At 62.0% G+C, this 56,874-nt stretch carries 54 protein-coding genes (1 of these 54 running past the window's edge); 7 read left to right on the forward strand and 47 right to left on the reverse strand.

The genetic code is table 11. From position 1 onward, the window contains the following. From B3349_RS13035 to B3349_RS13060, 6 genes are all read right to left on the reverse strand, one after another. Nucleotides 1-356 (reverse strand): YXWGXW repeat-containing protein (locus tag B3349_RS13035; protein WP_291589262.1); only part of this gene is annotated, 356 nt, incomplete at its 3' end. 152 nt (nt 357-508) lie between these two features. Then, nucleotides 509-1,384 carry a protease HtpX gene (htpX, locus tag B3349_RS13040; RefSeq protein WP_291589264.1) on the reverse strand — a complete coding sequence of 292 codons (876 nt, stop codon included), beginning with the start codon at nt 1,382-1,384 and terminating at the stop codon, nt 509-511. A gap of 76 nt (nt 1,385-1,460) precedes the next feature. Further along, complete coding sequence (locus tag B3349_RS13045; protein WP_414646893.1) at nt 1,461-2,336, reverse strand: DUF3025 domain-containing protein; 876 nt, start codon at nt 2,334-2,336, stop codon at nt 1,461-1,463. A 23-nt stretch (nt 2,337-2,359) separates the two neighbouring features. Further along, entirely contained in the window at nt 2,360-3,364 is a 1,005-nt protein-coding gene (locus B3349_RS13050; RefSeq protein WP_291589268.1) for an NYN domain-containing protein, read from the reverse strand. A 236-nt stretch (nt 3,365-3,600) separates the two neighbouring features. Beyond that, nucleotides 3,601-4,653, reverse strand: coding sequence for a dihydroorotase (pyrC, locus tag B3349_RS13055; RefSeq protein ID WP_291589270.1), 1,053 nt, complete (start codon nt 4,651-4,653; stop codon nt 3,601-3,603). Between the two features lie 97 nt (nt 4,654-4,750). Next, on the reverse strand, nt 4,751-5,749 hold the full coding sequence (locus B3349_RS13060) for a Bug family tripartite tricarboxylate transporter substrate binding protein (protein WP_291589272.1): 999 nt from the start codon (nt 5,747-5,749) through the stop codon (nt 4,751-4,753). A gap of 153 nt (nt 5,750-5,902) precedes the next feature. Here B3349_RS13060 and B3349_RS13065 point away from each other — a divergent pair, with 153 nt between their 5' ends. After that, a complete protein-coding gene (locus B3349_RS13065) occupies nt 5,903-6,739 on the forward strand; it encodes an IclR family transcriptional regulator domain-containing protein (protein WP_291589275.1) in 837 nt (278 codons plus the stop codon). Nucleotides 6,740-6,823: 84 nt separating this feature from the next. Here the strand turns inward: B3349_RS13065 and B3349_RS13070 are convergent, their stop codons facing one another. The 5 genes from B3349_RS13070 to B3349_RS13090 all read right to left on the reverse strand — a co-directional run bounded on the left by B3349_RS13070 (nt 6,824) and on the right by B3349_RS13090 (nt 11,258). Further along, nucleotides 6,824-7,561, reverse strand: a complete 738-nt coding sequence (locus B3349_RS13070; protein ID WP_115594620.1) for an amino acid ABC transporter ATP-binding protein — start codon at nt 7,559-7,561, stop codon at nt 6,824-6,826. Nucleotides 7,562-7,593: 32 nt separating this feature from the next. Next, complete coding sequence (locus B3349_RS13075; RefSeq protein WP_291589278.1) at nt 7,594-8,265, reverse strand: amino acid ABC transporter permease; 672 nt, start codon at nt 8,263-8,265, stop codon at nt 7,594-7,596. Between the two features lies 1 nt (nt 8,266). Beyond that, nucleotides 8,267-9,022: an amino acid ABC transporter permease gene (locus B3349_RS13080; RefSeq protein WP_218334232.1), complete on the reverse strand. Its 756-nt coding sequence runs from the start codon at nt 9,020-9,022 to the stop codon at nt 8,267-8,269. Between the two features lie 106 nt (nt 9,023-9,128). Continuing rightward, nucleotides 9,129-10,028 carry an amino acid ABC transporter substrate-binding protein gene (locus tag B3349_RS13085; protein WP_291589281.1) on the reverse strand — a complete coding sequence of 300 codons (900 nt, stop codon included), beginning with the start codon at nt 10,026-10,028 and terminating at the stop codon, nt 9,129-9,131. 288 nt (nt 10,029-10,316) lie between these two features. Beyond that, entirely contained in the window at nt 10,317-11,258 is a 942-nt protein-coding gene (locus B3349_RS13090) for a LysR substrate-binding domain-containing protein (protein ID WP_291589283.1), read from the reverse strand. A 1,074-nt stretch (nt 11,259-12,332) separates the two neighbouring features. Here B3349_RS13090 and B3349_RS13095 point away from each other — a divergent pair. The 3 genes from B3349_RS13095 to B3349_RS13105 are packed head-to-tail and all read left to right on the forward strand — an operon-like array spanning nt 12,333 to nt 15,273. Further along, nucleotides 12,333-12,896, forward strand: coding sequence for a TRAP transporter small permease (locus B3349_RS13095; protein WP_291589285.1), 564 nt, complete (start codon nt 12,333-12,335; stop codon nt 12,894-12,896). Then, nucleotides 12,893-14,191 carry a TRAP transporter large permease gene (locus B3349_RS13100; protein ID WP_291589286.1) on the forward strand — a complete coding sequence of 433 codons (1,299 nt, stop codon included), beginning with the start codon at nt 12,893-12,895 and terminating at the stop codon, nt 14,189-14,191. Before B3349_RS13095 ends, B3349_RS13100 begins: the two co-directional genes overlap by 4 nt. A 44-nt stretch (nt 14,192-14,235) precedes the next feature. Then, a complete protein-coding gene (locus B3349_RS13105) occupies nt 14,236-15,273 on the forward strand; it encodes a DctP family TRAP transporter solute-binding subunit (protein WP_291589287.1) in 1,038 nt (345 codons plus the stop codon). 210 nt (nt 15,274-15,483) lie between these two features. On the opposite strand, the gene B3349_RS13110 is transcribed toward B3349_RS13105, so the two are convergent. After that, nucleotides 15,484-17,325 carry a Na/Pi cotransporter family protein gene (locus B3349_RS13110; protein WP_291589288.1) on the reverse strand — a complete coding sequence of 614 codons (1,842 nt, stop codon included), beginning with the start codon at nt 17,323-17,325 and terminating at the stop codon, nt 15,484-15,486. Nucleotides 17,326-17,588: 263 nt separating this feature from the next. On the opposite strand from B3349_RS13110, the gene B3349_RS13115 reads away from it, so the two are divergent. Next, nucleotides 17,589-18,701: a malate/lactate/ureidoglycolate dehydrogenase gene (locus tag B3349_RS13115; RefSeq protein WP_291589289.1), complete on the forward strand. Its 1,113-nt coding sequence runs from the start codon at nt 17,589-17,591 to the stop codon at nt 18,699-18,701. Between the two features lie 92 nt (nt 18,702-18,793). Here the strand turns inward: B3349_RS13115 and B3349_RS13120 are convergent, their stop codons facing one another. Both B3349_RS13120 and B3349_RS13125 read right to left on the reverse strand, forming a co-directional pair. Next, a complete protein-coding gene (locus B3349_RS13120) occupies nt 18,794-19,768 on the reverse strand; it encodes a 2-hydroxyacid dehydrogenase (RefSeq protein WP_291589291.1) in 975 nt (324 codons plus the stop codon). 90 nt (nt 19,769-19,858) lie between these two features. Beyond that, nucleotides 19,859-21,715, reverse strand: a complete 1,857-nt coding sequence (locus B3349_RS13125; protein ID WP_291589292.1) for an ABCB family ABC transporter ATP-binding protein/permease — start codon at nt 21,713-21,715, stop codon at nt 19,859-19,861. A gap of 44 nt (nt 21,716-21,759) precedes the next feature. Here B3349_RS13125 and B3349_RS13130 point away from each other — a divergent pair, with 44 nt between their 5' ends. Next, nucleotides 21,760-22,182: an acyl-CoA thioesterase gene (locus B3349_RS13130; RefSeq protein WP_066540928.1), complete on the forward strand. Its 423-nt coding sequence runs from the start codon at nt 21,760-21,762 to the stop codon at nt 22,180-22,182. Nucleotides 22,183-22,292: 110 nt separating this feature from the next. Here B3349_RS13130 and B3349_RS13135 read toward each other — a convergent pair whose 3' ends face one another. From B3349_RS13135 to argB, 14 genes are all read right to left on the reverse strand, one after another. Next, nucleotides 22,293-22,910 (reverse strand): bactofilin family protein, encoded by a 618-nt coding sequence (locus B3349_RS13135; RefSeq protein ID WP_291589295.1) that lies wholly within the window; start codon nt 22,908-22,910, stop codon nt 22,293-22,295. A 242-nt stretch (nt 22,911-23,152) separates the two neighbouring features. After that, nucleotides 23,153-23,635, reverse strand: a complete 483-nt coding sequence (locus B3349_RS13140) for a thioesterase family protein (RefSeq protein WP_066541517.1) — start codon at nt 23,633-23,635, stop codon at nt 23,153-23,155. A 227-nt stretch (nt 23,636-23,862) separates the two neighbouring features. Next, nucleotides 23,863-24,648: an enoyl-CoA hydratase gene (locus B3349_RS13145; protein ID WP_291589296.1), complete on the reverse strand. Its 786-nt coding sequence runs from the start codon at nt 24,646-24,648 to the stop codon at nt 23,863-23,865. A 66-nt stretch (nt 24,649-24,714) separates the two neighbouring features. Next, nucleotides 24,715-25,554, reverse strand: a complete 840-nt coding sequence (locus B3349_RS13150; protein WP_414646894.1) for an acyl-CoA thioesterase — start codon at nt 25,552-25,554, stop codon at nt 24,715-24,717. After that, nucleotides 25,551-26,615, reverse strand: coding sequence for an alpha/beta hydrolase family protein (locus B3349_RS13155; protein ID WP_291589298.1), 1,065 nt, complete (start codon nt 26,613-26,615; stop codon nt 25,551-25,553). Before B3349_RS13155 ends, B3349_RS13150 begins: the two co-directional genes overlap by 4 nt. Nucleotides 26,616-26,619: 4 nt before the next feature. After that, complete coding sequence (locus B3349_RS13160) at nt 26,620-27,813, reverse strand: acetyl-CoA C-acyltransferase (RefSeq protein WP_291589300.1); 1,194 nt, start codon at nt 27,811-27,813, stop codon at nt 26,620-26,622. Between the two features lie 20 nt (nt 27,814-27,833). Further along, complete coding sequence (locus B3349_RS13165) at nt 27,834-30,236, reverse strand: 3-hydroxyacyl-CoA dehydrogenase/enoyl-CoA hydratase family protein (RefSeq protein WP_291589302.1); 2,403 nt, start codon at nt 30,234-30,236, stop codon at nt 27,834-27,836. A gap of 84 nt (nt 30,237-30,320) precedes the next feature. After that, nucleotides 30,321-30,767, reverse strand: coding sequence for a DUF2147 domain-containing protein (locus tag B3349_RS13170; protein ID WP_291589304.1), 447 nt, complete (start codon nt 30,765-30,767; stop codon nt 30,321-30,323). An 89-nt stretch (nt 30,768-30,856) separates the two neighbouring features. Next, nucleotides 30,857-32,653, reverse strand: a complete 1,797-nt coding sequence (locus tag B3349_RS13175; RefSeq protein WP_291589305.1) for an acyl-CoA dehydrogenase C-terminal domain-containing protein — start codon at nt 32,651-32,653, stop codon at nt 30,857-30,859. A 49-nt stretch (nt 32,654-32,702) separates the two neighbouring features. Continuing rightward, on the reverse strand, nt 32,703-33,395 hold the full coding sequence (locus B3349_RS13180; RefSeq protein WP_291589306.1) for a TetR/AcrR family transcriptional regulator: 693 nt from the start codon (nt 33,393-33,395) through the stop codon (nt 32,703-32,705). Between the two features lie 232 nt (nt 33,396-33,627). Next, a complete protein-coding gene (gene slmA, locus B3349_RS13185; protein ID WP_291589307.1) occupies nt 33,628-34,308 on the reverse strand; it encodes a nucleoid occlusion factor SlmA in 681 nt (226 codons plus the stop codon). 376 nt (nt 34,309-34,684) lie between these two features. After that, nucleotides 34,685-36,118: a sensor histidine kinase gene (locus B3349_RS13190; RefSeq protein WP_291589854.1), complete on the reverse strand. Its 1,434-nt coding sequence runs from the start codon at nt 36,116-36,118 to the stop codon at nt 34,685-34,687. A 317-nt stretch (nt 36,119-36,435) separates the two neighbouring features. Beyond that, nucleotides 36,436-37,158, reverse strand: a complete 723-nt coding sequence (locus B3349_RS13195; RefSeq protein ID WP_291589309.1) for a response regulator transcription factor — start codon at nt 37,156-37,158, stop codon at nt 36,436-36,438. Between the two features lie 340 nt (nt 37,159-37,498). After that, nucleotides 37,499-38,392: an acetylglutamate kinase gene (argB, locus tag B3349_RS13200; protein ID WP_279997767.1), complete on the reverse strand. Its 894-nt coding sequence runs from the start codon at nt 38,390-38,392 to the stop codon at nt 37,499-37,501. A gap of 151 nt (nt 38,393-38,543) precedes the next feature. Between argB and B3349_RS13205 the strand changes: the two genes are divergently transcribed. Next, nucleotides 38,544-39,665 carry an MraY family glycosyltransferase gene (locus B3349_RS13205; protein WP_291589313.1) on the forward strand — a complete coding sequence of 374 codons (1,122 nt, stop codon included), beginning with the start codon at nt 38,544-38,546 and terminating at the stop codon, nt 39,663-39,665. 10 nt (nt 39,666-39,675) lie between these two features. On the opposite strand, the gene B3349_RS13210 is transcribed toward B3349_RS13205, so the two are convergent. From B3349_RS13210 to B3349_RS13300, 19 genes are all read right to left on the reverse strand, one after another. Next, a complete protein-coding gene (locus B3349_RS13210) occupies nt 39,676-40,161 on the reverse strand; it encodes a WbuC family cupin fold metalloprotein (RefSeq protein WP_291589315.1) in 486 nt (161 codons plus the stop codon). A gap of 1 nt (nt 40,162) precedes the next feature. Next, nucleotides 40,163-41,251, reverse strand: coding sequence for a glycosyltransferase family 4 protein (locus B3349_RS13215; protein ID WP_291589316.1), 1,089 nt, complete (start codon nt 41,249-41,251; stop codon nt 40,163-40,165). A gap of 114 nt (nt 41,252-41,365) precedes the next feature. Next, nucleotides 41,366-42,493 (reverse strand): non-hydrolyzing UDP-N-acetylglucosamine 2-epimerase, encoded by a 1,128-nt coding sequence (wecB, locus tag B3349_RS13220; RefSeq protein ID WP_291589317.1) that lies wholly within the window; start codon nt 42,491-42,493, stop codon nt 41,366-41,368. A 58-nt stretch (nt 42,494-42,551) separates the two neighbouring features. Continuing rightward, nucleotides 42,552-43,682 (reverse strand): UDP-2-acetamido-2,6-beta-L-arabino-hexul-4-ose reductase, encoded by a 1,131-nt coding sequence (gene wbjC / locus B3349_RS13225; RefSeq protein ID WP_291589318.1) that lies wholly within the window; start codon nt 43,680-43,682, stop codon nt 42,552-42,554. A 3-nt stretch (nt 43,683-43,685) separates the two neighbouring features. Beyond that, nucleotides 43,686-44,732: a polysaccharide biosynthesis protein gene (locus B3349_RS13230; protein ID WP_280057819.1), complete on the reverse strand. Its 1,047-nt coding sequence runs from the start codon at nt 44,730-44,732 to the stop codon at nt 43,686-43,688. A gap of 8 nt (nt 44,733-44,740) precedes the next feature. After that, on the reverse strand, nt 44,741-45,538 hold the full coding sequence (locus tag B3349_RS13235; protein WP_291589320.1) for an AglZ/HisF2 family acetamidino modification protein: 798 nt from the start codon (nt 45,536-45,538) through the stop codon (nt 44,741-44,743). Between the two features lie 3 nt (nt 45,539-45,541). Beyond that, a complete protein-coding gene (gene hisH, locus B3349_RS13240) occupies nt 45,542-46,156 on the reverse strand; it encodes an imidazole glycerol phosphate synthase subunit HisH (protein WP_291589322.1) in 615 nt (204 codons plus the stop codon). Continuing rightward, nucleotides 46,153-47,304, reverse strand: a complete 1,152-nt coding sequence (locus B3349_RS13245) for an N-acetyl sugar amidotransferase (protein WP_291589323.1) — start codon at nt 47,302-47,304, stop codon at nt 46,153-46,155. Before B3349_RS13245 ends, hisH begins: the two co-directional genes overlap by 4 nt. Nucleotides 47,305-47,340: 36 nt before the next feature. After that, nucleotides 47,341-48,624 (reverse strand): hypothetical protein, encoded by a 1,284-nt coding sequence (locus B3349_RS13250; protein ID WP_291589325.1) that lies wholly within the window; start codon nt 48,622-48,624, stop codon nt 47,341-47,343. Between the two features lie 11 nt (nt 48,625-48,635). After that, a complete protein-coding gene (locus tag B3349_RS13255) occupies nt 48,636-49,418 on the reverse strand; it encodes an oxidoreductase (RefSeq protein WP_291589327.1) in 783 nt (260 codons plus the stop codon). After that, nucleotides 49,415-50,095 (reverse strand): acylneuraminate cytidylyltransferase family protein, encoded by a 681-nt coding sequence (locus B3349_RS13260; RefSeq protein WP_280057827.1) that lies wholly within the window; start codon nt 50,093-50,095, stop codon nt 49,415-49,417. The genes B3349_RS13255 and B3349_RS13260 overlap by 4 nt, the downstream gene beginning before the upstream one ends. A gap of 2 nt (nt 50,096-50,097) precedes the next feature. Continuing rightward, nucleotides 50,098-51,105 (reverse strand): Gfo/Idh/MocA family protein, encoded by a 1,008-nt coding sequence (locus tag B3349_RS13265; protein ID WP_291589328.1) that lies wholly within the window; start codon nt 51,103-51,105, stop codon nt 50,098-50,100. Then, nucleotides 51,102-52,145 (reverse strand): nucleotidyltransferase family protein, encoded by a 1,044-nt coding sequence (locus B3349_RS13270; RefSeq protein ID WP_291589330.1) that lies wholly within the window; start codon nt 52,143-52,145, stop codon nt 51,102-51,104. Before B3349_RS13270 ends, B3349_RS13265 begins: the two co-directional genes overlap by 4 nt. Nucleotides 52,146-52,182: 37 nt before the next feature. Next, complete coding sequence (locus B3349_RS13275; protein WP_291589332.1) at nt 52,183-52,890, reverse strand: acetyltransferase; 708 nt, start codon at nt 52,888-52,890, stop codon at nt 52,183-52,185. A gap of 8 nt (nt 52,891-52,898) precedes the next feature. After that, the gene (gene neuB / locus B3349_RS13280) at nt 52,899-53,975 is read right to left on the reverse strand and encodes an N-acetylneuraminate synthase (RefSeq protein WP_291589334.1); all 1,077 of its coding nucleotides are present in this window, start codon (nt 53,973-53,975) and stop codon (nt 52,899-52,901) included. Beyond that, nucleotides 53,972-54,655: a PIG-L deacetylase family protein gene (locus B3349_RS13285; RefSeq protein WP_291589336.1), complete on the reverse strand. Its 684-nt coding sequence runs from the start codon at nt 54,653-54,655 to the stop codon at nt 53,972-53,974. The genes neuB and B3349_RS13285 overlap by 4 nt, the downstream gene beginning before the upstream one ends. Further along, the gene (neuC, locus tag B3349_RS13290; protein WP_291589338.1) at nt 54,642-55,814 is read right to left on the reverse strand and encodes a UDP-N-acetylglucosamine 2-epimerase; all 1,173 of its coding nucleotides are present in this window, start codon (nt 55,812-55,814) and stop codon (nt 54,642-54,644) included. Before neuC ends, B3349_RS13285 begins: the two co-directional genes overlap by 14 nt. Before the next feature lie 8 nt (nt 55,815-55,822). After that, nucleotides 55,823-56,620: a GNAT family N-acetyltransferase gene (locus tag B3349_RS13295; protein ID WP_291589339.1), complete on the reverse strand. Its 798-nt coding sequence runs from the start codon at nt 56,618-56,620 to the stop codon at nt 55,823-55,825. A 48-nt stretch (nt 56,621-56,668) separates the two neighbouring features. Then, a protein-coding gene (locus B3349_RS13300; protein WP_291589341.1) for a LegC family aminotransferase crosses the window boundary here: on the reverse strand, nt 56,669-56,874 show its final stretch. The gene runs 967 nt beyond the window's last position; 206 of the gene's 1,173 nt are visible here — the last part of the coding sequence; the start codon falls outside the window, past its right edge; its stop codon occupies nt 56,669-56,671.

The following is a 56,874-nucleotide window of genomic DNA, read 5'->3' on the forward strand; positions in this document are numbered from 1 at the left end:
GGACGTGCCGGCTCCCGCCACAGCGGTGCGCGATGCGGCGGCTCCCAACGTCCCGGGCGCCAGTCGTAGCGACTGCCTCCCCAGAACCAGTCCCCACCCACCCAGACATAGTCCGGGTACGGCGACACCGTGCGGTATTCCACACGGGGTGGCGGGGGCGAGCCGTACTGGGTGTAGACCACGGTGCTGGCGTCGTAATAGCCCGCGCTGCTGTACCCACTGTCCACCGGCGGCACCACACAGCCAGTCAGTGCGGCAGCACCCACGGCAGCCACCAAAACCGCCAGCACCCGGCCGGCGGGCTGGGCCGCATGGCGGGCAGGGCCCGCAGCAGGGGAAACAACGGTCTGAGTCATACAGTGGCTCCAGTAGATACACCTATAACGAACAACCCCGGTCATATGCTGACCGGGGTTGTCATCTGGGGCGTAAAGCGAGGGTAAAGACCTCGCTCGAATTGTTGCTGCCAACCCGTTCAGGCGGCGCCGGCCAACAAGCAGCGAGCGGCTTACTGGGCGCTGTTTTGCAGCGCAGCAATGCGCTCTTCGATCGGCGGGTGGCTGGAGAACAGCTTGCCGATATTGCCAGTGATCCCCATGGCCTGCATGCTCTTGGGCAGCTCGCCGGGCACCATGCCGCCCAGGCGGGCCAGCGCATTGACCATGGGTTGCTTGCGGCCCATCAGTTGGGCCGCACCGGCGTCGGCACGGAATTCACGCTGGCGCGAGAACCAGGCCACGATGATGGCTGCCACAAAGCCCAGCAGGATGTCCATCACGATGGTGGTCACGTAGTAGCCGATGCCTGGGCCCGAGCTTTGCGAGTCACCCTTGCGCAGGAAGCTGTCCACGCCATAGCCGATCACGCGCGAGAGGAAGACCACAAACGTGTTCATCACCCCCTGGATCAGCGTCATGGTCACCATGTCGCCGTTGGCGATGTGGGCCACTTCGTGGCCGATCACGGCCTCCACCTCTTCGCGCGTCATGCCTTGCAGCAGGCCGGTGGACACCGCCACCAGCGCGTTGTTCTTGAAGGCGCCGGTGGCGAAGGCATTGGGCTCACCTTCGTAGATGCCGACTTCGGGCATGCCGATGCCGGCCTTCTGTGCAAAGTTCTGCACCGTCTGCACGATCCAGGCTTCATCGGCGTTGCGGGGCTGATCGATCACGTGCACGCCCGAGCTCCACTTGGCCACAGGCTTGGAGATCAGCAGCGAGATGATGGCGCCACCAAAACCCATGATGAAGGCAAAGCCCAGCAAGGCGCCCAGGTTCAGGCCATTGGCGGTCAGAAAGCGGTTCACGCCCAGCAGGCTGGCCGTGATGCCGAGCACCGCCACGACGGCGATGTTGGTCAGAAGAAAAAGTGCAATACGTTTCATGGGGGTTGTTGCTCCACGCGGGGGGAAAACAGGACAAAGCCCTACAGCAGGTGAAATGGGGCCGGACCCTGCAATTTCAAGCGGTTGTCACCTCTGCAGGCCCCAAAGTTATCGTGGTATTGCTGGGACGCTGGCCGCGAAATACGAGAGAGTCATCATAGAAGGAAAAGTTCGTATTTTCCGGCCACCACCCCGGCACCCCCAGCACGGGCAGCGGGGCAAATGGCTTGGCCGCCAAGGCGGCGGCCTGCAGCATGGGCTGGCGGGCCAGCGCAGCATCGCACAGAGCAGGCATGTCGGCGCAGCTGGGCAGCGCCTCTGTCCCGTCTGTCGGCAGGCACAGCAGGTGGGCGGTGATGGGTTTGCGCGGCACCACCAGCTTTTCCAGCAGCGCATGGCCCACTGGCAACAGGCGGCTGTGCGCCCACAACGGGCGCAGCGCCACCATCAGGCGCAGCCAGTCGCGGGCGCGCAGCGCATCGATCAGTGGCTGCGGCGCCCACCAGACGGCACCGTTTTCGTCCAGCACCGTGAGTGCATCGCGCAATGGCCCACGCCGCGCCACCACGCCCGCGCTGGCAATTTCAGCTGCCTGCAGCCGGTTCATCTGCAGCTTGAGCTGGGGCCAGTGCAGCCACACCAGCCCGTTGAAGAAATCATGGAAATTGTCCCGCGTGGGCACGCAGCGCTGTGCATGGATGAAGGCTTCATAGGCCATGCCTGTGGGCAGATCGGCCTGGGGCACAAAGCGCAGACCGATGGCCCGCAGCGCAGGGGGCGCCGCGCTGTTGAGCACGGCATGCACCGGCCGCCCTTGGCGTACCTGCTGCGCCAAGGGCTCACCCACGGCACGCAGGCTCTCCAGCCAGGGGCGGGACCAGTCGATGGCACCCCAGTCTGGGGGCAAGGCAAGCGGCGGGCCGGGTGGGCAGGCGGAAAAGGCGGCAGGCATGGCCCCGATTGTCAGGCCACGGCTCAGTTGCCGACGGTGCGATGATGGCCGTTGCCGTTGCCGTTGCCGTTGCCGTTGCCGTTGCCGTTGCCAGCATTCGGCTTGTGCGCCCATTTGCCACGCACCGCCACGCGCGAGGTGCCCTCGTCGCGCATCTCGAAGGCCTGGGTGGCCGCCAGCAGCTTGGACAACGTGGCATAGCCATAGTTGCGGGCGTCAAACGAGGCCTTGTTGGCAATCTGCGTGCCCAGTGCGCCCACCGAGGCCCAACCCTCTTCATCCTGCATGGCCTGCACGGCATCGCGCAGCAGGTGCATCAGCCGGTGGTCCTGGCGCAGTTCGCCGCCCGGCACCCGCAGCCCCTGCTGGGGTAGCTTGGCAGGGGCCACCACCGCCACCGGGGGACCGGCATGGGCCGTCGGGGCGGGTGATGACACCAGAGCAGGCACGACCGCAGAGGTCGCCCGCTCGGCCGACTTGCCGCCGGCTGCGGCCGCTTCGATGCGTGGCGGCGCGGGCCGTGGCTCCACCGTGCTGCTGCCGGTCCCACCCTCGCCTTCGATCTGGGTTTCCGCATCCTTGCCCGACAGGCTACCCAGCGCCTCCAGGTACAGAAAGCGCGAGCAGGCGTTGACGAAGGGCTTGGGCGTCTGGGTCATGCCGAAGCCATAGACGGCCGCTCCCTTGGCACGCAGGTGCATGACCAGCGGGGTGAAATCGGCGTCCGACGAGACGATGCCGAATGCATCCGGCTTCTCGGTGTACAGCAGCTCCATGGCATCCACCGTCATGGCCATGTCGGTGGCGTTCTTGCGTTTGGAATAGTCGTACTGCTGCATGGGGCGCAGCGCAAATTCCAGCAGCTTGGATTCCCAGCTCTTGAGCCCCGCCTTGGTCCAGTTGCCGTAGGCACGGCGGATGTTGATCACACCCAAGGTGGACAGCTCGTTCAGGATCTCGTCGATCATCTCGGCCGGCGCGTTGTCGGCGTCGATCAACAGGGCGATGCGCAACTGGGTTTCTGCCATGGCTGCAGGCTCTCCTTCAGGAATCTGCCCACAGCCTACACGAGCCCCTGTCTTGGCGAAACCCTGCCAGCCCAGGGCCGTGCAGCCAAGCAGGCCCCACAGGCACCCGCGCAAGCTGTGGCCGGCCGCTGAACGCGAGGGTGCTGGCCGTCAGGTCTTTGCAACCTGTGCACCAGCCCTCTGCACTTTGCCTGCCGTCACAGGAGAGTGTCCAGCGGCAGGCGGCGCCATGCCACTCAGTCCTGTGTGGACACCACGCGCCACGGCAGAGTGTCGCCGGCACGCAGCGGTTTGAGTTGCGCCTCGCCGTAGGCAAAGCTGTCCGGCGGGGTCCAGCTTTCACGGCGCAGCGTCAAGGTGCCGGTGTTGCGCGGCAGACCGTAGAAGTCGGCGCCATGGAAGCTGGCAAAGCCTTCCAGCTTGTCCAGCGCACCGGCATTGTCAAACGCCTCGGCATACATCTCGATGGCCGCATGCGCGCTGTAGCAGCCCGCGCAGCCGGTGGCGTGCTCTTTCAGGTGGGCTGCGTGCGGCGCGCTGTCCGTGCCCAGGAAGAACTTGGGGCTGCCGCTGGTGGCCGCCTTGACCAGCGCCAGGCGGTGGGTTTCGCGCTTCAACACCGGCAGGCAGTAGTAGTGTGGGCGAATGCCCCCCATGAAAATGGCATTGCGGTTGAACAGCAGATGCTGGGGGGTGATGGTGGCCGCCAGAAATCGGTCGGCAGCCGCCACGTACTCGGCGGCTTCCAGCGTGGTGACATGCTCCATCACGATCTTCAGCTCGGGAAAATCACGGCGCAGCGGAATCAGTTGCTGGTCGATGAAGGCGGCTTCGCGGTCGAACAGGTCGATCGCGGGATCGGTCACCTCACCGTGCACCAGCAGGATCAGGCCTTCGCGCTGCATGGCCTGCAGCGTGGGATAGATCTTGCGGATGTCGGTCACGCCATGGTCGCTGTTGGTCGTCGCCCCTGCCGGGTACAGCTTGCAGGCGACCACGCCGGCCGCCTTCGCGGCCACGATGTCGGCCGGAGAGAGCTTGTCGGTCAGGTACAGCGTCATCAGCGGCTGGAAGGCGCTGCCGGCGGGCAAGACGGACAGGATGCGCTCGCGGTAATCGGCCGCCATCTGCGCCGTGGTCACCGGCGGCTTCAGGTTGGGCATGATGATGGCGCGGCCCATCTGTGCGGCGCTGTGCGGCACCACGGCGCGCATGGCTTCCCCGTCGCGCACATGCAGGTGCCAGTCGTCGGGACGGGTGATGGTGAGGGTGTCGAGTGGGGCGGTCATGGGATCCTATTGTCCCATTACCACCCCACTCTGCGCTGGGCTGCGCCACCGCTTTGTATGCCCATTGACGGCAGCGGGGCAATGCCCCGCCCGCGCATCAGTTGTTGGTGATGTGGTTGTCGGTAATCACCTTGCCCCACTTGCCGAGGTCGCTGGAAATGCGTTTGTGCATGGCGGCACCGGGGGCAAAGGCCGCGGTGGTGCCCACTTGCTGCAGCTTCTCCTGCACGCTCTTGTCTTCCAACGCCTTCTTCAAGGCGGCGGTCAACTGGTCCATGACAGGCTGCGGTGTGCCGCGTGGCGCCATCAGACCGCCCCATGCCACCGCGTCAAAGCCCGGGAAGCCTTGTTCGGCCACGGTCTTCACATCCGGAGTGAACACCACGCGCTGGGGCGAGCCCACCGCGATCGGACGCAGCTTGCCCGACTTGATGTGCGGCAGCGCGGCAATCATGTCCGAAAACATCATGGGCACCTGGCCGCCGAGCAGGTCGGTCATGGCCGGGGCGCTGCCCTTGTAGGAGATGTGCAGCATCTCGAATTTGCCCTGGCTCTTCAGCAACTCGGTCGACAGGTGGCCAAAACTGCCGGAGCCGGCGCTGTTGTAGTTGAGCACCTGCTTCTTGGAGGCCGCAATCAACTGCGGAAGGTCCTGCACATCCAGGACTTTGGGATTCACCACCATCACGATGGGCAGATCGTAGGCCACGCCGATGTGCGCGAAGTCCTTCAGCAGGTCGTAGCGCTTCTGTCCATACAGCTTGTCCCCCAACACCGTGGGCGATGCCAGCATCACCAGCGTATAGCCGTCCGCGGGGCTCTTGGCGGCCGTCTCGGTCCCCACCAGACCCGAGGCTCCGGCGCGGTTTTCCACCACCATGGGCTTGCCCAGGGTCTCACCCATGTGCTGACCCAGAATGCGCGCGGCCGTATCCGTTGGGCCTCCCGGCGGGAACGGTACGATCAGCTTGATGGGCTGGTTGGGATAGGCCCCGGCATTGGACGCCAGCGCCGTCGCGCTCCAGGTACCAGCCAGCAGCGCGACGGCTGCCATACAGGCCGAACGACGGGCCAGAAAAGAGGAAGTGTTGGACATGGGAAAGTCTCCGAAAGAATGGCGTACGCAATTTCTGAGGTGTCGCGTATCTGCCAAGCAGCATTAGGTTGCGAACATTTGTTCGTAAATAATGCTATCGGACTTCCTTCCATTCCTGCGTCCAGCAGGTGACAGTTGCCAACCGCCCGCACCATGCCTTCACGCCCCCCATCCTCTGCCGCCGCGGACACATCGCCCACCTCTGCCTTGCACAGCGAACGCCTGGAGTCACTGGCCAACGGCCTGGCCGTGCTGCGTGTCTTTGCCGAGGGCACACCGACGCTGACCGCACAGGAAACCGCGCTGCGGCTGGGCCTGACGCGTGCCGCTGCCCGGCGCCTGCTGATCACGCTGCAGCTGGAGGGTTACCTGTGCAACGAAGGCACCGAATACCGGGTCACCCCCAAAGTCATGGACCTGGGATTTGCCTACTACGCCGCCATGAGCCTGCCGCAGCTCGCCCATGGCACCTTGCAGGCTTTGGGCGAACAGGTGGCAGAAGCCTGCTCGCTGGGGGTGTGGGATGAGGGGCATGTGGTGATCGTGGCGCGGCACGAACCGGCGCGCATGCTGCGCGTCAACGTCGACATCGGCCGCAGGCTCCCGGCGTCGGCCCACTCGATGGGGCGGGTGCTGCTGGCCGCACAACCCGCCGTGGCACAACAGGCCCATCTGCGTGCGCACCCACCCCGGGCGTTCACCAGGGAGACGGTCACGGACACGGCCCAGCTACTGCAGATCTTTCACCAGGTCGGCCAACAAGGCTGGTGCCTGCTCACGGGCGAGCTGGCCGAAGGCTTTTGCGGCATCTCCGTCCCCATCCACGGCGCCTCGGGAAAGACCCTGGCGGCCTTGAGCATCACCATGGTGCAAGGACGCCACAGCGCGCACGACATCCAGTCGCGCTTTCTCCCGCCCTTGCAAGCCGCGGCACAGCAGCTGCAAGCCTTGATCGCAGGCCGAGAGCGCTTTCACGGCTTCACCTTCTGACGGTAGCCCAACCCACCCGTTTCTGGCGCCATGAAAAAAAAGGAGCACCTGGGGTGCTCCTTTTGTGCGGGACCTGCGATCCGGTCAGTGCTGCAGGATCTTGCTGAGGAAGTCCTTGGTACGCGGCTGGCGTTCGTCGGGCTTGCCAAAGAAGTCTTCCTTGGTGCAGTCTTCCAGAATCTTGCCGCCCACGTCCATGAAGATCACGCGGCTGGCCACCTTCTTGGCAAAGCCCATTTCGTGCGTCACGCACATCATGGTCATGCCTTCGTTGGCCAGGCCCACCATGACGTCCAGCACTTCGCCCACCATTTCGGGGTCCAGTGCGGAAGTGGGCTCATCAAACAGCATCACGATGGGGTCCATGGACAGCGCACGGGCAATCGCCACGCGCTGCTGCTGACCACCGGAGAGCTGGCCTGGGAACTTGTCCTTGTGGGCGGTCAGGCCCACGCGGTCCAGCATTTTCAGGCCACGCACCTTGGCATCGTCGGCCGAGCGACCCAGCACCTTGATCTGGGCGATGGTCAGGTTCTCGGTCACCGTCAGGTGGGGGAACAGCTCGAAATGCTGGAACACCATGCCCACCTTGGAGCGCAGCTTGGGCAGATCGGTCTTGGGATCGTGCACGGCGGTGCCGTTCACATAGATCTCACCTTTTTGCACCGGCTCCAGCGCGTTGATGGTCTTGATCAGCGTGGACTTGCCGGAGCCCGACGGGCCGCACACCACCACCACCTCACCTTTGTTGATGCTGGTGGAGCAGTCGTTGAGCACCTGGAAGCTGCCGTACCACTTGGAAACGTTTTTGAGTTCGATCATGAGTATTCCTCAGAGTCTGGGTGATACGCCGCTCAGCGAATGATGGCGATCTTCTTGTGCAGGCGCTTCACCAGCCACGACAGAGCGAAGCAGATGATGAAGTAGATGACGGCGGCAGCGATATAGGCCTCCATCGGGCGGCCATAGTTCTTGCCCGCCACTTCAAAGCCCTTGAGCATGTCGTAGGCGCCAATGGCGTAGACCAGCGAGGTGTCCTGGAACAGGATGATGGTCTGCGTCAGCAGCACCGGCAGCATGTTGCGGAAAGCCTGTGGCAGCACCACCAGACGCATGTTCTGGCCATAGGTCATGCCCAGCGCCTGGCCGGCAAACACCTGGCCACGCGGGATGGACTGGATACCGGCCCGCATGATTTCCGAGAAATACGCCGCCTCGAAAGCCACGAAGGTGATGACCGCCGACAGCTCGGCGCCAATCGGACGGCCGATGACCAGGGGCACCAGCAGGAAGAACCACAGGATCACCATCACCAGCGGGATGGAGCGCATGCCGTTGACGTAGACCGTGGCGGGCACGATCAGCCATTGCTTGCCCGACAGGCGCATCAGCGCCAGCAGGGTGCCGAAGAAGATGCCGCCCAGCGTGGCCACCACCGTCAGGGTGACGCTGAACATCAGCCCCTTGAGGATGAAGTTCTGGATCAGGTCCCAGTTATAGAACGAGAAGTCGAGTGCCAAGTTCATATCAGTGTCCTCCCGCACCCGATGCGCTGATCATGCCCGGCACGCGGGAGCGCTTCTCGATGAAAGCCATGATGCGGTTGATCGCAAAGGCCGAGATGACATACAGACCTGTCACCGCCATGTAGACCTCAATGCCCCGGCCGGTTTCTTCCTGGGCCTGCATGGCAAACATGGTCAGCTCGGTCACCGACACGGCAAACGCCACGGACGAGTTCTTGAAGATGTTCATCGTCTCGCTGGTCAGCGGCGGAATGATGATGCGGAACGCATTGGGTAGCAGCACATAGCGGTAGGTCTGCCAGGTCGTGAAGCCCACGGCCATACCGGCATAACGCTGACCACGCGGCAACGCCTGGATACCGGAGCGCACCTGCTCGGCAATACGCGCCGAGGTGAAAAAGCCCAGAGCCAGCACCACCAGCACAAAGCCGGAAACCGACTTCATCGCCGGGAACAGCGAAGGCACCACGTGGTACCAGAGAAAAATTTGCACCAGCAGGGGGATGTTGCGGAAAAACTCCACCCATGCATTGCCAAAGCGCACGACCCACGGGTGGTCGGGCAAAGTGCGCAATGTGCCGATCACGATACCCGCCGCCAATGCCAGCAGCAGTGCCAGCAACGAAACCGAGATGGTCCAGCCCCAGGCCGACAACATCCAGTCCAGGTAGGTGATGTCACCGTTCTTGCCGAAACACCCTTGCACCTGCGTGCGCTCCAGGGTGTCTTCGCAGAACATCTGCCAATCCCATGCCATAGGATTTCCTTCACAAAATTTCAACTACGGGCGCGGCCCACGGCGCCCGCCCAACAAAAAACGCCCCTGGCGATGCCAGGCACCGCAGGGGCGTCACCGGGCCGATTTACTTGTTGAAATCTTCCTTGGGCTTGTTGTTGGGGTGCAGCCAGGCGTTCTTGGTCGACTCCGACAGCGGCAGACCCACCTTCTGGTTGGCCGGCGGGATGGGTTGCATGAACCACTTGTCGTACAGCTTCTCCAGCGAGCCGTCCTTGACCTGGCGGGCGATGGAGTCGTTCACGGCCTTCAGGAAGGCCGGATCGCTCTTGCGCACCATGCAGGCGATGGGTTCGGTCGACAGGGGTTCACCCACCAGCTTGAAGTCCTTGGGGGCCTTGGACTTGGAGATGTTGCCCATCAGGATGGAGCCGTCCATCACGAACGCATCGGCGCGACCGGTTTCCAGCAGCAGGAAGCTGTCGGCGTGGTCCTTGCCCATGATGTTCTTGAAGTCGATGCCTTCGGCACGCTTGTTCTGGCGCAGCAGTTGCACCGAAGTGGTGCCCGTGGTGGTGGCCACGGTCTTGCCGTTCAGGTCCTTGATGTCGTTGATGCCGGAGGTGGCCTTCACCGCAATGCGCACCTGCTCCATGTAGGTGGTGTTGGCGAAGTCCACGTCCTTCTGGCGGTTCAGGTCATTGGTGGTGGAGCCGCACTCCAGGTCCACCGTGCCGTTCACCACCAGGGGGATACGGTTTTGCGAAGTCACGGGCTGGTACTTGACGTCGACCTTGGCCACGCCCAGCTGCTTCTGGATGTCCTTGACGATGTTCTCGGCCATCTCGGTGTGGAAACCCACGTACTTGCCGTCACCCAGCGTATAGGCCAGGGCGCCCGAGGACTCGCGCACGCCCAGCGTGATGCTGCCGGAGGACTTGACCTTGGCCAGGGTGTCATTGGCTTGCGCCATCGCGCTGCCTGCAGCCAGAGCGGCCACAGCAACGGCCAGCAAATGCTTCTTCATATCTGTATCTCCTCAATAGATAGGGTCCAACGCAGGACGGCAGGCCGCACCACCGGCGATGCCTGCCATGCTCACATCCTGGGAGCACATTGTGCAACCAAGCTTACGCAGGATCGCAGTATGTGTCCGCCAGGTGACCGTGTCGTCAGGATTTGACCTGTATGCGTGTAAATCTCTAGGTAAGAAATTTTCATGCCAGGTTCTGCCCGGGTTTCGGGTTGCCGCATCATATGCAAGTAGCCACTCTCCGCCAATGCCGCGTTGTTTGGAAAGTATGCACGTCCTGCATCAGGCGGGCAGTGTTCCGGCGCCCTGTTCCTGCAAAAACGTCCACAGTGCATGGGCAACGCTGTTGCCCCCATCCTTGCCGACAGGTTTTTCCCTATAAGCCCTGACATCCATAGGCATTTGGAACTGGGTCAGCTCGACCGGAGCCGCCTGCACCAGGCGCCCGCTCTCCAGTTCCTTGCGTACCGCACTGAAGGGTAGGAAGGCAATCCCATGGCCTTCCAATGCCATGGCTTTCAGGCCTTCGGCCATATCCGTTTCGTACACCCGGTCCAGGTGAATGGGGATGCCCGCATCCTTCAGGATCAGCTCGGTCACGCGGCCCAGGTAGGCGCCGGGTGCATAGCCCAGGAAAGGCAGCGGCTGCCCCGCCGTACCGGGCAGCGCGTACAGCGGGCGCCCTTGCCCGTCCGGCTTGGAGTACGGGGCCAGCAGCTCCTGGCCCAGGCTGACCATTTCGTATTTGTTGGCGTCCAGCTGCAGCGGCTGGGAAGAGTGGTGGTAGGCGATCAGCAGGTCACAGCCACCCTCCACCAGGCGCATCACCGCGTCATGCACATTCAGCGCGATCAGGCGGCTCTTGAAGGGCCCGAACTGCTCGTGCAAGGCCGACACCCAGGCAGGGAAAAAGGTGAACGCCAGCGTGTGCGGAACCGCAAAACCGACCATGCCCTTGCCCGCACTGACGTGCGAGCGCAGCATGGTGCGCGTGCTTTGCAGCGACTGCAGCATCTCCAGCGCCTGGTCGTACATGGTCTTGCCGGCGGGGGTCAGCCGTGTGGGATAGGAGCTGCGATCCACCAGATCGGTGCCTGCCCAGGCTTCCAGCGCCTGGATACGCCGCGAGAACGCCGGTTGCGTGACATGACGCAGTTGCGCGGACCTGCTGAAACTGCGGGTTTCAGCCAGGCTGACAAAGTCTTCGAGCCATTTGGTTTCCATGTTCGCCATTATCCGCGAGCGCTATGCATGGAATGCATAGTTGGTATGCAACGCCCTGCCACGCACCGGGAAAGTGCAAGCAACCGCCGCGTCCTGTGGCCCTTGCGCGCACACCAGCTTTCACATCGCCACGCACCGGCATGGTGCTGTAGGCACGGACTGAAGCGAAAGCCTGCCGCTGCGCGACAAGTACCGCGACCTCTACCAGCACCAGACCGTGCGCACCGCGACCGCTCCGGCCACCCACGCAAGGTGACGGGCAACGCCAACATCCGCACCGACGTCAAAGCCGATGTGATGCAGGAAGTGCTGGGCCGTTTCGAGGCGCAATTTGAAAAAGTGCAAAGCACTCCTGGCCAGGCCAGCAAGAAAGCACCTGCTGCCAAGCGGGCGCCAGGCAAGGCCGACATCGCCATGCGCGGTGTGGAAGGCCCCCCAGGCAGCTGGCGCGCACCCAACGCGCGGCAACCGATTTGGCGCAGGAGATCGTGCAGTCACGCGCCGCCACCCCAAAGCCTGCCGCGAAAAAGCCGGTGGCACCATCTGCTTCCGCCCAATCCACCGCCAAGACGGGCCGCACCAGACAAATCCCCGACCAAGGCACCGCGCGTCAAGAAGTCTGCCGCAGCCAGCGCCACCACCGGGCGCAACAGCCCCAAGGTGGGCAAAAAAACGTGGCGTGACGCCCTGCTGGTGATATCGCACCAGGAGGTGCCACCCGGCGCGCCCCCCTGGCCCACACCCATGGCGCCCGGCGTGACAGCCGCCGAAGCGGCACCGACCGCCCCTCTGCACACCGGCTCCTTCCAGGGCGGTTGGCGTTCAAGGGGTGAGGCCGCTGCCGTGCCCACCGACCGCCGCAGGCAGCCGGCGATCGCTGCGCTTGCGTTGCGCGGATGCTCCAAACCAAGGGAAATGCCTATTGTTTGGCGACAGGCCATGCCGCGTTGTTCCTCGATAATGCCCCAGCGCACCCACCGGTGCGCTCTCCACTCCACACCTCACGGTGCACAACGCCGCGGCGGTAGAGGGACTGCATTTCAACCATGTGTGTTTTTCTGACTTCCCGCGTTCATGTCCTCCATTCCTCCCGAGACCGAAGGTGCGGCCGATGCCGGCGCGCGCCCGGATGAGCCTCGCTCCCTGCGCATCGAAGACTGGCTGACGGTGGCCATCATGGCCGCACTGGCCCTGATCACCTTTGCCAATGTGCTGGTGCGCTACTTCACCGACTCCTCCTTCGCCTGGACCGAGGAAATCTCGGTGTTCCTGATGATCCTGCTGGCCCTGGTGGCCGGCTCCGGGGCGGTGGCGCGCAACCAGCACATCCGCATCGAGTTCTTTGCCGACCGGGGCTCCGTGGCCCGCCGCCGCGCCCTGGCGCGCTTCGGCACGCTGATGGTGGCCTTGCTGTTTGCGGTGATCGCCGTGCTCAGCGTGCGTGTGGTCTGGGACGATTACCGCTTTGAAGAGACCTCGCCCGGCATCGGTGTGCCGCAGTGGTGGTATTCGATCTGGCTGCCCCTGGTGTCGGCCCTGATCACCCTGCGCGCCCTGGGCCTGTTTGTGCGCCAGGGCAAGCCCGGCGCCTTCATCGAAGACGAGACCATCGAAGCCTCCGGCAAGGAGGCTCCATGATCGCCACCCTGCTGTTTCTGGCCTTTCTGGGCCTGATGTTCGTCGGCGTGCCCATTGGCGCCGCCCTGGGTCTGGCCGGTTCGGCCGCGATTGCGCTGGCCAATGCCGACACCCAGTGGTTTGGCCTGCTGGCCGTGCCGCAGAACTTCTATGCCGGCCTGGGCAAGTACCCGCTGCTGGCGATCCCCATGTTCGTTCTGGTGGGCTCCATCTTTGACCGCTCGGGCGTGGCGTTGCGCCTGGTCAATTTCGCCATCGCCATCGTGGGCCGAGGCCCCGGCATGCTGCCGCTGGTGGCCATCTGCGTAGCCATGTTCCTGGGCGGCATCTCGGGCTCCGGGCCGGCCAACGCCGCCGCCGTGGGCGGCGTGATGATTGCCGCCATGAGCCGCGCCGGCTACCCCAAGAGCTTCTCGGCCAGCGTGGTGGGCGCCGCCGCAGCGACCGACATCCTGATCCCGCCATCCGTGGCCTTCATCATCTACTCGGTGCTGGTGCCCGGCGCCTCGGTGCCGGCCCTGTTTGCCGCCGGCATGGTGCCCGGCGTGCTGGCGGGGATTGCCCTGATCGTGCCGGCCGTGTGGATGGCGCGCCACCACAAGATGGGGGCACTGGAAGCCACCCTGCCCCGCCCGGCTTTCTGGAAGAGCCTGAAGGAAGCCTCCTGGGGCCTGGCCGCGCCGGTGCTGATCCTGGGCGGTATGCGCGCCGGCTGGTTCACCCCCACCGAAGCCGCGGTGGTGGCCGTGTTCTACGGCCTGTTCGTGGGCATGGTCATCCACCGCACCATCCGCGTGCGCGACCTCTACCCCATCCTGCGCGAAGCGGGTGAGCTGTCCGCCGTGATCCTGATCGTGGTCTCACTGGCCGGCATCTTTGCCTTCTCCCTGTCCACCCTGGGCGTGATCGACCCGGTGGCCGCCGCCATCGTGAATTCCGGTCTGGGCGAATACGGCGTGATGGCGCTGCTGATCCTGCTGCTCATCACCGTGGGCATGTTCCTGGACGGCATCTCCATCTTCCTGATCTTTGTGCCGCTGCTGCTGCCCATCATGAACCACTACCACTGGGACCCCGTGTGGTTCGGCGTGATCCTCACGCTCAAGGTGGCGCTGGGCCAGTTCACCCCGCCGCTGGCGGTCAACCTGATGGTGTCCTGCCGCATCGCCGGTGTGCGCATGGAGTCCACCGTGCGCTGGGTGGGCTGGATGCTGCTGGCCATGTTCCTGGTCATGGTGCTGGTCATTGCCTTCCCGCAGCTGGCACTGTGGCTCCCGGCGAAGCTGGGCTATTGAGTGTTCCCCCGGTTCCGATTCCCAACCTATAAGGAGACAAAACCATGCAACTGCGCACTTTCCTGACCACCGCCGTGGCGGCCGCCGCCACCCTGGCCTTTGCCCTGCCTTCCGCCATGGCCGAGACCAAGTACAAGAGCGAATACCGCATGTCCCTGGTGCTGGGCACCGCCTTCCCCTGGGGCAAGGGCGGCGAGATCTGGGCCGACAAGGTGCGTGAGCGCACCCAGGGCCGCATCAACATCAAGCTCTACCCGGGCACCTCGCTGGTGCAAGGCGACCAGACGCGTGAATTCAGCGCCATCCGCCAGGGGGTGATCGACATGGCCGTGGGCTCCACCATCAACTGGTCGCCCCAGGTCAAGGCGCTGAACCTGTTCTCGCTGCCCTTCCTGTTCCCCGACTACGCCGCCGTGGACGCCGTGGTCCAAGGCGACACCGGCAAGGAAATCTTCAAGACCATCGACAAGGCCGGTGTGCTGCCGCTGGCCTGGGGCGAGAACGGCTACCGCGAGATTTCCAATTCCAAGAAGGCCATCACCAAGCCCGAAGACCTCAAGGGCCTCAAGATCCGCGTCGTCGGTTCGCCGCTGTTCCTGGACACCTTCACCGCCCTGGGTGCCAATCCCACGCAGATGAGCTGGGCCGACGCCCAGCCCGCCATGGCCAGCAGTGCCGTGGACGGCCAGGAAAACCCGATTGCCGTGTACATGGCCGCCAAGCTGCAGTCCGTGGGCCAGAAGCACATGACGCTGTGGGGCTACATGAACGACCCGCTGGTGTTTGTGGTGAACAAGGACGTGTGGGCCAGCTGGACACCGGCCGACCAGGCCATCGTCAAGCAGGCCGCACTGGATGCGGCCAAGGAACAGATCGCCATCGCACGCAAGGGGCTGGTGGAGCCCGGCAAGCCCCTGGTCAAGGACCTGGAAGGCCTGGGCGTGACCGTGGCCGATCTGAACCCGGCACAGCGCAAGGTGTTTGCCGACGCCACCAAGAGCGTCTACACCAAGTGGAAGCCCCAGATCGGCACCAACCTGGTGGACATGGCCGAGAAGGCCATCGCCGGCAGCCGCAAGTAAGCGACGCAACGGGCGCATCGCTGCGGCATGACAGCGGTGTGCCCGGGTTGCACAGGCCACTTCCGCAGGCTGCCCTCATCGGAGAGAAGGCGAAATGCGCGCGGCGGTCATTCGCAGCTCCCTCCGCTTTGCCGGTTCGCTGCACAGGGCGCTGCAGGTCTGTCCGGCTTCTGCCGGCGCTCGCGGCTCGGAGCCGGCAGCACCTCGCACTCACAGCCCTTCGATCAGCGGCGCCTCCCCCATCAGTACTTCCATCTGGCGCGCCACTGCGTGGCCCTCGCCCAGCAGCAGCACCTGGCGCAGGCTGGCCAGCATGCGCTGCGCAAACCCCAGGTCGTTCATCAGCGAGCTGGCCACCAGGCCAGGCAAGGCCCCGCTGCGGATGCCGGCAAACAGGTGCTGGCGGAACTGGTCGGCAAAGTTCTGGTTGCGGTCGTCCAGTGCCTGCAGCTGGGCCGCCCATTCGGTGTCCGGCGCATCGGAGCGGCCCAGTGCGCGCACATCGCGCAGTGCCAGCAGCACATGGTGGCGCAGCTCGATATAGCTGCGCCGTGCCGCACTCTCGGTGGGCTCCGGCAGGTAGCGGTGCATATTGCGCTGCAGGCGGTGGGCGTTCTTGACGGCATCCACCATCTGGAAGGCAGCCACCTGGCTGTCATGCCAGAACTGTTGCTGGGCCAGGTCGGTCGGCAGGTCCACCTTGCCCATGAAGGCCAGCAGCTGGGCGTAGACGCCCTTGATGTGCAACTGGTAGAGCCGGTCGGCATCCACACGCTGCAGCTCCACCCGGGCGCGCAACTGGGCATCATCACGCGGCGGGTCTTCCAGCATGGCCAAGGGGCAGTACAGCGCATGGCAGATCACTTCCAGGCTCAGCCGCCCCATGTGCTGCAGCTCCTGGGCCACGGCGCGGGCCGCGCTTTCGGTGGTCTGCAGCGCACTGGTCTGCAGGTAGCGGGCCTGGGTGGCTTCGGCGGCCTGCTCGGTCTGGGTGGCAATCAGCACGGCAGGCTCGGCCTTGTCCGGCAGCCAGCGCGTGAGCGCCGCCGCCAGCTGCGGCTGCCAGGGCCAGAACAGCAGCACCCCCAGCACATTGAACAGCGTATGGAACAGCGCCAGCTGGATCAGCAGATTGCTGCCCGCGCCAAACCACCCCGTGGCCTGCACCACCAGCCAGCTCAGCGGTGACAGCAGCGCAAAGCTGACCACGGCCGTGCTGCAATTGAACACCACATGGGCAATGGCCAGGCGCTGGCCGCTGCGGCTGCTGCCGATCATGCCCATCACGGCCGTGGACACGCTGGAGCCCACATTGGAGCCGATCGCGATGCACAGCGACTGCTGCAGCTCCAGCTGGCCGCTGCCGAGGGCCGCCAGCGTCAGCATCAGGGTGGCGTGGCTGGACTGCACCACCACGGTGATCAGCGCCCCGACGGCCACGAACAGCAGCGCGCCCTGCAGGCCCTCGGCGCTGTAACGCTGCAGGTCCATGTCGCCAAAGCTGGTGAAGCCCTGCTTGATCTCGTCAATGCCCAGAAAGATCAGGCCGATGCCCAGCAACAGCCGCCCGATGGCCGCGCCACGGGCGCCGGAAAAGCCCAGCAGCACCCCGAACACCAGCAGCGGCATGGCCAGTGGCGCCATGCTCAGGTTCTGGCCGGCCATGGCCAGCAGCCAGATGCCGCTGGTGGCCCCCAGATTGGCGCCAAACAGCACGGCCAGGCTGCCTGCCAGAGTGATCAGGCCGGTGCTCAAAAACGCAATCGTCAGCAGCGACACCAAGGTGCTGGACTGCAGCAGAAAGGTGGCCACACAGCCGAACAGCAGGCCCTTGCCCGGGGTCGCCGTGCTGGCGGCCAGCAACGTCTGCAGGCGCCCGCCCGCCAGGCTTTTGAGACCCTGCTCCAGTTGCTGCATGCCGAACAGGAACAGCGCCAGACCGGCGCACAGCGTGAGCCAGCCCGGACTGAACCAGAACGACCAGGCCAGCGCCCCGGCGGCCAGCGCAATCAGCGAATGTTTGGAATACGTGGAATACGCTGCGGCCAGCACGGAGGAACTCCCCTTGTCATACGGCGGTCATATGGAAAGCATATGACAGGCATATGGAAAAGCGGCTGAGCTTAGCGGAAGCGGCCCATTTCAGGGCCTGCCTGCACTTGACCTGCATCAACCGCCTCTTGCGACGCCATTGCTGCCTGCCCGCGGGCACCGCGCAATGCGACACCTGTGCGACGGCACCTCATGGTTTCCCGGGTTGCCGCTGCGCTGCGCGCTTTGCAAGCTGGCAGCACCTTCGCTTCCCCCTTGCCGCCATGTCCCATGCCCTGATTGCTCCCGCCACGCTGCACCGCTGGGTGCAGGACCTGTGGACCGCTGCCGGCTCCAACGCCCGCGAAGCGGCCTTGACGGCCGACCACCTGGTGCAGGCCAACCTCAGCGGCCACGACTCCCACGGCGTGGGCATGGTGCCACGCTATGTGCTGTCCTGGCAGGCCGACGCACTGCAGCTCAACCAGTCGGTGCGCGTGGTGCACGACGGCGGCAGCCTGCTGAACCTGGACGGCCAGTGCGGCATGGGCCAGGCCGTGGCCGAGGAAGCCATGGCCCTGGCCATCACCCGCGCACAGCAGCACGGGGTGTGCATCCTGGGCCTGCACCACAGCCACCACATCGGGCGCGTGGGCCACTGGGCCGAGCAGGCCTGCAGCGCCGGGCTGATTGCCATCCATTTTGTGAACGTGCTCTCCAGTGCCCTGGTCGCGCCCTGGGGCGGGCGGCAGGCCCGCTTTGGCACCAACCCCTTCACCATCGGCGTGCCGGTCGAAGGTGCTCCCCCGCTGCTGCTGGATTTCGCCACCAGTGCCATCGCCATGGGCAAGGTGCGCGTGGCGCTGAACCAGGGCCACGCCGTGCCGGCCGGCTGCCTGCTGGATGCCGACGGAGCGCCCACCACCGACCCGCAGGCCATGTACCCTGCCACCGGTGACGGCATGGGTGCGCTGCAGACCTTCGGCGGCCCGGTGGCCGGGCACAAAGGCTATGCGCTGGCTTTCATGTGCGAACTGCTGGGCGCGGCCGTGGCGGGCGGCCAGACCATCCGCCCCGCCACACTGCAGCGCAACGCGGGCGTGTGGAACAACATGCTGGCCATCGTGTTCGACCCGGCCCGCCTGGGCAGCAGCGCCACGCTGGGCCACGAGGTGCAGGCGTTCATCGACTGGGTGCGCTCGGCCGAATGCCAGCCCGGCGTGACCGGTATCGCCGTGCCCGGTGAGCCCGAGCAGGCCATGCGCCGTGCCCGCGCCCAGGCCATTCCCCTGGACGCCGCCACGCTGGCCGAGCTGGACCGTGCAGCGGCCCAGGTGCAGGCCGCACGCGGCAGCGGACCGGGGCCGCTGTCCGCCCTGGTGCAGCCCGCTTCCTGATCAGGCGGCGTCTGCCCACTCCCTGGCCTTGCGGACAGGCATGCCGGCGCACAGGCTGCTGCATGACGGCCGGCAGAGACCGCTCAGACCGCTCAGACCGGCGAGACCAGCGGACGACCGGCCAGATGGGCCTGCACATTGGCCACGAAGCGGTCCACCGTGGCCTGCACCGATTCGGGCGACCACCCGGCCACGTGCGGCGTCAGCAGCACATTGGGCAGATCCAGCAGATCCTGGGGCGCGAGCGGCTCGCTCTCGTACACATCCAGCGCGGCAAAACCCAGCTCGCCGCTGCGCAGCGCCGTAGCCATGGCCTGGGTATCCACCACGCTGCCGCGGGCGATGTTGACCAGGTGGCCTTGCGGGCCCAGGGCGCGCAACACGGCGGCATCCACCAGGTGCAGGGTCCCGGCGCCGCCGGGCGTGGCCACCACCAGCACATCGGCCCATTCCGCCAGCGCCAGCAGGTTGTCGAAGTAGGCCCACGGTGCATCGGCCTTCGGCGAGCGGTTGTGGTAGCCCACCTCCATCTCGAACGCCTGGGCGCGCAGCGCAATCTTGCGGCCGATGGTGCCCAGACCCAGCACGCCCAGGCGCTTGCCGGTGATGCCGCCGGGCAGAGCAAGTTCGGTGCGCCACACCCCAGCACGCAGCTGTGCGCCGTAATAGTCCAGCTGGCGCACGCTGGCCAGCACCAGGGCCAGGGTATGGTCGGCCACACAGCTGTCGTTGGTGCCCGCACCGTTGCCGGTGGCAATGCCACGCGTGCGGGCATGGGCCACGTCCACTTTCTCGTAGCCGGCCCCCAGTGCGCAGACCAGTTGCAAAGCAGGCAGCTGGTCCATCTGCTCCGCACTCAGACCCACGGAGCCGATGGTCAGCACCACCTGCACGCGCGCAGCGTGCTGCTGCAATGCGGCCTCGGCCTCGGCGGGTTCGGGCGCGTAGACCAGTTCCAGACCGGGCAGGCGCTGGGCGATCTGCTGCAGATCCTCATCGGCAACGACGGTGTTGATCAGCAGGATGGGACGGGAGACGGCGGCGACGGGTGCGGTAGCGGAAGTCATGAGAGTCTTTCAGGGGAACGCAGGAAACACAGCCCCGACCGTACCGCATTCCCTGCGCGTGGCCGTGCTGATATAGAACATGTGGACGTGCTATGCCTTCAGCGGTGCAGCTTCCGTGCCACCTTCGCGGGCATCCGCCTCCCCGCTTTGCTGCAAGGCCCACATTTGGGCATAGCGCCCGTTCAGCGCCAGCAGCTCGCTGTGGCGGCCACGCTCCAGGATGCGGCCGGCCTCCATCACCAGAATCTCGTGGGCATCCACCACCGTGGACAGCCGGTGGGCGATCAGCAAGGTGGTCTTGTTGCGCGCCACCTGGGCCAGCTCCGCCTGGATGGCCCGCTCATTGGCGCTGTCCAGCGCAGAGGTGGCCTCGTCAAAAATCAGCACCGGCGGGTTCTTCAGCAACGTGCGGGCAATGGCCACGCGCTGCTTTTCACCACCGGACAGCTTCAAGCCTCTTTCCCCTACGCGTGTGGCATAGCCCTGGGGCGTGGCCGCAATGAAGTCATGAATGCGGGCCGCCTGGGCCACGGCCACCACCTCGTCGTGGCTGGCGCCGGGCCGGCCATAGGCGATGTTGTATTCCACCGTGTCGTTGAACAGCACCGTGTCCTGCGGCACGATGCCGATCGCGCACCGCAGGCTGTCCTGCGTGACATGGCGGATGTCCTGGCCGGCCATGGTGATGCGCCCGCCCTGCAGGTCATAGAAACGGAACAGCAGCCGTGCCAGCGTGCTCTTGCCGGAGCCCGAGGGCCCCACCACGGCCACGGTCTTGCCCGCGGGAATCTCGAAGCTCACATCCTGCAGAATGGGCCGTGCGGGGTCGTAGGCAAAGCGCACCTGTTCAAAGCGCACGGCCGGCTCCCCCGCCAGCTGCAGCGGCGCAGCATCCGGCGCATCGGCCACTTCGCGTTCCTTGTCCATCAAGGTGAACATGCGGTCCAGGTCCACCAGACTTTGCTTGATCTCCCGGTAGAGCACGCCCAGAAAGTTCAGCGGGATGTACAGCTGGATCATGAAGGCATTGATCATCACCAGATCGCCCAGCGTCAGCGTGCCCGCCACCACGCCCTGGGTGGCACGCCACAGAATGGCCACCAGCGCCACGGCAATGACCAGTTGCTGGCCGCTGTTGAGCAGCGTCAGGGTGCTCTGGCTCTTGAGGCGCACCTTGCGCAGGCGCTCCAGGTTCTCGTCGTAGCGCGCCGCTTCGAAGGCTTCGTTGTTGAAGTACTTGACGGTTTCGTAATTGATCAGCGAATCGATCGCCTGGGTGTGGGCGGCCGAGTCATGCTGGTTGGCCGCACGGCGAAACTGGGTACGCCACTCCGTCACCTTGACGGTGAAGGTGATGTAGACGGCCAGCGCCGCCAAGGTGATGGCGGCGAACCAGGGGTCGAACTGCACGGCCATGATGCCCAGCACCAGCGCCACCTCGATCAGCGTGGGCACGATGCTGTAGAGCGAGTACGAGATCAGCGACTCCACACCCTTCACCCCGCGCTCGATGTCGCGGGTCATGCCGCCGGTCTGGCGCTCCAGATGGAAACGCATGCTCAAGGCATGCAGATGGAGAAAGGTCGCCAACGCGATGCTGCGTGCCGCGCCGTGGGTGGCCTTGGCAAACACCAGCTCCCGTAGCTCCGAGAACAGCGAGGTGCATAGCCGCAACAGGCCATAGGCCAGCAGCAGGCCCACGGGCACCACCAGGATGGCAAGCGGATCGCCAGGCTTCAGCGTCAGCGCATCCACCAGGTTCTTCAGCAGAACCGGCACGCCCACATTGGCCAGCTTGGCCCCCACCATGAACAGCAGGGCGGCGATCACCCGCCATTTGTATTCCCACAGATAGGGTAGCAAACGGCGCAGCGTGGCGGCGTCACGGCCAGAAGCCTGGGGCGTGGTCGTGGAAATGGGATCGGGGGGAGCGGCGTGGTGGCGCATGCGGTGACAATTTCGCAGTTTTGTTGTTTTGCGAGATTGTGCCCATGTCCACTCCCAACTCCCCCGCCCATGTCACCTTGCCCACAGACAAGGAGCTGGTGCTCAAGGTCATTCCCATGCCCGGCGACTGCAATGCCAATGGCGATATCTTTGGCGGCTGGGTGATGTCGCAGGTCGACCTGGCCGGCTCCGTGCTGCCGGCGCGCCGCGTGCAGGGCCGCATGGCCACGGTGGCGGTGAAGGAATTTATCTTCAAGCAGCCGGTGCGCGTGGGGGATCTGCTGTCGTTCTATGCCCACCTGTCGCATGTGGGCCGCACCTCGGTGACGGTGGAGGTGGAGGTCTATGCCGAGCGCATCCAGCGCCAGGGCCGCTACATCAAGGTGACCGAAGCCACGCTGACCTATGTGGCCATCGACGAAGCCGGCCGTCCGCGCGCCATTCCGCCCGAAGTCAGCGGCAACTGAAACGCCTGTGCTGCCTGAGGCCACGGCACACCGGCCTGCAGCACTGCGGGAGAAAGATCCCGGCCTTCAGCGGTGGCCGCCCTCCTGCACCACAGGAGGGCGTGGCTGGCTTAAACGGCCAGCGAGGAGGACGACGAGGTCTCGTCCGCCAGCTGCAGGCCGGTGCTGCTGGACGCGCCAGTGGCGCTGCTGCTGGAGAATGCGCTGCCAGAGCTGGAGGCCGTACCTGCCCCCACCTGGATGTCGCCGCTGAGCTGGCCGCCTTCCTCGATCACGATCTTGCCGTAGCGGATGGAGCCGCTCACCTTGCCGGTGCTGAAGATCACCAGCTTCTGGCGCACGGTCAGGTTGCCATTGAATTCACCGTGGATTTCAGCAATGTCGATCTCGGCAGAGCCACGGAATGCGCCCTGCTCGGCAATCTGGATCACGCGGGAGTTCATGGTCGCCTCGACCGTGCCTTCCACCACCAGGGTGTCGCAGTCGGTGATTTCCACCCCTTTGAGTTTGATGTTGGGGCCGACGGTGAGCTTGCTGCCGCTGCTGTCACTGGATGCAGAAGAGGTGCTGGAGCGGGGGCTGGTGGAAGACATGCTGGTGCTGGATGTGCTGGATGTGCTGCCGTAGCTGCTGGAACTGCCTGTGCCCAGCGCGCTGCCGCTGGTCGAGGTACGGGTGGAAAAAGTGTCGTTGTCGCGCTTGCCGAAAAAGGGGTTCTGCACTGCCATGGGTCCTCCTGCGAAAAGCTGCATCCTAGAAAGGATGTTGTGCAACGAAGACAGCAAGATCGCAAGAGTTGTAAGCAAAAATCGCACATGCAACATGCACTTGCAGTTCTTTCGTTTGCAAGTATTTTGAGAGCATGCGGTGCTGGTGCGGCGCGCTTCGCCAGCACTTGGGCTTAGCACATCATGAAACCGCAATGTGCGTGCGGCAGTGCCGCGCCCGGCCGGCTTTGTGTCGGCCGTGATTACGAGACGATGTAGGCCGCCGCACCGGCGGTCAGCAACGTGCCGTCCTCACCCAGGAATTCCATGCGCGTGGATGCCACGCGCGAGCCCAGGCGCAGCACACGCGCCTGGACACTGAACACCTCGCCAATCCCCTGGCGCAGAAAATCCACCCGCAGGTCGATGGTGCCCAGGCGCGCAAAACGCTGCATGCGCTGCACCACCGGCTCGTCCATGTGCTTGGCGGCAATGGCGGCCATCACCGCCACGCCACCCATGGCATCCAGTGCGGCGCTGATGGCGCCGCCGTGGAGGCGGTTGTAGCCAAAGTGGCCCACCAGTTCGGGCTTCATCACCATGCGCGCCTGGGCCTCCTGTGGGGTGACGGAGACCAGTTGCAGGCCCAGCACCTTGTGGAAGCTGATCAGCTCTTCCGTCAGCTGGCGCATGGCGGCAATGAATTCCGGCTCGAACGCCGTGGGAACCGCGGGGGTCTGGGGCATGTCCATGTCCTGTCCAGGAACAGCCTGTGGCTATGCGGCCCCGGATTCCAGTCCTTGCGCTTCGGAATCCGGCACGGCAGGCACACAGGATGCTCCTCTTTTCGAGTGTGCAAAGGGTCCCACGAAAGCGGCCCGCAGCAGATGCTGTGGGCCGTGGGACAGGGGATCAAGCACCGCTTCGCCGGATGGCGCTGCGGGAAGCGGCCGGAGCCCCCGGCCTGCCGGTCTCAGCAGTGGCTGAAATCGGGCTTGCGCTTTTGCATGAACGCGGTGAAGGCTTCCTTGGCCGCGGGGGCCGTCAGCATGCGGCCAAAGCTGGCGCCTTCTTCGGCCATCTGTGCCTTCACGGCGGCTTGCTGCCCACCCTTCATCAGACGCTTGGTCTCGATCAGCGCGCTCACGGGCTTGGCCGCCAGCTTCTTGGCCTGGGCCTGGGCATAGGCATTGACCTCGGTGGGCGGCAACACGCGGTTGACCAGGCCCACTTCCAGCGCGGCCTCGGCCATGAAGGGCTCACCCAGCAGCAGGGCTTCGGCGGCACGGTGGTAGCCCAGCATCTGCGGCAGCAGCAGGCTGGAAGCCGCTTCCGGGCACAGGCCCAGGTTCACGAAAGGCATGGAGAACGCGGCGTTGTCACCAGCGTAGACCAGGTCGCAGTGCAGCAGCAAGGTGGTGCCGATGCCCACGGCCGGTCCGGCCACGGCCGCCAGCAGGGGTTTGGGGAAACTGGCAATGCCGTGCAGGAAGCGGAAGGTGGGGCTTTCCTGCGGCAGGCCCTGGCCGTCCTGGCGGTTCAGGAAGTCGCCGATGTCATTGCCGGCACTGAAGATGGTGGCATCCCCCTGGATCACCACCACGCGCACCGCGTCATCGGTGGCGGCGCTGGCCAGGGCATCGGCCATGGCGCCGTACATCAGTTGCGTGATGGAGTTCTTCTTGTCGACGCGGTTGAAGGTGATGGTGCGCACACCGGCTTCGGTGTGGACCAGGATATCGGTGGTGGTATCGCTCATGGGTAGGCTTCCTGGGGAGAAGGAAAAATCAGCACGCTGCGCAGCCTGGCTGCACACAGCGATGCTTCACTCTTTGTAGTACACGGTCTGGTGCGACGTGGCCAGCAACTGGCCTTTCGCATCCCAGACCTGCGCGGTCTGGTCGAAAAAGCCGTTGCGGAAAGCCTGGGCATCGGCCTGGCCCAGCACATGCTGGTCGCCCTGCGCAGCCAGCTGCGCACGGTCAGCATGGAAGTAGGTCGTGATCGACACCGTGCCCGCCGGCACCCGCCGCGCACGGCGCAGCCACACGCGGGGGAAGAACACGTCGCACAGCGCCGCCAGCGCCGGAAAGTCCAGCGCACGCGGCGGATTGTCGCGCACCCACAGCTGGCTCACGGGCTCGTGCGCACTGTCGTCCCACACTTTGGGAATGGCACCGGTCACCACGCGCATGTCGTAGCGCTGCAGCCATTCCATGGCGCCGGTGGTGTCAAAACGCTCGCAGGTGGCGGGATCGGGCATGTGGGGCGGACGGCCGTCTTCGATGCTGAAAGTGTCGCGCCGCACTGCCGTCACGGCCGTCGCCGTGGTGGTGACCTGCTGCTCGCCGTTCTCGTCATCCTGCAGCAGTACCACCGTCCAGTGCTGGGTGGAGCGGTTGGTGCGCACCGGGGTGGCTTCGATGCGGTAGGGCCCCGCCGCCACCGGGCCGGCAAAGTTCACCGTCAGCGCCACCGGATCGCCCAGGCAGTCCGGGTGCTGCAAGATACCGTGCAGCATCAGCGCAGCGGTGGCGCCCCCGTAGGGGCCCACCATGTTCCAGTAACCGGCGTGGGTATGGCCTTCGTAAACCCCGGGCTCACGCGGCTGCAGCGCCAGCATGGCGTCCAGCGCATGGCCTGGGGTGGTGCTCGAATCTGTCATGTTGCCTCCGTGAACAGATCACCCTGCCCTGCCGCCATCGAGGGCGCAGCAGGGGGGCAATGCTTTGCCACCACTGTAGCGGGTTCCGCCTGGGCCGCCTGACTCGCAGGCGCCACCGCCGAGCCGCCATGCGGTCGCCGCGGCAGTCCCTGCATGTCACCTGCCGGGCCCAGCCACTGCTCCAGCACGGCCGCCGCACGCGGCCACAGCGTAGTAGCCATGTCACGGCGGAAAAACCCGAAATGCCCGATGCGCGGCTGACCGGCATCGGCAGGCCGCACCCGTTCGAGCACCTGGGGGGCGTTGCGGTACCAGCTCAGCAGCGAACGCGTGCTGTTCCAGGACATCATCTCGTCGTCGGTCATCGACAGCGCATGCACCGGATAGCGCACTGCGGCATAGCTTTGGCGTGCACGCTCACCTTCCACGCCCAGGCTGTAGCTGGGGTGCATGCACCAGCGCCGCCACTGCCAGACCACGCCCGCCGGCAGATCGCCAATCAGCCCCAGGCGCTTGCCCGGCAGACAGCCGCACAACGCCGTGATCACAGGCTGTATGCACCACCACCACAGCAGCGCCTTGCGCTTGGTCGGCGGAGCGTTGTCCCGCCAGTAGCCGCTGCCGCTGGCAACGGTCAGCATGCCGTCCACCGGCAGCGCCGGCCGGCACAGGCCCGGCAGCTGCGCCCCCACGCTGTGGCCCACCCACAGCACCGGACGCTGCAGGCCCTCGGCTGCGTCGAGCGCGCGCAGGTGCTGGGCCACGGCCAGGCAGTCCTGGGCCCAGTCCAGCAGATCGGCCTTGGCCTGGCGCAGCGGGCCCTGCAGCGAGGCTGCATGGCCCCGGTAGTCAAAAGTGGTCACGGCCAGACCGCGTGCGGCCAGCCATTCGGCAAACGCTGCATAAAAGGTTTGTGGCACGCCCACGGCCGGCGCCAGCACCACCCGGCCGCGCACGGGCGCGTCGGTGGGCAGGCAATGGCGCAGCGCCAGCCGGGCATCGCTGCCCGGCGCGGCCAGCTGGGCTTCGGTCCACCCGACTGGTTGCAGAAGGGTGGTCATGGCCTCAGACGCTCTCAAAGATGCCGGCGGCGCCCTGGCCGGTGCCCACGCACATGGTCACCATGCCGTACTTCAGCTTGTGACGGCGCAGCGCGTGGACCACGGTGGCCGCACGGATGGCACCGGTCGCCCCCAGGGGGTGACCCAGGGCAATGGCACCGCCCATGGGGTTGACCTTGGCCGGGTCCAGACCCAGGCTGTGGATGACCGCCAGCGACTGGGCGGCAAAGGCTTCGTTCAGTTCGAACCAGCCGATGTCCTGGTGGTTGATGCCGGCATAGCGCAGCGCCGCAGGAATGGCTTCGATGGGGCCGATACCCATGATTTCAGGGGGCACGCCACGGGCGGCAAAGCTGACGAAGCGGGCCAGCGGCGTCAGGCCGAACTGCTTGACGGCCTTCTCGCTGGCCAGGATCAGCGCACCGGCGCCATCGCTGGTCTGCGAGCTGTTGCCTGCCGTCACGCTGCCGCGTGCGGCGAACACCGGACGCAGCTTGCCCAGCGCTTCCAGCGTGGTGTCGGGGCGTGGACCTTCATCCAGGCTGACGGTGCGGGTCCTGGTGATGACTTCGCCAGTGGACAGATCGGGGCTGCGGTCGATGATGTCGATGGGGGTGATTTCGTCGGCGAATTCACCTGCCTGCTGGGCGCGCACGGCACGCAGGTGGGATTCCAGCGCGAAGGCGTCCTGCATCTCGCGCGTCACCTTCCACTGCTGGGCCACTTTCTCGGCGGTCAGGCCCATGCCGTAGGCAATGCCCACGTTTTCGTCGCGCGCAAAGATCTCGGGATTGAACGAAGGCTTGTTGCCGCCCATGGGCACCATGCTCATGGATTCGGCACCGCCCGCGATCAGCACATCGGCTTCGCCCACGCGGATGCGGTCGGCTGCCATCTGGATGGCCGTCACGCCCGAGGCGCAGAAGCGGTTCACCGTCACGCCGCCGATGGGGTGGTCGAACGCCAGGCCCACGGCAATGCGCGCCATGTTCATGCCCTGCTCCCCTTCAGGGAAGGAGCAGCCGATGATGGCGTCCTCGATCGCCTTGGGGTCCAGCGTGGGCACCTGGGCCATGGCGGACTTCAGCGTGGCCACCAGCAGATCGTCCGGACGGGTGTTCTTGAAATAGCCCCGGCCCGAGCGGCCAATGGGCGTGCGCGTGGCGGCAACGATGTAGGCGTCTTGTACTTGTTTCATGGTTCTTGTCTCCTTGCCAATCAGTTGCGAACCGGCTTGCCGGTGTTCAACATGCCCAAGATGCGTTCATGGGTCGTGGGTTGGCCGATCAGGTGGCAGAAGGCCTTGCGTTCCAGTGCCAGCAGGTATTCCTCGGTCACCAGCGAGCCGGCATCTACGTCGCCGCCGCAGACGATCTCGGCAATCATCGAAGCGATCTTGAAGTCGTAGGCGCTGATGAAGCCGCCATCGCGCATGTTCACCAGCTGGGCCTTGATGGTGGCCATGCCGCTGCGGCCCGCCACCGGGAACAGGCGCTTGAGCGGCGCGCGCCAGCCACCGGCAGCCATGGAGCGGGCTTCGTTGATGGCGGTGAACAGCACCTCGTCCTTGTGCGGCACGATCAGGTCGGATTCCAGCAGATAGCCCAGCTTGCGCGATTCGATGGCGCTGGTGCCCACCTTGGCCATGGCCGCAGCAGTGAAGCCCTCGGTCAGGAAAGGCAGCACATCCTTGCTGGTGGACTGGGCCATGTTCTCGGCCGCACGGCGGGCGATATAGGTCAGGCCGCCGGCGCCGGGGATCAGGCCCACGCCCACTTCCACCAGGCCGATATAGCTTTCCATGTGGGCCACGCGGCGGGCGCTGTAGACCGCCAGCTCGCAGCCGCCGCCCAGGGCCATGCCGTGGATGGCCGCCACCACCGGCACCTGCGCGTAGCGGATGCGCAGCATCATGTTCTGCAGCTCGGCTTCGATGCTTTCGATGGCGTCGGCGCCACCGATCACAAAGGCGGGCATGGTGGCTTCCAGATCGGCGCCCACGCTGAAGGGTGCATCGCCGGACCAGATCACCATGGCCTCGAAATCGCTCTCGGCGGTTTCCACGGCTTCCACCAGGCCTTCCATCACCTCGGGGCTGATGGCGTGCATCTTGTTCTTGATGCTGGCGATCAGCACCTGACCATCCAGCGTCCAGGTGCGCAGCGCCTTGGTCTCGGCAATGGTGGTGCCGGCCGTCTTCCAGTCCGGCAGACTGTCTTCGCCCAGCAGCTTCTCGGGGAAGATCTGGCGTTCATAGACGGGCAGCACGCGGCGGGCGACAAACTTCTTTTGAGCCGGGCTCCAGGAGCCTTGGGCGGTGTGCACGCCGCCGGCTTGTGCCACCGGGCCTTCGAATACCCAGCGGGGCAGCGGCGCCTTGGACAGTGCCTTGCCGGCATCGATGTCCTCCTGAATCATCGTGGCCACCTGCAGCCAACCGGCTTCCTGCCACAGCTCGAACGGGCCCTGCTTCATGCCAAAGCCCCAGCGCATGGCCTGGTCCACATCGCGGGCGGATTCGGCAATGGTCTCCAGATGGATGGCCGCATAGTGGAAGCTGTCGCGCAGAATGGCCCACAGGAACTGGCCGGGCGCGCCTTCGGCGTTGCGCAGCAGTGGCAGGCGTTCGGCAGCGGGCTTCTTGAGCATGCGGCCATAGACCTCATCGGCCTTCTGGCCACCGGGCACGTAGTCCTCGCTGTCCAGCTCGAACTGCAGCACCTCGCGGCCCACCTTCTGGTAGAAGCCTTTTTTCGCCTTCTGGCCCAGGTGCCCCAGGTCCAGCAGTTTCTGCAGCACGGCGGGCGTGCCGAAGTTGCCGTAGAAAGGATCGGTCTCAGGGCTCAGATTGTCCTGCAACGTCTTGATCACATGGGCCATGGTGTCCAGGCCCACCACGTCGGCGGTGCGGAAGGTGCCGCTGGAGGCACGGCCCAGCTTCTTGCCGGTCAGGTCATCGACCACATCGAACGTCAGGCCAAAGTTCTCGGCCTGCTTCATCGTGGACAGCATGCCGGCAATGCCGATGCGGTTGGCGATGAAGTTGGGGGTGTCGTGCGCGCGCACCACGCCCTTGCCCAGACCGCTGGTGACAAAGGCTTCCAGCTGGTCCAGCACCTCGGGACGGGTGGTGGGGGTGTTGATCAGTTCCACCAGCGGCATGTAGCGCGGGGGATTGAAGAAGTGGATGCCGCAGAAACGCGGCTTGATAGCGTCGGGCAGCGCCTCGCTCAGCTTGGTGATGGACAGGCCCGAGGTGTTGGATGCCACCAGCGCATGTTTGGCGATGAAGGGGGCGACCTTGGTGTAGAGGTCCAGCTTCCAGTCCATGCGCTCGGCAATGGCTTCGATGACCAGGTCACAGCCCTTGAGCAGCTTCAGGTGCTCCTCGTAGTTGGCAGCCTGGATCATGTCGGCATCTTCGGCCACGCCGATGGGCGAAGGCTTGAGCTTTTTCAGGTTGGCGATGGCGCGTTCGGCAATGCCGCTCTTGGGGCCTTCCTTGGCGGGCAGGTCAAACAGGATGACCGGCACCTTGACGTTGACCAGATGGGCGGCGATCTGCGCGCCCATCACGCCGGCGCCGAGCACGGCGACTTTCTTGACGTTGAATCGGGACATGGTGTTCTGGGTGAAAAGACGCAGCCCCGGCCAGCGGCCGGGCTGCGTCGAAATAGGGGTGTAAGACGGGGAGGCGCGCGGTGCTTACTGCACGCGCACCCAGGTCTGGGTGCGGCCAAACGGGCCGATGGAGCCGCGCACGTCCAGCTTCTTGCCGTCGTCGATGGGGGTCAGGCGCAGGGTGTAGCTCTTGCCGCTTTCGGGGTCGAGGATCTTGCCGTCCTCCCAGACGGTCTTGCCCTCGGCCTTCTTGGCGCCGGTGATGATGGGCAGGCCCACCATGGGCTTGCCCTTGAGGCCGTCCTTGCATTCGGTGCAGACGGCGGCAGGGTCAGCGCCCTTGCGCAGCAGCTTGGTGACATGGCCGCTGAGCACGCCCGCGCTGTCACTGATCTGGATTTCCGATTTGGCTTCGCCGGTCTTGTCGTCCACGCTGTGCCAGGTGCCCACAGGCGTCATTTGCGCCCAGGCGGCAGACATGCCACCAACCATGACCACCACAGTCGCCACCAGTACTTTTACGGTCTTCATATCCAGGTCCTTTCTGTTCGAACTTCAGGATTTGTCTCCACAGGCCGCTCCGCTTTTCGAGGGTGTCGCAGAGCGGCCTCCCCAGTGCATCAGGCCAGTGCGGCGTCGCTGTCCATCAGCGTCTTGCCGCCAGCGCGGGCGGTGCGCATCAGCGTCGCGGTTTCCGGGAACAGCTTGGCGAAGTAGAAGCGCGCCACCTGCAGCTTGGCCACGTAGAAGGGGTCGGTGTTGCCGTCGGCGATGGCGCGCAGCGACACCTGGGCCATGCGGGCGAACAGGTAGCCGAACACCAGGTGGCCGGCCACACGCAGGTAGTCCACGCTGGCGGCGCCCACTTCGTCAGGGTTCTGCATGCCCTTGAAGCCGATTTCGGTGGTGAACTTGGTCATCTGCTCGCCCAGCATGGCCACGGGCGTGATGAACTCGCTCATCTTTTCGTTGACGCCCTCTTCCTCCACCAGCTTGGCGATCAGCTTGCCGAACTTCTTCAGCGAGGCGCCCTGGTTGCCCAGCACCTTGCGGCCCAGCAGGTCCAGGGCCTGCACGCCGTTCGTGCCTTCGTAGATCATGTTGATGCGGTTGTCGCGCACATACTGCTCCATGCCCCATTCCTTGATGAAGCCATGGCCGCCAAACACCTGCTGGCTTTGCGTGGTGGCGATCCAGCCGTTGTCGGTCAGGAAGGCTTTGACGATGGGGGTCAGCAGGGCCACCAGATCGGCGCTGTCGCTGCGCACTTTCTCATCGGGGTGGTTCAGCTCCTGGTCGATCAGCAGTGCGCAGAAAGTGGACAGCGCACGGCCGCCTTCTGCATAGGCCTTGGCGGTCAGCAGCATGCGGCGCACATCGGGGTGCACGATGATGGGGTCGGCCGGCTTGTCCTTGGCCTTGGTGCCGGACAGGCTGCGCATCTGCAGGCGGTCCTTGGCATAGGCCAGCGCGTTCTGGAAAGCCACTTCGGTCAGGCCCAGCGACTGGTTGCCCACGCCCAGGCGGGCCGCGTTCATCATCACGAACATGGCTTGCAGGCCCTTGTTGGGCTGGCCCACCAGCTCGCCCACGGCGTCTTCCATCACAATCTGGGCCGTGGCGTTGGACTTGATGCCCATCTTGTGCTCCAGGCCACCGCAGTAGATGCCGTTGCGCGCGCCCAGCGAGCCGTCGGCATTCACCAGGTACTTGGGCACCACGAACAGGCTGATGCCCTTGGAGCCGGCGGGTGCATCGGGCAGGCGGGCCAGCACGAGGTGGATGATGTTGCTGGTGAAGTCGTGCTCACCGGCGGAGATGAAGATCTTGTTACCGGTGATCTTGTAGCTGCCGTCAGCCTGGGGCTCGGCCTTGGAGCGCAGCAGGCCCAGGTCGGTGCCGCAATGCGGCTCGGTCAGGCACATGGTGCCGGTCCATTCACCGCTGGTCAGCTTGGGCAGGTACTTGGCCTGCAGCTCGGGAGAGCCGTGGGCGTGCAAGGCTTCATAGGCGCCATGCGACAGACCGGGGTACATGGTCCAGGCCTGGTTGGCGCTGTTGAGCATTTCATACAGTGCGGAGTTCACCACAAAGGGCAGGCCCTGGCCGCCGTACTTGGTGTCGCACGACAGTGCCGGCCAACCGCCTTCGACGAACTGCGCATAGGCTTCCTTGTAGCCCTTGGGCGTGGTCACTTCGTGCGTGGTCTTGTCCAGGTGGCAACCTTCTTCGTCACCGCTGATGTTCAGCGGGAAGGTCACGTTGGCAGCGAACTTGCCCGCTTCTTCCAGCACCGCATTGATGGTGTCGGCATCCACGTCGGCATGCTGGGGCATGGCCTGGTAGGCGTCGGTCACCTTGAACACTTCGTGCATCAGGAATTGCATGTCGCGCAGGGGCGGGTTGTAGCTGGGCATGGGTCGGTCTCCTCGGTATATAGGTATGGATCTGGAATGGCGCGGCAGCTCAGGCAGGGGTGATGCCGTAGCGCTGCAGGATGTTGTCAAAGCCGCGCTGGGCGCGCGGCAGGGAATCGGGCATGCGCATGAAGCGCGCTTCGTAGTGCAGCACCAGGATCAGGCCATGCACTTCGAACAGCACCTGGGATTCATCGGTATCGGCGCGCAGGTCGCCGCATTCCTTGCACTGGACAATGGCGCGGCGCAACGCGGCATGCCAGGTGCTGACCGATTCGACCAGGGCATCGCGCACCGGGCCGGTGCGCTCGTCAAATTCGATGGCGCCGCTGATGTAGATACAGCCGGAATCCAGCTCGATGGAGGTGCGCTGCATCCAGTTGGCGAACAGCGCGCGCAAGCGCGGCAGACCGCGCGGCTGGCGGATGGCGGTGAAGAACACCTCATGCTCGAAGCGGCGGTGGTATTCGACCACCACGGAGATTTGCAGCTCCTCGCGTGAGCCAAAATGGGCGAACACGCCGGACTTGCTCATGCCCAGTGCCTGGGCCAGTGCGCCGATGGACAGGCCTTCCAGGCCGATGTGCATGGCCATGTCGAGCGCGGTGTCGATGATGGCGGCCTTGGTCTGCTGGCCTTTGTGGGCCGCGCGCGGGCGGGCACCAGCCACCGGCGGCAGCGGTTGATCGCCGAGCGGGCGGTCATCGGAAACAGAAGTGGGAATGGGCGCGGGAGCTGTCATGGCACAAATAAAACGAACGATCGTTCTATTTTGCGCAAACTTCCGGCTTTCGGAAAGCTGACCAAGGGTAAACACTCAAACCCCGGATCCGCAGACTGTCGCGTTTAGCCGACAGAAAGTTGGTTGGTGCTGGCAGAGGAAAGCCGCACTCCTCTACGAAAAAAGCCCCCGTCCCAGCACGCGGACGAAGGCCAGGCGCTGCCTCAGGCCGCGCTTGCGCAGGCGGGAAGCCTCAGATCAGCATGGCCAAGCTGGCGTCCAGGTGTTCGGTCGGCAGGCGGCGGAAGCCCGTGCGCGCAAAGCGCTGCATGCGGCCCAGCATGAAGGCGGTCAGCACACTGGCGGCCACGTTGGCATCCACCGTCGGGGTGGCGGAGCCCAGGGCGTCGGCAGCCGGACGCAGGCACTGGCGCAGCGTGGATTCGATGCGATCGAAGAACTGGTTCATGCGGGTCTGCAGGCGCTCGTGCTCGAACAGGATGGCGTCGCCCACCATCACGCGCACCATGCCGGGGTTGCGTTCGGCAAACTGCAGCACCACCCCCACCGCGCGGACAGCGCGGCGGGCCCCATCTTCGGGCGTGACCGTGCCTTCTTCCACTTCGCGGGTGACGATCTGTTGTATCAGGGCAAAGACCGACTGCTCGATGAACTCGATCAGGCCTTCAAACATCTGGGCCTTGCTGGCGAAATGGCGGTAGAGCGCCGCTTCGCTCACCGACAGGCTGGCAGCCAGCGCGGCGGTGGTGATGCGGTCTGCACCGGGCTTTTCCAGCATGGCCGCCAGGGCCTGCAGGATCTGCTCGCGGCGCTCGCCTGGCTTGGGACGTTTGCGCGTACGCGTGGTATCAGCGGCAACGGCCACAGGCTCTTCGGTTTCGGCGGGCGGGCAAATCACTTCAGACACTGACATAAGGCATTTAAATGTAACAACGCAGTCATTCTCGCACAGCACTTTTCAAAAGTAACCGCTTGTCATGACTCGCCAATTTCGTTTAGGGCACCGTCTCTCCTTGCACTGCGCACAGAGCCATGGGCACCCCACGAGACCATGGACTCCAGCCTGCCGGCACAGAGACAGCGCTTGCAAAAGCACGCCATCCGCCGCATTCCAGGTCCATGCAACCAGCCGACACCAGCAGTGCACGGCCAACGCTGCCCCAGCGGACATGCAATTCCCGTGCACAGCGGTCACAGCCGCCCATCCCCCGTCGTAACAATCATTGGGGACAGATAAAAAGTGTAGCAGCCCGTACATGCCGCGAGGGCATGAAGAAATATTGAAAGTCTTACTCTGGAAACACCACGGTGACTTGCAGCCCCTGCTGGCCGGCCCCCGGCGTCAGCCGCAGTGCGGCATGGTGGCCCTGGGCAATTTCGTGTGCAATGGCCAGCCCCAGGCCAGAGCCTTCGCCCACCGAGCCCGGCAGGCGGTAAAACCGCTCCAGAATACGCCCGGTTTCGCCCAAAGGCACACCCGGCCCATCGTCCTCCACCTGCAGAAAAGCCTGTGGTTGGCGCCCGCCCAGGCGACGGCGCCCGCAGCGCAGCGTGACCTGCCCGCCCGAGGGCGTGTATTTGATGGCGTTGTCCACCAGATTGGAGAGCAGCTCACGCAGCAGCCAGGCCTGCCCGCTGATGTACACGGCCTCCACCTCCAAGCCCAGGTCGATCTGCTTGGCTGCCGCGCTGTCCCAGAAGGCTTCCAGCAGGTTTTCGCACAGCTCCTTCAAATCCACCCGCTCGTGCGCCTGGGACTGCACATGCCGCGCATCGGCGCGCGACAGGGCCAGCAACTGGTGCGCCAGCTGGGAGGTCCGGCGGGTGGCGTTGCGCAGTTTTTCGATCTGCTCGGTCTGCAGAAACAGACCGGACTGCGGCTGATCAGGTTCGGACCCAGCAGAAGCCGGCCCCAGCCTTTCCGCCTGAGCGGCCATCAGTGCCCAGGCTTCCACCTGTGCCTGCAGCGCCGCCAATGGTGTGCGCAGCTGGTGGGCGGCATCGGCCACAAAGCGTCGCTGGGTTTCGGACTGTGCCTGCACCAGGCCGAACAGACGGTTGAGCGACTGCACCAACGGCCGGACTTCCTTGGGCGAAGTGGTTTCGTCAATCGGACTCAAATCGCGGGGTGAACGGCTTTCCACCGCCTGGGCCAGGTCCAGCAGCGGTTTGAACGCCTTGCGCACCGACCAGTAGATCAACAGCGCCGCCACCACCACCAGCAGCATATTGGGCAGCAGCACATGGGTGAGCAACTGGTGGCGCCACTGCTGGCGCACGTCCGAACCATCCGCCAGGGCGACCACCATTTCACCAGCACCCGCCGTCATGGCGCGCTGCACGGCCACACGGTAGGTGATGCCACCGAACTCCTGGCTGTGGAATTCCGCCGCCGGCGTAGTCGGCACCACCACACTGATCCAGGGATCGCCTGCCAGCACATGGCCATCCAGGTCGGCCACGGCGAAGCCCGTGATGCCGCTGCGGTTGCGCACAAAGTCGTCGATGCTCGGGGACAGGGCCATCAGCGGCTCCATGTCCTTGCCAATGGCCGGTGCCATCACCGAATCGGCCAACTGCGGCAGCAGACGCAGCAAACGCTGGTCATGCTGGCCGGCCGCGGCCTCGGCCGAGCGATAGCCCCACCAGCTGCCCGCGACGGCCAGCACGCACACCGGTAGCACCAGCAGCAGCAGCAGCCGGTTGCGCAAGGTGGTGGTCATGGTGCCGCGGGCCATGGCTCAGCGCTCCATCACCACAGTCAACACCGCAGCGGCCTGCAACGCCGGAGCATGCACTGTCAGGCATGCCCAAAAAACCGCTGTCAATGCCGTGTGTGCGCCTGCGGCGCCATCCTCAGACCAAAATCGCATGGAGCATCCTTGATGCACAGGGTATCGCCGCTTATGGGCAGCCTTCGGATTGCTTGCCGATCGCAACGGTAGCGGCTGATGCCGGCACGCCCACGGCTGCCACCATGCGACGCACCGACCACCACACGGCTGCGCTCAGAGCACTACGTTGCAAAGAGCGGTCCACCTCAGGTGGCAGAAGAATCCACCGCAGCCAGCTCCAGCCGGTAGCCAAAGCCGCGGATGGAGCGCAGCGCCACACCGTATGGCTCCAGCTTGCCGCGCAGGCGAGAGACATAGACTTCCACCGCATTGGGGGTGATTTCCTTGTCCCAGCCGGTCAGCGCCTGCAGCAGCTTGTCTTTGCTGGCAGGCTTGGGCGCGTGGATCAGCAGGTATTCCAGTACCGTCCATTCGCGCGGCCCCAGGTCGATGGGCAGCAATTGCTCACCCAGCACCGGGTCTTTGCTGCGCACACCGGCGCTGCGCCCGGCGGTGTCCAGCTCCAGCGGACCAAAGCTCAGCACCGCCGAAGTGGCCGCCTGGGAGCGGCGCAGCAGCGCACGCAACCGGGCCAGCAGTTCCGGCAACTCGAAAGGCTTGACCATGTAGTCATCGGCGCCCAGATCCAGGCCTTGCACGCGATCCTGCAGGGCATCACGCGCCGTCAGGATCAGGACCGGCATGCCGCTGCTGGCCATGTCCTTGTGCCGCAGACGGCGCGTCAGTTCCAAACCATCCATGCCGGGCAGGCCAATGTCGATCACCGCCACATCAAAGGTTTCGGCCGCCAGCACTTCCAGTGCACGCTCACCGCTTCCCACCCAGTCCACGGCATAGCCCGCGTCGGCCAGACCCAGCTTGATGCCACTGGCCACCATCACATCGTCTTCCACCAACAGCAAACGCATGCTATGCACTCCTGACTCGTCGATCTGCGTCTACGGGGCATGCAACCGCATGGTTTGCATCCTTCCGGGCACCGTCATGGCCACCCTAAAGAGCAAGCACATGTAAAACACGCAACCACGGCACACCGTACCGCAAGTTTCGTTCCTGTTCGGAACGGCGCCAACCCCCACTCCGTAGCGCGCGAGTGTACGCGGCCGGCTATGCGCCTGCAGGGCGGCTTTCCTGCAACCACCGGCCACTGCAGCCCGCATGCTCCACAAAAAACGCCTGCCGGCGCAGTTCAACTGCACGGACAGGCACTTTCAAGAAGACTGCTTGCGACAACGCGCAAGCCTACGCTCAATGGCTGCGAATCATGGTGCCATAAGCCTGATCGGTCAGGATTTCCAGCAGCATCGAGTGCGGTACACGGCCATCGATGATGTGCACGGCATTCACCCCAGCCTTGGCGGCATCCAGCGCGCCGCTGATCTTGGGCAGCATGCCGCCGGAAATGGTGCCGTCGGCAAACAGGCCATCGATCTCGCGTGCAGTCAGGTCGGTCAGCAGGTTGCCCGCCTTGTCCAGCACGCCGGGGGTGTTGGTCAGCAGCACCAGCTTTTCCGCCTGCAGCACGGTGGCCAGCTTGCTGGCCACCACATCGGCGTTGATGTTGTAGCTCTCGTTTTCTTCACCAAACCCGATGGGGCTGATGACAGGAATGAAGGCATCGTCCTGCAGTGCCTTGACCACGCTGGGGTCGATGGCCACGATATCGCCCACTTGACCCACGTCGTACTCCACGCTCGGGTCCTTGTTGTCCACCATCTTCAGCTTCTTGGCACGGATCAGACCGCCATCGCGCCCCGTCAGACCCACGGCCTTGCCACCCGCTTGGTGAATCAGGCCCACGATGTCCTGCTGCACCTCGCCGGCCAGCACCCACTCCACCACCTCCATGGTCTCTGCGTCTGTCACACGCATGCCCTGGATGAACTCCCCCTTCTTGCCAAGTCGGTTCAAAGCGGTCTCGATCTGGGGCCCCCCACCGTGCACCACCACCGGATTGATACCCACCAACTTCAGCAACACCACATCTTCCGCAAAGTCCGCCTGAAGGGCAGGATCGGTCATGGCATTGCCGCCATACTTGATAACCATGGTCTTGCCATGGAACTTGCGGATGTAGGGCAACGCCTGGGCAAGGATTTCGGCTTTGTCGCGGGGGGCGATGTGGGAGATGGTGTCGGTCATGGCAATCAGTTACGCGTCACGTGGGACAATACAAGAAAGGAATCTTCGCATTGTGCCGTAACTGCACGAACTGCATTTCGTAACTGGCAAGATTCAGAGACACATAAGATAGAACAAAGACTGTCCACTGGATAGATATCCACTCCTACGCATGCCCAATACTTCCTTATTTTTTACAGAACTCTTTAGATACGATGCCTTCATTGCAGGAGTTGCATCTCTTATCACCAGTCTTCTTCTCGTTTTTACCAAAAATTGGCACGGCAGTTTTTCAATGGACCACAACAGTGGCATTCAAAAAATGCATACCACCCCCACTCCACGCATAGGGGGTATAGGCATCGCCGTAGGAGTGCTTGCAGGCTTTGCTGCCTCCAGCCATGGTATTGCAGCCGCAGAAAAACGCGCTATTCTTAGCACCATTTTGTTAGCGGGAATGCCTGCTTTTATTTTTGGGCTGTTGGAAGATGTGACCAAAAAAGTGTCCGTTCGAATCCGCCTGCTCGCCACGATGGCCTCCGGCGTTTTAGGCTGGGGCATTACCGGCACCGCCATCACTCATGTGGATATCCCCGGGCTAGACTTTATTCTGGGCTACACAGTTTTCTCAGTTTTTTTTACCGCCTTTGCCGTAGGTGGTGTTGCCAATTCCATCAATATTATTGATGGATTTAATGGATTAACTGCAGGCACAGCAATCATTATGCTTGCGGCATTTGGAATTATTGCGCGCCAGGTCGGTGATATTCCACTCGCCTTTACCTGCATGATCATCGCTGGCGCCGTGATTGGATTTTTCTTAGTAAACTGGCCGCGCGGAAAGATATTTTTAGGCGATGGCGGAGCTTATTTTCTCGGTTTCACCCTCGCGTGGATTGCAGTGCTTCTTCCAGAAAGAAATGCCAGCATCTCCCCCTGGACCAGCTTGCTTATTTGCTCCTACCCCATCATCGAAGTCGGTTTCAGTATCTATCGCAGAAAGTTTTTACGCGAAGCAACCGCAGTCACACAACCTGATGCCGTACACCTTCACTCTTTAGCGAACAAGCGCTGGGCCAAAAAGATTTTCCCTAACGCCTCCAAAACCACACGAAATGGTTTGACATCACCCTTTTTGTGGTGCTACGCATTGATTCCTTGCTCTGCAGCAATTTTCTTCCAGCATAGCAAAGTGTTGACGCTTGCCGCCTTGGTGATCAGTTTTGCAATTTATTTATCGATGTACAACAAGCTGGCTTTTTTCCGTTGGATTCCAAAAAACAGTGCCAGATAATTTTCACTCTTTACTTACCCACTAAGGAGAGCAGCTGTGCCATATAGATGCTTACCTCATCTGAAGATTCTTCCGGAGCCCAAGGTGCAGACTCCTTTGGCATATCCGGATCAAATGGCCCTGCTTTAACCTCTAAAAGCATAGACCCAGGTTCCAAGGCTACGACTGTATGCCATGTTTCAGGATTAATTTCCAAGCCTATAGACATGGTTACACCGTAGCGCTCTGCTCCGAAAATTTGCACATCCTGAACTTCACCTCTATCACTAAACTCGATATAAGCCATTCTCCCTCTCACGGCAATGAGCAACTCTTCTCGTGGGTCTAATGCATGGCGGTGAGGTCTGATATAGCTACCTGGTTCAATAGCATTAAGCAATCTCTGGCATGTTTCTTGATAATTTTGATGGATATTGAAGTGCTGACGTAGTCGTTTACTTTTCTTTGCTTTTTCCGAAATATCAGATATGAAATCAGCAGAAAATATTTTTGTCATTTCAATCTTTCAAAGAATCAATGATCTTTGAGACAGCACGATCAACAGAAAACTCCTGTTCAAAAAGCTGATAGCAACGCACGCTTATATCTACATCTTTATCCAGCTGGTCCAAAAGAAGGGTTGCAGCCCGACTTAAATCATCAATATTATTGCTTTCACATACCTGTCCTACCCGCTCAGAACGGATGACCTCCGCAAGGTCATTTCCCGAATTTATATTCGCAAGCACAGGCAATCCACTTTGCATGTATGTGAGAAATTTCCCGGGAATATTGTGTGTTTTATGCCTAGGATCCAGAGCAACAATTCCTGCAGTACATTGCGAATAAAGATCAGGAATTTCATCTGGGAGAATTTCATCAAAAAATAGCACATTATTCAGCGCTTTTTGCTGAACAATATTTTTTAATCGTGCAGCCTCACTTCCTCTGCCGACAAAAATAAAGCCCACATCGAATCGATGAAGAAATTTTTCCGCAAGCTCAAGGATTGAATCCATACCTTGCGCAACCCCCATATTCCCTGCGTATACAAAAATCTTGCGTCCAGCCAAGTTAGTTTCATCGACTCTCAAGGAGCTGCTTAATTGTGCAGGCTCATCTAGCCAATTCTGCAGCACTTCAATCTTTCGCCCAGGATTTTCAGTCCACCTCTTAAAATATGATGCATTTCCAGGCGTTTGAACACCTATAGTATCAGCAACAGAATATTGGTATTTGGCAATTTTATCAAAAAAATAATAGGGCAATCCTTTACGCATCAATCCCATATCCAAAGCCCATTCTGGGAATATATCTCGAATTATCAAATATCCTTTGCAACGGCTGTTTTTTTTCAAAAAATTAGCAAATGGCGCATGAAATATAGATGGTGCGTACCATACAACACCACCCCATTGCTCTTTCGCCAATGGACTTTTTTGAAAATTCCGACGCATAAAAAAAGGCATGAAAAATTCGCCAATCGTACGTCTTATATAGCCAATATCTTTAGTTTTAGGAGCCCGAAGCCTCAGGATCTGATAACCATCAGTTTCTTCTAATACCCAAGGACTGGAAATTTCTGCAGAAGGCAGTGCAACCGTCAAGGAGTGCCCTTGCCGCGCAAATTCTTTCGAAAGATCCCGTAACTGAACTGCGCCCGAATTTCGCAAAGGAGGGAAAGTGTCGGCGATTAGAACAATTCGCACTGTCCATCCCTCTTAATACTGCTTCCAGACCACACGCTTTACATAGTCGGTATAGCTGTGGATGATCCGCACCACTTTGTCAGACACATTGGGCATGCTGTAGTCTGCAACTTGACGCAGCAGCCGCTCTCCGCGCTTTTGAGTCTGCAAAATCTCCAATCCTTGCAGCACACGCTGCTCTTCCAAGCCCACCATCATCACAGCAGCTTCTTCCATACCCTCTGGACGCTCATGCGCCTCACGCAGATTCAGCGCAGGAAAGTTCAGGATGGATGATTCTTCATTTATAGTGCCGCTATCCGAAAGCACAGCTCGAGCAGATAACTGCAGCTTGTTGTAATCCGTAAAACCCAGTGGCTTGAGCAGTTGCACCAGCGGGTGAAACTGAGCCCCCATAGCCTCAACCCGTTTTTGCGTGCGCGGATGCGTAGAGACAATCACAGGTAACCCGTAGCTCTCAGCCACCTTGTTCAGCACTTGCACCAGCTTGCCAAAGCTCCGGTCAGATTCAATGTTCTCTTCGCGGTGTGTGCTCACCACAAAAAACTCTTCAGGCTGCAAACTCAGGCGCTGTAGCACGTCAGAAGCGTCAATGCGCTCACGGTAATAAGACAGCACCTCAAACATGGGGCTGCCTGTCTTGATCACTTGATCTGGTGGCACGCCTTCGCGCAAAAGGTATTCACGAGCAATGCTGCTGTAGGTCAGATTGATATCAGCCGTATGGTCCACGATGCGACGGTTAGTTTCCTCGGGCACACGCTGGTCAAAACAGCGATTTCCAGCTTCCATGTGAAAGATGGGGATCTTGCGTCGTTTCGCAGGAATCACCGACAGGCAACTGTTGGTATCGCCCAGCACTAAAAAAGCCTCTGGCTGCTCCGCGAGCAAAACCGCATCTATGCTGGCAATGATTTTTCCAATAGTTTCTGCAGCACTCCCTCCTGCAGCATTCAAAAAATGATCCGGCTTACGAATGCCGAGGTCATCGAAAAAAATCTGATTGAGCTCATAGTCGTAGTTCTGCCCTGTATGCACCAGCACGTGCTCGCAATGTTCGTCAAGGCGCGGCAGCACGCGAGAAAGACGAATGATTTCCGGCCGGGTGCCGACCACAGTCATGACTTTGAGTTTCTTCATGGAAGTAAAGGGGAAATAGGGCCGATGCCCAGCTTAACCGGGCTTTCAATACAGGGGGCTACAGCGGGCAGGAAAAGGTGTCAGGCCTTGCCCGATCGAACACCTCATTCGCCCAGAGCATGACAATCATTTCTTCCGCACCAATGTTGGTGATGTCGTGCGTCCAACCCGGCACTGTCTCCACGATCTCTGCTTTATCACCTTGAGTCACAAGCTCATGTGTCTGCCCGGTTTGCATATGACGAAACTTGAAACGGGCTTGGCCCTTGATCACAAGAAATTTTTCCGTCTTGGTATGGTGGTAATGCCCACCTCGAGTGATACCTGGATGGGCTGTGAAGAATGAGAACTGGCCGCAATCTGGCGTTTTGAGCATTTCCACAAACACACCTCGCGGGTCACCGTGCTGTGGCACGGTGTACGTGAAAGATTCAACCGGCAAATAACTCACATACGTAGCATATAGCGCGCGAATCCAGCCCATGCCCACACGCTCAGCCATCAGCGTGCCACGGCTCTCCTTGAAGCTCTGGATCAGAGTGCTCAGCTCTCCGACCGATGTCGTATATTGCGGCTCCGCCGTTGCGAACCCATTGGTATCTACCATGGCATCCGCGCCATCCATGAGCTGAATGAAGCACTCCACTACATCATCCACATATACCAGCGTCAGCGTTGCGGAAGGATCATTCACCTGGATTGGTAGATCGCGCGCGATGTTGTGGCAGAACGTAGCCACAACCGAGTTGTAGTTGGGTTTGCACCATTTGCCAAATACGTTGGGCAAGCGGAAGACGTGCACCGGTACACCTGCTTTGCGCTGCAATGCAAACAACGCATCCTCGGCAAAACGCTTGCTCTGCCCATAGAGGTTGTCACACGCAGCCTGTGTAGACGAGGTGTACACCACAGGTACTTTTCGGCCAGTGTCGGCAGCCACTGCACCCAGCGCCTGACACAACGCTTGCGTCAATTCGGCATTGCCAATGGTGAATTCCTGTGGATCATGAGGTCTGTTGACACCCGCTAGATGAAAAACAAAATCCACCTCCTGCAGCAAGCCGGGCAACTGCGCCACGTCACTGTCGCGCACAAAACACAGCACTTGCACATCCTTGCGCTCAGCCAGATGCAACTGCAGATTCTTGCCAACAAAGCCGTTGGCGCCGGTGATCAAGACCCTTTTCATGCTTCAGTGCCCCTCAACGTCAACCAGTTCACCTTTGGCAATACGTTGCATCCCCTCCAGCTTCAGCAGCAGCTTTTGCATGCCTGCCACATCCAAACGCTGCGTGTTGTGAGAGTTGTAGTCCTCTCCATGAGCGGTCTGAGTCAAGCGCTGCTGCCCTTGATCTACATATTTCCCATAGTTCAAATCTCTGCTGTCAGCCGGTACACGGAAATAATCGCCCATATCTTCCGCACAGGCCATTTCCTCGCGACTAAGTAAGGCTTCATACAATTTTTCACCATGGCGTGTGCCAATCACATTCACTTTGTGATCAGGCTTACCCATCAAACCCGTTACTGCATGAGCGAGCGTCTCAATCGTGGCAGCTGGCGCTTTTTGCACGAAGATATCGCCGTTATTGCCGTGCTCGAAGGCATAAAGCACCAAGTCCACTGCGTCCGCCAGCGTCATCATGAAACGCGTCATGGCAGGATCCGTGATCGTTATAGGCTGTTCACGTACAACTTGCTGGACAAACAGCGGGATCACCGAGCCACGCGATGCCATTACGTTACCGTAGCGTGTGCCGCAGATCACTATACCCGAACCTTCCAGGTTGCGGCTGGCAGCCACCATCACCTTTTCCATCATTGCCTTGCTGATCCCCATGGCGTTGATTGGATATACGGCCTTATCGGTACTTAGGCAGACCACTCGCTTGACACCTGCCTGAATCGCAGCCTCCAGCACATTCTCAGTGCCCAACACATTAGTGCGCACGGCTTGCATGGGATGGAATTCACACGAAGGAACCTGTTTAAGCGCTGCCGCATGGAAAACATAGTCCACTCCACGCATAGCCTGTTCTATGCTGCGTGCATCACGTACATCACCAATATAGAACTTCAACTTGGCGCTGTTGTAGCGCTTGCGCATGTCATCCTGCTTTTTCTCATCACGGCTGAAAATACGAATTTCAGCGATAGCCGTATCCAGAAAACGCTTAAGGACGGCATTACCGAAAGAGCCGGTACCACCGGTAATCAAAAGGGTTTTATTAATAAACATGTCTCAACTCAAGATTTACGCAGCACGCCTAAAGCCTCTCGGCACAATGCATCTTTTTGCTCTGGTGTAGGATAGTTGATCAGTACTGCACGGTACTGGCCCTTGAAAACGAACAGGCTTCCCGCCGCCGCACCTATCACTCCGCAGGCACGCAGCAAATCTCCAATCTGTTCGAGTGACCCCGCACCACCAAGCACCGTCAATGGCACATTGACTGCGTTGCGCATCAGCTTGGCCAGCTCAATGTCATAGCCCTTCATCTCACCATCATGGTTGATGGAGTTAATCACAATTTCACCGGCACCCGCCTCTTGCAATTGCCGCGCAAAAGCGACCGGATCCTGCTTATGCACGGACTTTCCATTGTGCGTACACAGCTCATAACCCTTGCTGAAAAGGCCTGTCTTCTTGCGCACATCCAGTACGGCCACAACGCTCTGCCTTCCGATAGCATTGGCCATGCGGGTGAGCAGCGATGGATCAGAGACCGCTGCGGAGCTGACAGACACCTTTTCAACACCAAGATCAATAATCCGTGATGCCTGCTCGGCAGTCGTAACCCCTCCGCCATAGCACAGAGGCATACGACACTCTGCCGCCAGCTTCTCAATCAATGCATAGTTGGGCTCGACTTTGTTCACTGCAGCATCGATGTCGATCACCATCAACTCATCGGACTCCTTTTCATTGAAGATCTTGACGGCATTGATCGGGTCGCCAACATATTTGGGTGACTTGAACTGCTGGGTCTTGACCAACCCACCTTTATGGATCAGCAGGCAAGGAATGATGCGGGGGCGCAGCATGGCTCAAAACTCCACAAAATTCTTCAAGAGCTGGGCACCGAAATGGTGACTCTTTTCAGGATGACACTGCACGCCATGGATATTTCCCTTCGATACGATGCAATCAAAGTTCACTCCGTATTCCGCAGTCGCAGCTACATCTCGCTTGTCATCCGCATCGAAATAATAAGAATGCAAAAAGTAAAAGCGCGGCTCTGGCTCGAAATCAGTGAACAGTTTATGCCCCGGACGAATCTGGATGTCATTCCACCCCATATGTGGCATCGGCAAATCCTTTGAAGCAGGTGCAGACGCGAATGCCTTCACGCGGCCAGGCACCCAGTTCAAGCCCGAAAGCTGACCTTCATCGCTACCGCTTGCCAGCATCTGCATCCCAACGCAGATACCGATCACCGGTACATGACGTGCTAACACCATCTCCTCCAACTGCGGCCGCATACCCGATGCGTTAAGCAACCCCATGGCATGGTCAAACGCTCCCACGCCAGGCAGTACCAGCCTGGTAGCCCCCTCAAGCTCCTCAAGGGTACGAGCGCGCGATGCCTCCAAGCCAAGACGTTTGAACATAGTCAGGAATGCTTGGATGTTTCCCACTCCGTAGTCGATGATTCGAATCATCGGAAATACCTCTTTTCCAGACCCAGCCAACGCATTGCATTGGCGCCCAAGCCAATCAACCAGCGCTTATTTTTATAGTCACGATAGGTCTTGTTAGGTGCATCGAATATCTGTTGCAATTCATCCACAGTGAGATCGAGCTTGTTGGCAACGTACTCGAACTCCTGCTTTAGAAAATGCTCATCCATTTCAGGCTTTGCAATACGCTCTAAAGCAGCCTCACGAGACATTTGCCCTGTCATAATCAGGCTGGAGAAGTGTGCACGACGTTTGTGGAAGCCAAATTTTCGGGGCAGCCAATAGTCTTCGTAAAAACGCGTGAAACGCGACTCATGATGCTTATGCTGAAAGCGCTGCCAACCAAACAAACGCCCCAACTCATCCTCCGCATCTTTCTTCACAAATGGAACTAGATTCAATGGGTGATGAACCTTCATCCCAAGAATTTTCTGATAATATAACTTGTAAACAAGGATATCTTTAAGCGGAAAGGTTTCCAGCGGACGCTTACCGAATTGACGATGAATGTCATGGAAAAGCATAGTGTCAATCCCTAAATACCCCCCCCACTCCTCAGGCTCACGGCAGCACTCCGTCGAAAAATTTGAACCTGTAATCACATGCTTGATCTTGTGCTTACGGGCAAATTTATAGAGCGAGGAAAAAAATGATGCATCCTGAGGAAGATCTTGATCAGGGATACCAGACTTCAGAAATGCAGACTGCAAATCTTTCATTTCCTCCCAGTTAATGACATCAGTATAAAGATCCAAACCCAGGCCATCAACCAGCTTCTCAATATTCCCCACGGCCTGATCAGTATTCCAACCCGCATCCACATGGAATAGCAATGGGCGCAGCCCCATTTTCTTTACCGCTATATAAGCAGCATAAGAGCTGTCCAATCCACCACTTAGGCCAATGATGGCATCAAACTCTTTGCCTTTAGTATCCGCCTTGATCTGCTCGGCCATGCGCGCCAGAGCTTCGGCACCCAATGCCCCTGTATTCCAATTGGGTTGAATAACGTTTGTAAAATTATTACAATATTCACAAACACCTTGATCGTCAAACTGAATGTGTGGATCAGATGTATCCATAATGCAACGGGTACAGATACGGCAGGGCTGGTTTTTTTTTGTGATCATTACTGCTGATTATTGGAAAATGTAATTGCCAATTTTTTAAGTGTTAGTTGCCACAACAAAGTGCCGACTTCGTATTATTTGAATAATTTCAGGCAATCGTTCAAGAATTTCTGGGATCGATACATTCATATTATGGACAACTGCAGGAACGTCATGCGAGGCATATTCCGCAACCATAGTTGACGGATAAGAAACTATCAAGTCCACGCGAGGAAAGACCAAGCGATCATGAATCATGGTCCAAGGCAAGCCAGCGAGCTGCTTTCCAGCGCAAATCGTCGGATGAGGTTTGTAGAAAAACTGCACGTCGGCAACTTGCTGAAGCGCAATAACTAGCGCGCTATGGGCCGCCTCGCATAGTGGATGACCTACGAACAGAATAGATGGTCGAGCAGATTTAGCTATATCCGTCAGCAAGATAATCGGACGGTAATAAGTCTGCACCAGTTTTTCCGTAGCGCAGCGAGGAGAAAGAATCTCTTGCTTGAAAATATTAGCGTCTGCAAAAGAATAAACATGTAGTCGATCCACCGCTCGCAGACGTGTCGGTATCTGCACACCGAGACCGGAGTCTGGGCCATCGATATTAACTGAGCCATGCTGCATGACAGTCAATCGTCGAGACGGTTGTTGGTGACGGGTGCTCCAGACCGAGCCGTCGACCAGTACTGCCCAACGGTCAAAGTGCTCAGTCGTCAGTAGCGGACCAGGAAGCTTGTCGATAGCCAGACGGGCGAAGAACCAGCGCCAAGCAGTGTAGGTCTGGAGCCCCCAGCCGTGCAGCCCTCTTCGGCGTTGCAGTGCGCGGTGCGCTAGCGTGGCTAACTTGAGCGAACGGGCGATGTCGACTTCGTCAAGCAATGTAATCGCAGGAATCACTTCCGCTTCTGCAGGGAGCCCGCTCAGTGGCGCCCATGGGAGCTCGAGCCATTGCCGGGGCATGTCTGGCAGGTGCCGCGCATGCACGATGTCAGCGGAGCGCGAAGAGAGCCCAAGGATCTGACCAGCAGCGTCAAAATTAGGGGGCATCGTGGTCGAGAGGGACGCCCTGATCTGACGAAGCTGCCGACCATACAGAGCCGGAGCCAACACGTACCATAGCGGAAGGCTGATGTGCTGGATGAGCCTGGATAGGGCCGGGAAGCGACGCATCTTGCCAATCCATCGCGCCGGTCGCGGGATCTTACCGAAGACGTCGGCGTCTAGGCCGGCCATGGACACAATGTGGCGATCGACGGCCACTTCATTGCGCACTGCGCGCAGATAGTCGACAACCAGACGGAGGTCTCGAACAGAAGCCTTGAAGGTAGATGAGCGCATGGCGGGACGGCTCAAATCGAGAAACCATCGTCCACGATGAGATTTTGTCCGACGATGTGGCGCGCGGCATCGGAGAGTAGAAACACGATAGCCCCGGTGACGTCCTGCGCGTCCAGCATGCCCTTGGAGAGGCAGTGCTTGCCGTAACTGGCAAGGAACCGCTCGTCCTGACCTGCCAGAATACCGCCTGGGCTGACGCAGTTCGCGCGGAACGCAACTCCACGTCCCTTCATGTACGCATTCACGTAGCGCGTCATGTGCTCGAGCCCGGCCTTAATCGCGGCGTACTCGACTGGCATTGTCATCGCAGTGTCAGTATAGACTTCGAAGCGTGGCGCCATCGAGCCATAGATTGAGGACAAGTTGACCAACGAAAACGTCTGCTGACGCTCCAGCGCATAGCGGGCGCAGGCTTGCATGAACAGGAAATAGCCCCCTATGTGTAATCCAGTGTTTTCACAGAAGTCAGCGTACTCGACATCGAAGAATTGCCGGCCATAGCGCGGGTTGCGCGGATAGGCAGTGTTGACGGCACCGTCGACCGCGCCGAAGCGGTCGTGAGCGTCGGCCAACGCGCGATCGACGGATGCTCGATTGGCCATATCGAGCATCGCGCAGGAAAGGGCGTCCGCACCGTGGACGTCGGTCAGCGCCTGCAAGCCTGCGGCGTCGGTGTCGAGGGCGACCGCGCGGCCTCCGGCCGACAGCACCGCGTCCACGATGATCCGGCCAATATGGCCGGCCGCGCCGACGACGAGGACGGTCTTGCTTTGAAGGGAAAGGGGGGCATTCATGTGTCGAGAAGGGACTGTGCCACTTTGAAGTCGTATTCGTCGTCGATGTCCACGGCTCGTTCCTTGGGAACTACAACCGATTTGACGCGTCCTTCGAACAGGTTTGCGTGCGTGAGCACGAAATCGGGTCGGGTTACGTACGCAACGGTCGTCACATCATAGACGGCGGGAACGTCCTGCCGGCGTTGGAACTTGGCGTCTCCCAGCACGACGCGTGCGAAGCCGTCGGCGTCCTCGCTCACCATGTTGAAGTATGGACTGCGGGCGGACGGTGTCACGGTAATAACCACTTCCACCTCATTGCGTAAGGCATCCATACATCCCCGAACGTCGTCCTGATTGCGAAGCGGGCTGGTCGCGGGCAGACTCAGCATAATGTCGAAATCCAGCCCCAAGACCCCGCGTACATGACCGATGGCGTGGCGCCATGCCATCCACTCCGAGGCTGTGTCGGTCGCGAGTTCTGTGGGGCGGTCGATGACCTCTGCTCCGTACTCCCGCGCCACCGCTGCGATAGCCGCGTCATCGGTCGAAACGAACACCCGTTCGATACGGTCGATCGACTGCGCGAGGCGAATGCCGTGAGCCAGCAATGGCAGACCACCCAGCAGCCGGATATTTTTACCGGGCAGGCCCTTGGAACCGCCGCGGGCGAAAATAAAAGCAAAAGTGCGCATGGTCAATTTGAGGGTAGCTTCACAGGCAGGCCGGTCGTGGCCGACTGACGCATGGCATCCACCATCGTCAGCACGGCTAGGCCGTCCTCGTAAGCGATGCGCGGCGCGGCGCGGCCCTGCGCGAGATCGATGAAGCCGCGTAGCAGTTCCAGGTACATCGCATTGCGATCGACCTCCGGCTCGGAGAACAGGACCTTCTCCCCGGACCCGGTTTCCAGCGTGATGCTGTTGCCAACCAGATCCCACAGCAGGTTGCCGTGCTCGCCGATCACCTTGCAGCGACGAGTCGCTTTGCGCTGGAGGAAGTCCATGTGCAACTGGGCGACTAGGCCATCGGCCCGCGTGAGCAGGATGTCCGCACGGTCCTCGACATCGATCTCCAGCAGGCCGGATTGCCCGGTCACGCAGAAGACCCGGTCGAAGCGGCCGAAGAGGTGGGTCAGGTAATCGAACTCATGGCTCAGCTCCAGCAGTACGCCGCCGCCCAACGAGCGGTTCGCGGATACGTTGCGGCGGTAGTCCGATCCGGGGCGCCAGTCCGGCAGGTATTGGCCGAGGTCGATGTGGACGCTATGGAGGCGGCCGGCGACCTGCTCCTGGAGCAGCATGCACATGCGGCGGCACGACGACAGGAAGCGCAGGTTGTAGGCCACCTCGATGCGGTCGCGCCACGGCGCCAGCCGTGCGGCCAGAGCTTCGTGACCGGACAGGGAGTCGCTCAGCGGCTTCTCGATCAGCACCGCGATTCCGGTCTCCAGCAACGCGGCGGCATGGTCCAGATGCAGCGGCGCGGGAGACGCGACCACCGCGAGCTCTGACTTCCAGGCTAGCGCCTCGTCGAACGACGCGAAGCAGACGGTGGCCGGCGTCTCGCCGGGGGCGATGGCGCGGCCGGAGGCCGAGACACAGGCGATGTCGGCCTGCGGCAGCAATTGGCGCAGATTGGCGATGTGGCGGCGCGCGATACTGCCGCTGCCGACCACGAGGCACTTGGAAATCGCCGTGCTCACGAACGGACCTCTTCTTGCGCGCGATGAAAATCGTCCATGCGGCCGATGTCCAGCCAGTACTCGTGCACGGGGAACATGTTGACATCTCGACCGGCGACGATTTCCTGCTCCAGCAGCGTGGGCATGTCGATGCGCTCGCCTGGCACGACGCGTCCGATCAGTTCGGGCGACAGGATGTAGATGCCGGCGCTGATGAAGAAGCGCTGCACCGGCTTCTCGACGATCTGCGTGATGCGATGGCCCTCGCTTTGGATCACGCCGTATGGAACCTGGCTCTCATACTCGCGTACACACAGCGTCGCGGCACCCTCGTGCCGCTGGTGGAACTCGAGTAGGCTGCGGTAGTCGACACGGGTCAACAGGTCGCCGTTCATGAGGATCATTGGCAGCTTGACTTCGCCGGCAGGGAGTAGACCCAGCGCGCCGCCGGTCCCCAACGGCGCTTCTTCATGGACGTACTGGATGTTCACCTTCCACTTGCTACCGTCGCCGAAGTGGTCGCGGATCATCTCCGGCAAGTAGTGAGTGGAAATGTAGAACCGATGGAAGCCAGCGTCGGCCAGACTCTGCAGGATCAGCTCGAGGATGGGCTTGTCGCCGACCTTCAGCATAGGCTTCGGGCAGTCCTGGGTCAGCGGATACAGGCGCTTGCCGAAGCCGCCGGCCATCAGAAATACGGGGTTATCAATGCGCTTCTTGTCGAGCAACTCGTGCAACGTTTCCAGCCCGACCACGCGTCCAGCGGAATCCACCACAGGCAGATGCAGCAGCCGGGTGCTCTCCATGACCGATAGGATCTTTTCGCGAGGCCACTGAAGTTCGGCCACCTGGGGCACGGCGCACATGACCTCGCCGACCGGCGTGGTCAGGGGCAGGTGGCGCAGCAGCGCGCGCCGGACATCACCATCGGTCAGCGTGCCTTGCAAGTGCTCATTGTCGTCGACGACGAGCACGATGCGCTGGCCGCCCTCATCCAGCGTGGCGATAGCGGCTTCCAGCGGGGTGTCCTTGCTGACAGCGATACGTTTCCATTGATTCATGCGAGTACTTCTAATAAATTTCCGTTCCCGATTGTCCTCAGCGCCGGCTAGATCCCGTTTCCCGCATCGGCCCGGCCAGTCCCGGATCGGTGTCGAGCAGCCGATTCGCAGGACCCACGATCAGCGCTCCGGGCGCCAGATCGCGCACCAACGTGACGCCGGCGCCGACGACGGCGGCGGCGCCGACACGCAAGCCCTGAATCAGCACCGCGCCCGCGCCGATGAAGGCGCCATCACCGACCTGCACCGCGCCGCACAGCACGGCCCCGGGGGCGATGTGGACGTCGGCGCCGATGCGGCAGTCGTGATCCACACTGGCGTGCGTGTTGACGGTGACGTTGGTGCCCAGGACAGAGCCCGGCTGGACGACGGCACCGGCCATGATCTGGACGCCGTCGCCCAGCGCCACGTCAGGCGCCACCCAGGCGGCGGGATGCACGAGCGCAGGGAAAGCATACCCGCGCGCGCTCCAGGCGACGTAGAGTCGCGATCGCAAGCCGCTGCGGGCCAATTGGCCGACGCCCAGCGCCAGATCCACCCGTGCCGGGCCAAGCCGATCCAACGCCTCGTCGCCGCCGAGCACAGGCACGCCTTCCCAGTCACCACGACCTTGCGCCTGCAAGGCAGGATCACAGACTCCCAGCAAGGCGCGGCCGCTCGCACGCACAAGTGCCAGCAGCACGCGGGCGTGACCGCCGGCACCGAGCAGGACCAGCGGACGATCGGAAACAGAGGACTTCAGCATGGGATGAGTCAAAGCGTCAGCAGCTCGCCTTCCGCGACGTCGTGCCGCGACGTCATGCCCACCAGGCGCCACAGCGACATCGCAGGGACGCCGGAGCCGCAGCGCGCCGTGGTCAGGTCCTCGCGCGTGAGCACCGCGCCGGCGGCGATTGGACGTGCGGCGACCACCTGCTGGCGGGCCGCCTGGCGGGTGTTCCATTCACTCGCCTGCGGGCACTTCGCGCCGTCGCCCATCGCGAGTTGCAGTTCGCGTATCTGGTGGATCATCATCATCAACTCACCCGGCTCCAGCGACGCGCGGTGGTCCGGTCCCGGCATCGCGCGGTCGATCGTGAAGTGTTTTTCGATCAGCGTCGCGCCGCGTGCTACGGCAGCCACCGGGATGAGGATGCCTTCGGTGTGGTCGGAATAACCGACCGGCAAGCCAAAGGCGGCGAGCGTGTCCATGGCCTTGAGATTGACCTCGTTCATCGGCGTCGGGTACTGGGACGTGCAATGAAGGAGCGTCACACGCCCGCGCAGCGACGCGCGCCATTCCGGTTGGCTCCAGCCACGCCAGATCGCCGACTCGTCGACGGGCTCTCTGTCGGCGTTGAACGCGTGCGCAATCACCGCAAGGGCCTGCTCGACCTCAGACATCGTCGCCATGCCGGTGGAGACCACCAGTGGCCGTCGCTGACGGGCGAACTGCCACAGCAGCGGCCCGTTGGTCAGCTCGCCCGACGGCACCTTGTAGAACGGCATGTCGAACTCCTCAAGGAAATCGAGGCTGCCACTGTCAAAGGCCGTGGACAGGAACTGGATGCCACGGGAGCGCGCGCGCTCCTGCAGGTCCGCGTGCCAGGCACGCGGCAGCTCCAGCTTGCGCAGCATCTCGAGTTGCGACTCGACTGCGTCCGTGGTCTCGCGCTGGTAGCCCGCCTTAGGCGCCTGGAGCGTCGCCAGCTTCTTGGCCTCAAAAGTCTGGAACTTCACCGCGTCGGCGCCCGCGTCAGCCGCGCGATCGACGAGAGCGCGCGCCAAGTCAAGGTCGCCGTTGTGGTTCACACCGGCTTCGGCGATCACATAGACATGGTTTGGCTTCATTCGATCTCTTTCAGCAGCATGAAGGCCTCGGCAGCTGCCGCCCCGCACTGGGAGCCTCGCAACTGGGCTTGTGCTCGCAGCGCAACATCGCTGCGAGGGAAGGGGAACGGCGCCATCTCGCTGGCGTAGATTGACATGATCTCCAGCTTCCGGTCAAGGAAGCCGGAGACGTCCACGAACAGGTTGGGACGAAAGCCGGGATCTTCCGGCTTCACGCCGTACTCGGTCTCCGACAGCGTCTCGTAGGCACGCACCGACCGAACGGTGGGGTAGCGGAAGGTCTTGGTGCAGGCCGCGCAAGCGTCGAAGACCGCGGCATGGTCGCTGTGGGCGTCGTTGCGGTAGGGCACGTAGAGCGTGTGGACCTCAAGCTGCTTCACGACAGCACCCAGCGCGCCAACCAAGTCGGCCTTGGAGATGCGATCCAGCTGCATGGTAGGGAAATCGAGACGGTGCGTGCCAGCAAAGCTGTAAGACTTCGCAACGCGCAGTATCTCCTCGCTCCGCGAGCGCACGCGCTCCTCGGTGAATCCCTGTGCAGTGGAGATGCCAGTGAATACGATCCAATGCACCTGGTCGCCGTGGGCGACATGCTTCAGCAACGTGCCGCCGCAACCCAGCGTCTCGTCATCGGGATGCGGCGCCACGACGGCGACGACTTTGGCGTCAGGGGTGGACATTCAGGGGGTCCTCGGTCTTCTTGAACAGGGGGCCAAAGTCGATCTGCTTGAGCAGCTCGACGGCACGGGCTTCGCTATGGCCATCACCGTAGGGATTCACGAGCATGCGCATCCCAAGGTTGAACTCTTCGGATGCGACCCGGTCGAGCGCGACTCGGAAGGACGGCGTGTCACCGTCGCTGAACACCACGTTGCCTCCGCACAGGCGGCCACGCTGGCGCTCGCCCAGATTGATCACGGGAAGTCCAACCGAGGCGGCCTCCAGCAGGCCGGCAGACGAATTGCCCACCATCAGCGCCGCGTGGCGCATCAGGTTCACGAAAAACGCCCGGGCCGTATTGCCATAGAAGGTCACTTCGGGCGCTTGGGCCAAGTCTTGCATCGCGGCCAGCAGCACGGCATTACCCGGATCGGCGTTGGGGGCGCCGATCAGCACGTGATAACCGCGCTCGATCAGGGTGCCGACGGCGCCGCGCACGTAGTCGGGCGCCAGTTCTCGCTCCTGATCCACCGGGTGGAAGATCAGGATGGCCAACGGCGCGCCACCCAATGCATGCGGCTTGGCGCCCACGCCAGACAGGGTAGCCGTACGGTCGAGGGGAGGTTCCGCCACGAACTTGTCGAGCGCGACGCTGCCGATCACGTGGACCCGCCGGGGATCCTCGCCGAGATGGGCCAGGCGCTGAGCATGTTCCTCGATGCTGACGAAATGCGCCGTCGACAGCTTGGAGGTGGCGTGACGTACGGGGTTGTCCACGTGTCCGTCGGCGGCATGGTCACCGCCGAAGAAGTGCACCGTCGGGATGTCAAGGAAGGCGCCGAGGGTGGCGCCGATCAGCACGTCCTCGCGGTCGCCAGCATAGACAAGCATGTCCGGCCGGTAGGCACGCACCACTTCCAGCGCGCCAGTCAGCAGTCCGGCGGCCGTCTTCAACCGCGAACTCTTGCTGTCACCGCTAATCAGGGTCTCGATCTCCGCGAGGATCTCCAGACCGTCCTGGCGGATGAGTTCGACCGAACGACCGAACGCCGGCGACAGATGGGCGCCCGAGACGAGTAACTTGAAGTCGACCTCGGGGTCACGGGCGAGGCGTCGATAGACGCCGCTCATCAAGTCGTAATCCGACCGGATGGAGGTCATGCCCAGAATGCGTGTCATGTCGGCTCTCAGAACAGGTCGGAGATCGCCATTTCGCGATTGATGGCGGTCGCGTCGAAGACGGAGCGCAGCCCAATGCCGCCGAATTGGTAGTCGAACTGGCGGTTGGGCTCAAGGCCTGAGCTTGCCGAGACCAGCACGTTGACGGACGCGTCGTCCGGCAGCGAAGCGAGAGCTTCAGGCGCGTCCCACCATAGCAGATCGACAGCGTCCTGGCGGCGCTTGAAAGCCAGGCCCTGTTCGAAGGTGTAGGTCGATCCCGGCCGGGAGAGGCGCCACGCGCGGATGACTGGATCGTTCAGATCCAATCCAAGCAGGCCGGCCTTATTGAAGCTGCCGGCCTTGGCAGCGACGAGCAGCGTGTCCTTGTCAACGGTGGCTACGTAGTCGGACTCCGGCAGTGTCCAGTCCAGGCGCTTGCGGAAGCCGGGCGTGGACTGGCTGTTGGGGAAACCGAACACGAAGTCCACACCCACTTCCGTCGCGATGCGGTAGTTCTCCTGCGCGAGTTGCGTGAAGAGTCCGAATTTGCGATGGGATTCCGCCACCATCGTGGTCATCGAGATATACGACTGCTTGCGGATATCGCCGCAGGACAGCGGCATCGGTACGATAGCGTAGTGGCCCACCAGACGGCCTTCGTCGTAGTAAAGCGAGACAACGGGTTCGCCGTTCGGGTTGTCAATATAGGCCCAATCCCAAACGCTGCCTATCGCGCGCTGGCCGAAGCTATCGAAGAAGAGGTCTTCGATCGCCAAGCGATGTTCGAGGAGGTCCTGCTTGCGGGTGACGGTGAAGGTCTTCATGTCGTTGCTTCTCTCGTGTTCTGCTTCTGGATGAAGGGGCAAGCCCGGTCAGACAACCGGCTCAGGCGCGGGCACACTGCTGGGCAGGTTCACGACACGAGCCTCGAGCCACTCGGACTCGACAAGCGAACCGCGGCGTGCCTGCTCATAGGCGGGCAGCGTGTGCATCAGGCGCCAGATCGGGCGCGTCATCACGCCGGCTGCATTCGTCGCGTCGATCAGCGCCTCACGTTGGGCCGCGTCTTCGCAGATCA

The sequence above is a fragment of the Comamonas sp. UBA7528 genome (assembly GCF_002479375.1).
Classification (GTDB): Bacteria; Pseudomonadota; Gammaproteobacteria; order Burkholderiales; family Burkholderiaceae_C; genus Comamonas.

Bases quoted from the DNA above. Each gene is read 5' to 3' on its own strand.
- B3349_RS13160 (WP_291589300.1), bottom strand. From the start codon at position 27,813: ATGAAACAAGTACAAGACGCCTACATCGTTGCCGCCACGCGCACGCCC.
- B3349_RS13130 (WP_066540928.1), top strand. From the start codon at position 21,760: ATGTCCACTCCCAACTCCCCCGCCCATGTCACCTTGCCCACAGACAAG.
- B3349_RS13195 (WP_291589309.1), bottom strand. From the start codon at position 37,158: ATGCGTTTGCTGTTGGTGGAAGACGATGTGATGGTGGCCAGTGGCATC.
- B3349_RS13165 (WP_291589302.1), bottom strand. From the start codon at position 30,236: ATGTCCCGATTCAACGTCAAGAAAGTCGCCGTGCTCGGCGCCGGCGTG.
- neuB (WP_291589334.1), bottom strand. From the start codon at position 53,975: ATGAAGCCAAACCATGTCTATGTGATCGCCGAAGCCGGTGTGAACCAC.
- B3349_RS13275 (WP_291589332.1), bottom strand. From the start codon at position 52,890: ATGCTGAAGTCCTCTGTTTCCGATCGTCCGCTGGTCCTGCTCGGTGCC.
- argB (WP_279997767.1), bottom strand. From the start codon at position 38,392: ATGACCGACACCATCTCCCACATCGCCCCCCGCGACAAAGCCGAAATC.
- B3349_RS13045 (WP_414646893.1), bottom strand. From the start codon at position 2,336: ATGCCTGCCGCCTTTTCCGCCTGCCCACCCGGCCCGCCGCTTGCCTTG.
- B3349_RS13095 (WP_291589285.1), top strand. From the start codon at position 12,333: ATGTCCTCCATTCCTCCCGAGACCGAAGGTGCGGCCGATGCCGGCGCG.
- B3349_RS13295 (WP_291589339.1), bottom strand. From the start codon at position 56,620: ATGAAGACCTTCACCGTCACCCGCAAGCAGGACCTCCTCGAACATCGC.
- htpX (WP_291589264.1), bottom strand. From the start codon at position 1,384: ATGAAACGTATTGCACTTTTTCTTCTGACCAACATCGCCGTCGTGGCG.
- B3349_RS13210 (WP_291589315.1), bottom strand. From the start codon at position 40,161: ATGACAAAAATATTTTCTGCTGATTTCATATCTGATATTTCGGAAAAA.
- B3349_RS13075 (WP_291589278.1), bottom strand. From the start codon at position 8,265: ATGAACTTGGCACTCGACTTCTCGTTCTATAACTGGGACCTGATCCAG.
- B3349_RS13255 (WP_291589327.1), bottom strand. From the start codon at position 49,418: ATGAATGCCCCCCTTTCCCTTCAAAGCAAGACCGTCCTCGTCGTCGGC.
- B3349_RS13050 (WP_291589268.1), bottom strand. From the start codon at position 3,364: ATGGCAGAAACCCAGTTGCGCATCGCCCTGTTGATCGACGCCGACAAC.
- hisH (WP_291589322.1), bottom strand. From the start codon at position 46,156: ATGATTCGAATCATCGACTACGGAGTGGGAAACATCCAAGCATTCCTG.
- B3349_RS13090 (WP_291589283.1), bottom strand. From the start codon at position 11,258: ATGGAAACCAAATGGCTCGAAGACTTTGTCAGCCTGGCTGAAACCCGC.
- neuC (WP_291589338.1), bottom strand. From the start codon at position 55,814: ATGACACGCATTCTGGGCATGACCTCCATCCGGTCGGATTACGACTTG.
- B3349_RS13245 (WP_291589323.1), bottom strand. From the start codon at position 47,304: ATGATCACAAAAAAAAACCAGCCCTGCCGTATCTGTACCCGTTGCATT.
- B3349_RS13270 (WP_291589330.1), bottom strand. From the start codon at position 52,145: ATGAATCAATGGAAACGTATCGCTGTCAGCAAGGACACCCCGCTGGAA.
- B3349_RS13120 (WP_291589291.1), bottom strand. From the start codon at position 19,768: ATGACTTCCGCTACCGCACCCGTCGCCGCCGTCTCCCGTCCCATCCTG.
- B3349_RS13065 (WP_291589275.1), top strand. From the start codon at position 5,903: ATGCCTTCACGCCCCCCATCCTCTGCCGCCGCGGACACATCGCCCACC.
- B3349_RS13100 (WP_291589286.1), top strand. From the start codon at position 12,893: ATGATCGCCACCCTGCTGTTTCTGGCCTTTCTGGGCCTGATGTTCGTC.
- B3349_RS13260 (WP_280057827.1), bottom strand. From the start codon at position 50,095: ATGCGCACTTTTGCTTTTATTTTCGCCCGCGGCGGTTCCAAGGGCCTG.
- B3349_RS13155 (WP_291589298.1), bottom strand. From the start codon at position 26,615: ATGACCACCCTTCTGCAACCAGTCGGGTGGACCGAAGCCCAGCTGGCC.
- B3349_RS13230 (WP_280057819.1), bottom strand. From the start codon at position 44,732: ATGTTTATTAATAAAACCCTTTTGATTACCGGTGGTACCGGCTCTTTC.
- B3349_RS13115 (WP_291589289.1), top strand. From the start codon at position 17,589: ATGTCCCATGCCCTGATTGCTCCCGCCACGCTGCACCGCTGGGTGCAG.
- B3349_RS13205 (WP_291589313.1), top strand. From the start codon at position 38,544: ATGCCCAATACTTCCTTATTTTTTACAGAACTCTTTAGATACGATGCC.
- pyrC (WP_291589270.1), bottom strand. From the start codon at position 4,653: ATGACCGCCCCACTCGACACCCTCACCATCACCCGTCCCGACGACTGG.
- B3349_RS13190 (WP_291589854.1), bottom strand. From the start codon at position 36,118: ATGACCACCACCTTGCGCAACCGGCTGCTGCTGCTGCTGGTGCTACCG.
- B3349_RS13170 (WP_291589304.1), bottom strand. From the start codon at position 30,767: ATGAAGACCGTAAAAGTACTGGTGGCGACTGTGGTGGTCATGGTTGGT.
- B3349_RS13085 (WP_291589281.1), bottom strand. From the start codon at position 10,028: ATGAAGAAGCATTTGCTGGCCGTTGCTGTGGCCGCTCTGGCTGCAGGC.
- B3349_RS13235 (WP_291589320.1), bottom strand. From the start codon at position 45,538: ATGCTGCGCCCCCGCATCATTCCTTGCCTGCTGATCCATAAAGGTGGG.
- B3349_RS13150 (WP_414646894.1), bottom strand. From the start codon at position 25,554: ATGACAGATTCGAGCACCACCCCAGGCCATGCGCTGGACGCCATGCTG.
- B3349_RS13285 (WP_291589336.1), bottom strand. From the start codon at position 54,655: ATGTCCACCCCTGACGCCAAAGTCGTCGCCGTCGTGGCGCCGCATCCC.
- B3349_RS13175 (WP_291589305.1), bottom strand. From the start codon at position 32,653: ATGCCCAGCTACAACCCGCCCCTGCGCGACATGCAATTCCTGATGCAC.
- slmA (WP_291589307.1), bottom strand. From the start codon at position 34,308: ATGTCAGTGTCTGAAGTGATTTGCCCGCCCGCCGAAACCGAAGAGCCT.
- B3349_RS13105 (WP_291589287.1), top strand. From the start codon at position 14,236: ATGCAACTGCGCACTTTCCTGACCACCGCCGTGGCGGCCGCCGCCACC.
- wecB (WP_291589317.1), bottom strand. From the start codon at position 42,493: ATGAAGAAACTCAAAGTCATGACTGTGGTCGGCACCCGGCCGGAAATC.
- B3349_RS13140 (WP_066541517.1), bottom strand. From the start codon at position 23,635: ATGCCCCAGACCCCCGCGGTTCCCACGGCGTTCGAGCCGGAATTCATT.
- B3349_RS13135 (WP_291589295.1), bottom strand. From the start codon at position 22,910: ATGGCAGTGCAGAACCCCTTTTTCGGCAAGCGCGACAACGACACTTTT.
- B3349_RS13180 (WP_291589306.1), bottom strand. From the start codon at position 33,395: ATGACAGCTCCCGCGCCCATTCCCACTTCTGTTTCCGATGACCGCCCG.
- B3349_RS13145 (WP_291589296.1), bottom strand. From the start codon at position 24,648: ATGAGCGATACCACCACCGATATCCTGGTCCACACCGAAGCCGGTGTG.
- B3349_RS13125 (WP_291589292.1), bottom strand. From the start codon at position 21,715: ATGCGCCACCACGCCGCTCCCCCCGATCCCATTTCCACGACCACGCCC.
- wbjC (WP_291589318.1), bottom strand. From the start codon at position 43,682: ATGAAAAGGGTCTTGATCACCGGCGCCAACGGCTTTGTTGGCAAGAAT.
- B3349_RS13250 (WP_291589325.1), bottom strand. From the start codon at position 48,624: ATGCGCTCATCTACCTTCAAGGCTTCTGTTCGAGACCTCCGTCTGGTT.
- B3349_RS13080 (WP_218334232.1), bottom strand. From the start codon at position 9,022: ATGGCATGGGATTGGCAGATGTTCTGCGAAGACACCCTGGAGCGCACG.
- B3349_RS13070 (WP_115594620.1), bottom strand. From the start codon at position 7,561: ATGATCGAACTCAAAAACGTTTCCAAGTGGTACGGCAGCTTCCAGGTG.
- B3349_RS13060 (WP_291589272.1), bottom strand. From the start codon at position 5,749: ATGTCCAACACTTCCTCTTTTCTGGCCCGTCGTTCGGCCTGTATGGCA.